The 57,671-nt window shown below is 50.9% G+C and carries 45 protein-coding genes, 1 other RNA gene and 2 pseudogenes; 29 read left to right on the forward strand and 19 right to left on the reverse strand.

The genetic code is table 11. From position 1 onward, the window contains the following. The 6 genes from BZG13_RS09980 to BZG13_RS10005 form a co-directional block, all read left to right on the forward strand. On the forward strand, positions 1-4,634 hold a 4,634-nt coding region (locus BZG13_RS09980; protein ID WP_131825398.1), incomplete at its 5' end, for a beta strand repeat-containing protein. A 62-nt stretch (positions 4,635-4,696) separates the two neighbouring features. Further along, a complete protein-coding gene (locus BZG13_RS09985) occupies positions 4,697-6,862 on the forward strand; it encodes a type I secretion system permease/ATPase (protein ID WP_077486510.1) in 2,166 nt (721 codons plus the stop codon). Further along, positions 6,859-8,253 carry an HlyD family type I secretion periplasmic adaptor subunit gene (locus BZG13_RS09990; RefSeq protein WP_077486511.1) on the forward strand — a complete coding sequence of 465 codons (1,395 nt, stop codon included), beginning with the start codon at positions 6,859-6,861 and terminating at the stop codon, positions 8,251-8,253. The genes BZG13_RS09985 and BZG13_RS09990 overlap by 4 nt, the downstream gene beginning before the upstream one ends. Before the next feature lie 25 nt (positions 8,254-8,278). Next, positions 8,279-9,667 carry a TolC family outer membrane protein gene (locus BZG13_RS09995; RefSeq protein WP_077486512.1) on the forward strand — a complete coding sequence of 463 codons (1,389 nt, stop codon included), beginning with the start codon at positions 8,279-8,281 and terminating at the stop codon, positions 9,665-9,667. Continuing rightward, entirely contained in the window at positions 9,667-10,269 is a 603-nt protein-coding gene (locus BZG13_RS10000) for an OmpA family protein (RefSeq protein ID WP_077486513.1), read from the forward strand. Before BZG13_RS09995 ends, BZG13_RS10000 begins: the two co-directional genes overlap by 1 nt. 58 nt (positions 10,270-10,327) lie before the next feature. After that, the gene (locus tag BZG13_RS10005; RefSeq protein WP_077486514.1) at positions 10,328-12,277 is read left to right on the forward strand and encodes a bifunctional diguanylate cyclase/phosphodiesterase; all 1,950 of its coding nucleotides are present in this window, start codon (positions 10,328-10,330) and stop codon (positions 12,275-12,277) included. Here BZG13_RS10005 and rimI read toward each other — a convergent pair. Genes rimI through BZG13_RS10020 form a run of 3 tightly spaced genes read right to left on the reverse strand, consistent with a single transcriptional unit; the run spans position 12,274 to position 13,538 of the window. After that, positions 12,274-12,735, reverse strand: coding sequence for a ribosomal protein S18-alanine N-acetyltransferase (gene rimI / locus BZG13_RS10010; protein ID WP_077486515.1), 462 nt, complete (start codon positions 12,733-12,735; stop codon positions 12,274-12,276). The genes BZG13_RS10005 and rimI overlap by 4 nt on opposite strands. Then, the gene (locus BZG13_RS10015) at positions 12,728-13,120 is read right to left on the reverse strand and encodes a DNA polymerase III subunit psi (protein ID WP_077486516.1); all 393 of its coding nucleotides are present in this window, start codon (positions 13,118-13,120) and stop codon (positions 12,728-12,730) included. The genes rimI and BZG13_RS10015 overlap by 8 nt, the downstream gene beginning before the upstream one ends. 13 nt (positions 13,121-13,133) lie before the next feature. Next, positions 13,134-13,538 (reverse strand): GNAT family N-acetyltransferase, encoded by a 405-nt coding sequence (locus BZG13_RS10020; protein WP_069362763.1) that lies wholly within the window; start codon positions 13,536-13,538, stop codon positions 13,134-13,136. A gap of 334 nt (positions 13,539-13,872) precedes the next feature. Here BZG13_RS10020 and BZG13_RS10025 point away from each other — a divergent pair, with 334 nt between their 5' ends. Further along, positions 13,873-15,981 carry a sensor domain-containing protein gene (locus tag BZG13_RS10025; protein ID WP_077486517.1) on the forward strand — a complete coding sequence of 703 codons (2,109 nt, stop codon included), beginning with the start codon at positions 13,873-13,875 and terminating at the stop codon, positions 15,979-15,981. An 87-nt stretch (positions 15,982-16,068) separates the two neighbouring features. On the opposite strand, the gene nlpI is transcribed toward BZG13_RS10025, so the two are convergent. Both nlpI and pnp read right to left on the reverse strand, forming a co-directional pair. Beyond that, positions 16,069-16,947 (reverse strand): lipoprotein NlpI, encoded by an 879-nt coding sequence (nlpI, locus tag BZG13_RS10030; protein WP_077486518.1) that lies wholly within the window; start codon positions 16,945-16,947, stop codon positions 16,069-16,071. 68 nt (positions 16,948-17,015) lie between these two features. Further along, entirely contained in the window at positions 17,016-19,154 is a 2,139-nt protein-coding gene (gene pnp, locus BZG13_RS10035; protein WP_077486519.1) for a polyribonucleotide nucleotidyltransferase, read from the reverse strand. A 415-nt stretch (positions 19,155-19,569) separates the two neighbouring features. Here pnp and prfC point away from each other — a divergent pair, with 415 nt between their 5' ends. The 8 genes from prfC (at position 19,570) to BZG13_RS10070 (ending at position 27,833) form a co-directional block, all read left to right on the forward strand. Continuing rightward, on the forward strand, positions 19,570-21,159 hold the full coding sequence (gene prfC / locus BZG13_RS10040) for a peptide chain release factor 3 (RefSeq protein WP_077486520.1): 1,590 nt from the start codon (positions 19,570-19,572) through the stop codon (positions 21,157-21,159). Positions 21,160-21,303: 144 nt separating this feature from the next. Then, positions 21,304-21,450 (forward strand): hypothetical protein, encoded by a 147-nt coding sequence (locus BZG13_RS15290; RefSeq protein ID WP_155522567.1) that lies wholly within the window; start codon positions 21,304-21,306, stop codon positions 21,448-21,450. Beyond that, positions 21,443-22,213, forward strand: a complete 771-nt coding sequence (locus BZG13_RS10045) for a TatD family hydrolase (protein WP_077486521.1) — start codon at positions 21,443-21,445, stop codon at positions 22,211-22,213. The genes BZG13_RS15290 and BZG13_RS10045 overlap by 8 nt, the downstream gene beginning before the upstream one ends. Positions 22,214-22,423: 210 nt before the next feature. Beyond that, the gene (locus BZG13_RS10050; RefSeq protein ID WP_077486522.1) at positions 22,424-23,710 is read left to right on the forward strand and encodes a NupC/NupG family nucleoside CNT transporter; all 1,287 of its coding nucleotides are present in this window, start codon (positions 22,424-22,426) and stop codon (positions 23,708-23,710) included. Between the two features lie 162 nt (positions 23,711-23,872). Continuing rightward, on the forward strand, positions 23,873-24,043 hold the full coding sequence (locus BZG13_RS10055) for a XapX domain-containing protein (RefSeq protein WP_069362770.1): 171 nt from the start codon (positions 23,873-23,875) through the stop codon (positions 24,041-24,043). 366 nt (positions 24,044-24,409) lie between these two features. Then, on the forward strand, positions 24,410-25,186 hold the full coding sequence (gene deoC, locus BZG13_RS10060; protein ID WP_077486523.1) for a deoxyribose-phosphate aldolase: 777 nt from the start codon (positions 24,410-24,412) through the stop codon (positions 25,184-25,186). 83 nt (positions 25,187-25,269) lie between these two features. After that, positions 25,270-26,601: a thymidine phosphorylase gene (gene deoA, locus BZG13_RS10065; RefSeq protein WP_077486524.1), complete on the forward strand. Its 1,332-nt coding sequence runs from the start codon at positions 25,270-25,272 to the stop codon at positions 26,599-26,601. An 11-nt stretch (positions 26,602-26,612) separates the two neighbouring features. Continuing rightward, the gene (locus BZG13_RS10070) at positions 26,613-27,833 is read left to right on the forward strand and encodes a phosphopentomutase (RefSeq protein WP_077486525.1); all 1,221 of its coding nucleotides are present in this window, start codon (positions 26,613-26,615) and stop codon (positions 27,831-27,833) included. A 90-nt stretch (positions 27,834-27,923) separates the two neighbouring features. On the opposite strand, the gene BZG13_RS10075 is transcribed toward BZG13_RS10070, so the two are convergent. Further along, positions 27,924-28,508: an AhpA/YtjB family protein gene (locus BZG13_RS10075; RefSeq protein ID WP_077486526.1), complete on the reverse strand. Its 585-nt coding sequence runs from the start codon at positions 28,506-28,508 to the stop codon at positions 27,924-27,926. 129 nt (positions 28,509-28,637) lie between these two features. Between BZG13_RS10075 and serB the strand changes: the two genes are divergently transcribed. Continuing rightward, positions 28,638-29,609 carry a phosphoserine phosphatase gene (serB, locus tag BZG13_RS10080; RefSeq protein WP_077486527.1) on the forward strand — a complete coding sequence of 324 codons (972 nt, stop codon included), beginning with the start codon at positions 28,638-28,640 and terminating at the stop codon, positions 29,607-29,609. A gap of 109 nt (positions 29,610-29,718) precedes the next feature. Here the strand turns inward: serB and BZG13_RS10085 are convergent, their stop codons facing one another. After that, positions 29,719-32,076, reverse strand: coding sequence for a PilZ domain-containing protein (locus BZG13_RS10085; RefSeq protein ID WP_158074881.1), 2,358 nt, complete (start codon positions 32,074-32,076; stop codon positions 29,719-29,721). 124 nt (positions 32,077-32,200) lie between these two features. Between BZG13_RS10085 and radA the strand changes: the two genes are divergently transcribed. Continuing rightward, complete coding sequence (gene radA, locus BZG13_RS10090) at positions 32,201-33,577, forward strand: DNA repair protein RadA (RefSeq protein WP_046075145.1); 1,377 nt, start codon at positions 32,201-32,203, stop codon at positions 33,575-33,577. Between the two features lie 111 nt (positions 33,578-33,688). Here radA and BZG13_RS10095 read toward each other — a convergent pair whose 3' ends face one another. From BZG13_RS10095 to ettA, 3 genes are all read right to left on the reverse strand, one after another. After that, positions 33,689-34,693 carry a M23 family metallopeptidase gene (locus BZG13_RS10095; protein WP_077486529.1) on the reverse strand — a complete coding sequence of 335 codons (1,005 nt, stop codon included), beginning with the start codon at positions 34,691-34,693 and terminating at the stop codon, positions 33,689-33,691. Between the two features lie 49 nt (positions 34,694-34,742). Further along, complete coding sequence (locus BZG13_RS10100) at positions 34,743-35,123, reverse strand: PilZ domain-containing protein (RefSeq protein ID WP_069362779.1); 381 nt, start codon at positions 35,121-35,123, stop codon at positions 34,743-34,745. Positions 35,124-35,343: 220 nt separating this feature from the next. Then, complete coding sequence (ettA, locus tag BZG13_RS10105; protein ID WP_077458796.1) at positions 35,344-37,011, reverse strand: energy-dependent translational throttle protein EttA; 1,668 nt, start codon at positions 37,009-37,011, stop codon at positions 35,344-35,346. A 224-nt stretch (positions 37,012-37,235) separates the two neighbouring features. On the opposite strand from ettA, the gene sltY reads away from it, so the two are divergent. Further along, a complete protein-coding gene (gene sltY, locus BZG13_RS10110; RefSeq protein ID WP_077486530.1) occupies positions 37,236-39,251 on the forward strand; it encodes a murein transglycosylase in 2,016 nt (671 codons plus the stop codon). 41 nt (positions 39,252-39,292) lie between these two features. Next, a complete protein-coding gene (gene trpR / locus BZG13_RS10115; protein WP_046075150.1) occupies positions 39,293-39,613 on the forward strand; it encodes a trp operon repressor in 321 nt (106 codons plus the stop codon). 57 nt (positions 39,614-39,670) lie between these two features. Here the strand turns inward: trpR and yjjX are convergent, their stop codons facing one another. Further along, on the reverse strand, positions 39,671-40,186 hold the full coding sequence (yjjX, locus tag BZG13_RS10120; protein ID WP_077486531.1) for an inosine/xanthosine triphosphatase: 516 nt from the start codon (positions 40,184-40,186) through the stop codon (positions 39,671-39,673). Beyond that, positions 40,149-41,030 carry a sterol desaturase family protein gene (locus tag BZG13_RS10125; RefSeq protein ID WP_077486532.1) on the reverse strand — a complete coding sequence of 294 codons (882 nt, stop codon included), beginning with the start codon at positions 41,028-41,030 and terminating at the stop codon, positions 40,149-40,151. The genes yjjX and BZG13_RS10125 overlap by 38 nt, the downstream gene beginning before the upstream one ends. Positions 41,031-41,196: 166 nt before the next feature. Here BZG13_RS10125 and eutB point away from each other — a divergent pair, with 166 nt between their 5' ends. From eutB to BZG13_RS10150, 5 genes are all read left to right on the forward strand, one after another. Continuing rightward, positions 41,197-42,177 (forward strand): hydroxyectoine utilization dehydratase EutB, encoded by a 981-nt coding sequence (gene eutB / locus BZG13_RS10130; protein ID WP_077486533.1) that lies wholly within the window; start codon positions 41,197-41,199, stop codon positions 42,175-42,177. A gap of 37 nt (positions 42,178-42,214) precedes the next feature. After that, a complete protein-coding gene (locus tag BZG13_RS10135) occupies positions 42,215-43,183 on the forward strand; it encodes a cyclodeaminase (protein ID WP_077458790.1) in 969 nt (322 codons plus the stop codon). A gap of 245 nt (positions 43,184-43,428) precedes the next feature. Beyond that, a complete protein-coding gene (locus tag BZG13_RS10140; RefSeq protein ID WP_198935515.1) occupies positions 43,429-45,336 on the forward strand; it encodes a S8 family serine peptidase in 1,908 nt (635 codons plus the stop codon). A gap of 13 nt (positions 45,337-45,349) precedes the next feature. Further along, positions 45,350-45,754: a hypothetical protein gene (locus BZG13_RS10145; RefSeq protein ID WP_077486534.1), complete on the forward strand. Its 405-nt coding sequence runs from the start codon at positions 45,350-45,352 to the stop codon at positions 45,752-45,754. A 250-nt stretch (positions 45,755-46,004) separates the two neighbouring features. Then, positions 46,005-47,249 (forward strand): dicarboxylate/amino acid:cation symporter, encoded by a 1,245-nt coding sequence (locus BZG13_RS10150; RefSeq protein ID WP_069362788.1) that lies wholly within the window; start codon positions 46,005-46,007, stop codon positions 47,247-47,249. A 61-nt stretch (positions 47,250-47,310) separates the two neighbouring features. Here BZG13_RS10150 and BZG13_RS10155 read toward each other — a convergent pair whose 3' ends face one another. Further along, a complete protein-coding gene (locus BZG13_RS10155) occupies positions 47,311-48,216 on the reverse strand; it encodes a hypothetical protein (RefSeq protein ID WP_077486535.1) in 906 nt (301 codons plus the stop codon). 586 nt (positions 48,217-48,802) lie between these two features. On the opposite strand from BZG13_RS10155, the pseudogene BZG13_RS15485 reads away from it, so the two are divergent. Then, positions 48,803-48,934 (forward strand): annotated as a pseudogene (locus BZG13_RS15485) (LysR family transcriptional regulator); the annotation flags it as partial. A 5-nt stretch (positions 48,935-48,939) separates the two neighbouring features. Here the strand turns inward: BZG13_RS15485 and BZG13_RS10160 are convergent. The 3 genes and pseudogenes from BZG13_RS10160 to smpB all read right to left on the reverse strand — a co-directional run. Next, a pseudogene (locus BZG13_RS10160) lies at positions 48,940-49,206 on the reverse strand (alcohol dehydrogenase catalytic domain-containing protein); the annotation flags it as partial. A 250-nt stretch (positions 49,207-49,456) separates the two neighbouring features. After that, positions 49,457-49,823: a transfer-messenger RNA gene (gene ssrA, locus BZG13_RS10165) on the reverse strand. A 47-nt stretch (positions 49,824-49,870) separates the two neighbouring features. Next, the gene (gene smpB, locus BZG13_RS10170) at positions 49,871-50,356 is read right to left on the reverse strand and encodes an SsrA-binding protein SmpB (RefSeq protein WP_069362793.1); all 486 of its coding nucleotides are present in this window, start codon (positions 50,354-50,356) and stop codon (positions 49,871-49,873) included. 155 nt (positions 50,357-50,511) lie between these two features. Here smpB and BZG13_RS10175 point away from each other — a divergent pair, with 155 nt between their 5' ends. Both BZG13_RS10175 and BZG13_RS10180 read left to right on the forward strand, forming a co-directional pair. Continuing rightward, entirely contained in the window at positions 50,512-50,943 is a 432-nt protein-coding gene (locus BZG13_RS10175) for an SRPBCC family protein (protein ID WP_046075180.1), read from the forward strand. Then, positions 50,936-51,286 carry an RnfH family protein gene (locus BZG13_RS10180; protein ID WP_077486536.1) on the forward strand — a complete coding sequence of 117 codons (351 nt, stop codon included), beginning with the start codon at positions 50,936-50,938 and terminating at the stop codon, positions 51,284-51,286. Before BZG13_RS10175 ends, BZG13_RS10180 begins: the two co-directional genes overlap by 8 nt. An 82-nt stretch (positions 51,287-51,368) precedes the next feature. On the opposite strand, the gene bamE is transcribed toward BZG13_RS10180, so the two are convergent. The 3 genes from bamE to nadK form a co-directional block, all read right to left on the reverse strand. Then, the gene (gene bamE, locus BZG13_RS10185) at positions 51,369-51,725 is read right to left on the reverse strand and encodes an outer membrane protein assembly factor BamE (RefSeq protein WP_046075182.1); all 357 of its coding nucleotides are present in this window, start codon (positions 51,723-51,725) and stop codon (positions 51,369-51,371) included. A 248-nt stretch (positions 51,726-51,973) separates the two neighbouring features. Next, complete coding sequence (gene recN / locus BZG13_RS10190) at positions 51,974-53,641, reverse strand: DNA repair protein RecN (RefSeq protein WP_077486537.1); 1,668 nt, start codon at positions 53,639-53,641, stop codon at positions 51,974-51,976. A gap of 182 nt (positions 53,642-53,823) precedes the next feature. After that, positions 53,824-54,705 carry an NAD(+) kinase gene (nadK, locus tag BZG13_RS10195; protein WP_077486538.1) on the reverse strand — a complete coding sequence of 294 codons (882 nt, stop codon included), beginning with the start codon at positions 54,703-54,705 and terminating at the stop codon, positions 53,824-53,826. A 173-nt stretch (positions 54,706-54,878) separates the two neighbouring features. Here nadK and grpE point away from each other — a divergent pair, with 173 nt between their 5' ends. Next, positions 54,879-55,523: a nucleotide exchange factor GrpE gene (gene grpE, locus BZG13_RS10200; protein WP_077486539.1), complete on the forward strand. Its 645-nt coding sequence runs from the start codon at positions 54,879-54,881 to the stop codon at positions 55,521-55,523. A gap of 192 nt (positions 55,524-55,715) precedes the next feature. Further along, positions 55,716-57,638: a molecular chaperone DnaK gene (gene dnaK / locus BZG13_RS10205; protein WP_077486540.1), complete on the forward strand. Its 1,923-nt coding sequence runs from the start codon at positions 55,716-55,718 to the stop codon at positions 57,636-57,638. Positions 57,639-57,671: the final 33 nt, after the last annotated feature.

Genomic DNA, 57,671 nt, shown 5'->3' on the forward strand with positions numbered 1-57,671 from the left:
CCGCGACGTTGGATACGGCGGCCCCAGGCGAAGGTGGCGATAGCAGCAACCGCATCGCGTTCGACGATGCCGATAACCTGATCAACGAGAGCGAACAAACCGCCGTGACCTTCAGCGGCACGGTGGAAGACGGTGCGGCGATAGACAGCATCGTGATCAGCGACGGCGACGCCAACACGGCCGACATCACCGTGGATGCGAACGACATCAGCGTGAGCGGCAACGATGTCAGCGTGGACGCCCAAGACCTGAGCAGCCTGGCCGATGGCGAGCTGACCGTGACCATGACGGTGACCGATGAAGCCGGCAACCAGGGCAGCGTGGATGACACCGCGACGTTGGATACGGCGGCCCCAGGCGAAGGTGGCGATAGCAGCAACCGCATCGCGTTCGACGATGCCGATAACCTGATCAACGAGAGCGAACAAACCGCCGTGACCTTCAGCGGCACGGTGGAAGACGGTGCGGCGATAGACAGCATCGTGATCAGCGACGGCGACGCCAACACGGCCGACATCACCGTGGATGCGAACGACATCAGCGTGAGCGGCAACGATGTCAGCGTGGACGCCCAAGACCTGAGCAGCCTGGCCGATGGCGAGCTGACCGTGACCATGACGGTGACCGATGAAGCCGGCAACCAGGGCAGCGTGGATGACACCGCGACGCTAGATACGGCGGCCCCAGGCGAAGGTGGCGATAGCAGCAACCGCATCGCGTTCGACGATGCCGATRACCTGATCAACGACAGCGAACAAASCGMCGTSACSTTCAGCGGCACGGTGGAAGACGGTGCGGCGATAGACAGCATCGTGATCAGCGACGGCGACGCCAACACGGCCGACATCACCGTGGATGCGAACGACATCAGCGTGGATGGTGATGGCAASGTRACSGTCACAGGCCAAGACCTGAGCAGCCTGGCCGATGGCGAGYTGACSGTGACCATGACGGTGACCGATGAAGCCGGCAACCAGGGCAGCGTGGATGACACCGCGACGCTGGATACCACGGCCCCTACACTGAGCATTGATAGCCCCATCGAATCCGATAATGTTGTCAACGCGAGTGAGGCGACGGATGTCCTGGTCAGTGGCACCACGAGTGCCGAGGACGGTCAGGAAGTTACTGTTGACTTCAGTGACGGCGTCTCTGTCGTTACGATCACGGCCTCGGTCAATGGGGGTGAGTGGACCTTGTTAAACAATGAAGTGAACCTGACAAGTCTGGTCGACACTTTTATCACTGTGAACGCCGACGTTACGGACGCTGCGGGCAACCCGGCGACGTCGGCCAAGGACGTTATTACGCTGGACACCACGCCGCCGACGCTCGAGACGGTGGTACTCGACGACACCGAGATCAGCGAAGCCGATGACGGTAACACCGTCACCGCGACCTTTACCTTCTCGGAAGAGATGGATACAAGCGTTGAACCGATCATTGACAACAATGCCGATACTACCTTGACCGACCCGATTAACGGCACATGGTCAAGCGATGGTACGGAATATTCGCTGGAATACACCGTTGTCGATGACAATGTTGAGCTTGGTAATGTGACCTTTGATGTCTCGGACGCCATGGATACCGCCGGTAACACCATGGCAGGAGTGACTAGCGAGTCGACTGATCCTGAATCTGAGGTTGACACTATCGCCCCTGACTCTCCTGATGACATTGATTTTGTTTTATTAGAAGACACGATCAGCGGCACAGCAGAGCCCGGTGCTACTATCAAGGTTTTTGACGACAATGGTAATGAAGTCACATTGGCTACGCCACCTGAAGCCGATAACAACGGTGACTGGTCGATCACCATAAGCGATATTAATGGCATAAATACGGCAGAAGGCGTGGATGGCTACGCCTTTACTGCGAATGACAGCGTCGGCAATGAGTCCGGTAAGTCCTACCTCATTTCAAGCTGGACAACACTAGATGCTTTGAGAGAGAACCCAGAGGCTGACTTCACGCTGACTCAGAGCCTGACCACTGAGCAAAGTGATTACGCAGAGTTTAATAGCGACGGCACGGGCTGGGATCCGATTGCCAATTTCACCGGCAACTTCAACGGTAACGGCTTCAATATTGAAGGGCTGACCATCGATAAGCCAGAAGTGGAAAATGTCGGTTTGTTTGAGACCATTGATGGCGGCACCGTTAAGGATGTGAACCTGGTTGATGCCACTATCATCGGGGGAGAGAGAACAGCCTCTCTGGCAGGCAGCACCACAAATACGACTATTGACAATGTCGATGTTATCAATGGCCAGATTGACGGTGACGATTTTTACGCGGCTGGTTTGGTCGGGTACGTTATTGGCGGCAGTGCCAGTGAGGTTTCGTTTGAGGGTAATGTCACCGGTCGTCTCAGTGCCGGTGGTATATTTGGTCGTATGGATAATGGTCCAGATAGCGATGCGCCCATCCTAGAGCAAGCTTATTCGAAGGGTACCGTTGAGAGAACAGATGACACTGAGCCTTTTAGTCAGTTTCATGCCGTCGGCGGCCTGGTGGCCGATGCGATAAAAGGCGCTACTATCCAAAATTCGTTTTCCATAGCCGAGGTTATCGGTACCTATAACGGGTATACAGGTGGTATTGCCGGACGTACAGCTTTTAATGGTACAACATTAGAAAACGTCTACGCTGCCGGTGAGTTATCCTCAGAAGGTACCACGGGTGGTCTGATAGGCTTAATGWTAAGCGGTCAACAGATCAATGCTTACTATGATGCAGACGTGACTAAGCGGGGGGTGGAAAAAGGGTCTACAAACGACACGAATGAACCTGTAGGCACCGCACTGAATACTGAACAGATGATCGGTAAAGTGGCAGGGCTTGACGGTTTTGATGAGACCATCTGGACGTTGGTGGAAGATCAGTACCCGATTCTTACTGCATTGGAGGAAACGCCTCAGCTTGTTATTCCAGATCCATCAACGGTTGAAGAAACACCTGAAATTACTAACGTTGCGCTGACGTCTGCTGTTGGTCGAGAAAACGGTTTCCTCAACGAAAGTACGCTAGTACATAATAGCGACGGCGTTTTGGAAGAAACGCAAGACTCTGTCACTGCCACCATCACCACTAATATGGCGGTTGAATTTGATACCACCAATGGCACCCCGTCGCTGGATCTTGTTATTGGCTCAGAAACCGTTGAAGCAGTGTATTCTGGCAACCCTGACGGCAATACCTTGCAGTTCACGTATACGATTCAGGCGGGAGATAACGATGCCAATGGCATCTCGATTCCAGCAAATGGGCTAAATCTAAATGGTGCTATTGTGGGGGATTTGGCGGATCTGTCAGGTGAGTCTATTGTTGGTCTCACGTTTGATGCTGTGGCTGATAACTCTGGCTATAAAGTCGATACCATCGATCCGAATGCACCATCCGGTATGACAGAGGAACAAATTACGCTTGATGGGGGAGGTACTACTGATGGTATTACCGGTACTTCGGAAACGAACTCAACCATTACTGTGTTTGATGCTAATGACAATGAAGTTGCTAGCACTAGCACTGAACCAAATGCTACTGCCTGGCAGATAGCCTTGAGTGAATTCTCTACACCATATACTGGGACTCTATCAGACTACACCTTCCAAACCACGGATCTGGCTGGTAATGATTCTGTCATAGTGGATTCTACTGGTAATGTAGTGACTCCAGTGGTACTGGATCTTAATCAAGATGGTACGCTGCATTACGCCGATACCGAGGTTGCGTTACCAGGCCTTGATGGCTCGACCACTGCCTGGGCCGGCGCGCAAGATGGTGTGCTGATGTGGGATAAGAATGGCGATGGTAGCCTGACGGATCTGGAACAGATTGCTTTCACTGAGTTGGGTGGTGAAACGGATCTGGAAGGTCTGGCCCTTGGCTTTGACAGTAACGGTGACGGTGTCTTTGATGCCAACGACAACGGCTTTGATGAGTTTGGTGTCTGGCAGGATGCCGACRGCAACGGCGAGTTGAATGCCGGTGAATTCCTGACGCTTGAAGACGTGGGTATTGTCTCTACAAACCTGGAAAGCGACGGGGAGGAGCGTCAACCCGCTGATGGTGTACAGGAGGCTGGACGCGGCACCGCCACCCTGGCAGACGGCACCGAAATGCTGCTCTCAGACGCAGCCTTCGAATACACCGCCATCCAGGAAGACGACCAGAACAAGGACGGCGGAGGTACCGGTAGCGATAAATTCCAGTGGTCGCTGGATGATATGCCATCGTCTGCCGATGGCGATGGGACTGAAACCGATGTCATTGTCGATTTTGATAACCAAGGTGACACGCAAGACACCCTCGCGTTTGTCGAGGATTTAACCCAGCTCATCAAAGACGGGCACGTGTCGATTTCATGGCAAACCACTGACAGTGGTGAGGCTGAGGGCACCTTGACCATTGGCCTTGATGCCGATGGTGATAACCAAATGGATCAGTTCATTAATATTGAAAGCCTCAATATTGTTACCAGCAGCGGTGGTCAGCAAGAAGTGGTGATCAACACCTTGATTAATGGTGAAGAAGGAGAGCTACGACTCACACAAGGTGATGATAATGCCGACCTTTCAATGGGGAATAATCCAGATTTAGAGATCAAAGTGGATACGGCGGACTGGTAATCACCCTCAGGCAGCGGCTATCATGTCGCTGCCTTTTGTTTTCGGTCAAAAGAGAGATGTAAGTGACTGACCTTTCAAATAATAATCAATCGGTGCAGTGGCGAATCGCAGCGGGCGAACAGCCCACCGACGATCCCTTGCTAGATTGTTTGGTATTGCTGACCGAACACTATGGCACCCCCTGCTCGGGGGATGCGCTCGTCGCAGGTCTGCCGATGACCAATGCGCTACTCACGCCCGATATGTTTCCACAAGCGGCAGGGCGCGCCGGTTTGGCCGCACGCTTGTCACGTCGCAACCTGGATAACTTAGGGCCGTTATTGCTCCCTTGCGTGTTACTGTTAGCAGACCAAAAAGCCTGTGTATTACGTGAGATCGATAATGAAGCCGGTACTGCATTAATTCAGCTTCCAGAAAATGGTGGTGAACAAACCATGCAGCTCGAAGCGCTCGAGTCGATGTATGTGGGCTACTGCTTTTTGATCAAGCGCCAGTACCGCGGCGATCAATCAGTCGACTTACATCTGCATGACAATAAGATCCATTGGTTCTGGCAAACGGTCAAAGACGCGGCGCCTATTTATCGCGATGCGTTGCTCGCCTCCGTGTTGGTGAACCTCTTTGCTTTAGTGTCGCCGCTGTTCGTCATGAACGTCTATGACAAGATCGTTCCTAATTTGGCGTTTGAATCCTTGTGGGTGTTAGCTAGCGGCGCCACCTTGGCCTACTGCTTTGACTTTATCATGCGCAAGTTGCGCTCCTACATGATTGATATGGCCGGGAAGAAAGTCGATATTATTGTTTCGTCTCGACTGTTTGCAAGGCTGATGGGTACGCCGCTGGCCAATCGTGGCGGCAGTGTGGGGGCCACGGCCAAACAGTTGGGGGAGTTCGACTCTGTGCGAGACATGCTCACCTCGGCGACTATCACCACCTTGGTTGATTTGCCGTTTGCGGTTTTCTTTATCACGATTATTTATCTAGTCGCGGGCGATCTGGCCATGGTGCCGGTCGTGGCTGGGTTACTGATCTTGGGCTACACCATCTCGGTCCAGCCTAAATTGCGCGCAGCGATTGAAGAGAGTAATAAATACGCTTCTGAGCGCCATGGCCATCTCATTGAGAGTTTATCGGCGTTAGAGGGCATCAAAGCTAATGGCGCCGAAGGCATCGTGCAGCGCAGTTGGCAGCAAATGACCGCGCACACGGCGAATTGGAACTTTAAAGTCAAACAAATCACCAATAACGTTTCTTACATTGCCACTTTCATCACCCAGATGATGGCGATCGCCGTGGTGATCCTGGGGGTGTATCGGGTGGCGGACGGCGATATCTCCATGGGGGGGATCATCGCCGCAGTGATGCTTTCCAGCCGAGCGGTGTCACCCATGGCGCAAATGGCGAGTTTGCTCAACCGTTGGAATCAAACCAGCACCTCGCTGCGCCAACTGAATGCGATGATGGAGCAAGAGGATGAGTTTGCTGATAAAGGGCACCTTGTCAGCCGTAAACGCCTTAAAGGTGAACTCAGTGCCGATAACTTGGCCTTTAATTATCCAGAGACGGAAAAACCGGCGCTTTATCCATTGAATTTTCGCGTTCAGCCGGGTGAAGTAATCGCCATCTTAGGTAAAAATGGCTCGGGTAAAACCACCTTACTAAAACTGTTAGCCGGCCTTTTTCAGCCCCACCAAGGCAGTTTACGGTTTGATGGCGTCGATAGCCGTCAAATCCATCCTTCAGATTTGCGTCGCAACGTGGGCTATTTGGCACAAGATGTGACGCTGTTTCATGGCACTATTCGCGAAAACATTATGTTTGGTACGCGCCAAGTCACTGAGCACCAGCTGATGCGTGCGGTGCAGCTGTCAGGCGTGAGTTTGTTTACCGCGCAAGACCACGAAGGCCTAGATAAACAGGTGGGAGAGCGTGGCGAACGCCTTTCTCGCGGTCAGAGGCAAGCGGTGTCTTTAGCACGGGCGTTGCTTAATGAACCGCCTGTATTGGTGATGGATGAACCGACGGCCAGTTTAGACGCGCATRCCGAAAACCAATTTATTAAAGCCATGGAAGTGGCGGCCAAATCACGAACACTGGTGATGGTGACCCATAACATGTCACTGCTCAACCTCGCGCAGCGGGTGATTGTGATGGACAAAGGACGCATTGTGATGGATGGTCCGCGTGACAAAGTCCTCAGTAAGCTCAACAAAGGAAATGCGTCATGAGCAAGATCGTTAAAAAGGCCAGCCAACCCGCTGATCTCGACATGATTGACGATGTTTATGGCGCGATGATGACAGATACCCCGCTCAAGTACCGTGCGGTGGTTTGGGTTGCCTTGCTGCTGATTGCAAGCTTTATTGTATGGGCCGCGGTGGCGGAGCTGGACCGGGTCACTCGGGGCAGTGGTAAAGTCATTCCTCCTTCTCATGTCCAGCTGATCCAAAGCCTAGATGGTGGCATTTTGCAGGCGATGTATGTTGATGAAGGGCAATTGGTTGAAAAAGGAATGCCTCTCGCGCGTATTGATGCCACCCGCTTTCGTTCCGATCTGGCTCAGCAAGAGCAAGAAATTGACAGTTTGCGAGCTTCGGTCACGCGCATGTACAGTGAACTTGATAGTGTCATTCTGCAGCCACCTAGCCAGCCATGGCAGCAACAGATTGAGATTGTGCCGCGTCCCATCAGTTTTCCTGACTCACTCACCAGCCGTAAACCCCAGTTAATTGCACGGCAAAAGTCAGAATATCGGAGCCGACTGGACACTCTGCGCAATCAACTGGAGATTCAGGGACAACAAATCGCTCAGAAGCGTCAAGCGTTGGAAGAAGTGGCGTCCAAGATAAAAACGCTGACTAACTCGTTATCGATTATGGATCGTGAGATCAATATCACACGTCCTTTGGTAAAAAAGAAGATTGTCTCAGAAGTGGAGCTTCTCAAACTGGAAAGACAGATCAATGATATGCAGGGTGAGCTGACCAACTTAAGACTGTCGCGGCCCAAAATTAAAGCAGCGTTAGATGAATCTATCTTAAAACGCCGTGAGGCTGCTTTGCAGTTTATTGGTGAGACACGGGCCAAGCTGAGTGAAAGCGAGGCACGGCTGTCTCGACTCACAGAGGCGACCGTCGGGGCACAAGACAAAGTGAACAAAGCCGTGATTACTTCACCTGTCGATGGCACGGTGAAAACGGTACACATCAACACATTGGGTGGTGTCGTGGGCCCCGGGGAAGATGTGATAGAAATTGTGCCCACTGAAGATCAGCTGCTCGTACAAGTGAAAATTTTGCCCAAAGACATTGCATTTTTACATCCTGGATTACCGGCCGTTGTAAAAGTCACCGCGTATGACTTTACCCGCTATGGCGGGCTAGACGGCACCGTCGAGCACATCAGTGCCGATACCACACAGGATGAAGAAGGGAATAGCTTTTACCTCGTGCGAATCAGGACCGAGGCATCGCACTTAACGCGGGATGATGGCACGCCGATGCCGATTATTCCTGGCATGCTGACCTCGGTTGATATTATTACCGGCAAGCGCACGGTGTTGGATTATCTTCTCAATCCTATTTTACGGGCAAAAGAAAACGCACTACGCGAGCGCTAAATAATCACAAACAAGGAGAAACAAGATGCCGACCCTTTCGCATCTGTGTCATAAAACGCGCATAACGGCTATCGCGCTAGCCATGAGCTTGATTTCACCCGTTGCAATATCGCAAACATTGGAGCAAGCGGTGGCTCGCTCACTCGAGTCACATCCACAAATACGTGAAGCCTTTGCGCGCTATAAAGCGCGTGAGCAATCTATAGACCAAGCCAAAGCCGGTTATTACCCCACACTGGATGCGACTGCTGGTGTAGGGCAGGAATGGACGGACTCACCAGGCACTCGCCGTGATACCAGCACGGATGATGAAGTAGACCTAACTCGTCGTGAGCTTGGGTTATCATTACGCCAAATGCTTTTTGATGGCTTTCGTACCCAACATGAAGTGGCGCGGACACAAAACGAGGCCACGGCTGAGCAGTGGGGCTTGATTGCCACCGCAGAAGATAAAGCGTTGGAAGTGTCACGCATTTATCTGGATGTGCTCGTAGCTGAAGAAATTGTGATCCTGGCAGAAAAAAACCTAGATAACCACCAGGAAATCTACGATGCGATTGAAGAAAGCAATCAAGGTGGATTTGCCAAAGCCAGCGACTTGTCTCAGGTGACAGGACGCTTAGCCCGTGCGAACGCAAACTTAATGTCGGCGCGCAATAACCTCGCCGATGCGCGTAGTGCTTTTACAAAGATCGTCGGTATCGCACCTGAGGATTTACACTTACCTAGACCCGATGCCGCGATGCTGCCTCAATCGCTGGATGCTACCTTGGATATGGCGTTAGATAACCATCCGCGTTTGCAATCTGCACAAGCAGATATTGCGGCGGCGAATGCAGCCCGTGATGGCTCTCGTGCTGCGTATTTACCGACCATCAACGTAGAAGTCGATGCTAATTGGAACGAAAACATTGGTGGCGAAGATGGTGCGGGTCCGCCGGACGTCGGTGGCGAGAATAATAATATCCAAGCCATGGTACGCATGCGCTACAACTTATTTAATGGTGGTGCCGATCGCGCCCGAGAGCGACAAACGGCTTATCAAACCATCGAGGCGCGAGAAGTGAATGAGATGACCCATCGCCAAGTGGTTGAAGGGGCCACTTTAGCCTGGAACGCGCGAACCTATCTTGAACAGCAGCGTGACTTTATGCGCCAACATGTCGAAGCCGCTACCGATACCCGAGATGCCTATCGCGATGAGTTTCGCCTCAATGCGCGGACGCTTTTGGATGTATTGGACTCGCAAAATGAGTTGTTTGAAACACGCCGTGAATACCTAAGTAAAGAAGCCGATGAGCGGTATGCACAATATCGAATATTAAACGCTACCGGGCAATTACTGGCCTCACTAAGAATCGATACGCCAGCAAGCTGGGACTCGGCATCGCTGTACAGTGAGGGGAGTGAATAATGAAGCAGTTGAGTTTACTTCTTTTTACCGGGCTCATGATCAGTGGCTGTGCGCCACAGTCGGTTGATCCCATGGAAACGAAGATCACACAAAGCCGTGACCTCACCGATCAAGACAAAGATGGTGTAATTGCCGCGCGCGATCAGTGTAACGCGACGCTTGAACAAGCTAGGGTTAATAATGAAGGCTGCCCGCAAGAGCGAATAGAAACCGCATCGTTCGAGCTGAATGTCCAATTTGCTACGGATTCGGCCCTGGTTCGTGAAAGTCAGTATGGCGATATCCGTGATCTTGCCGAATTTATGCGCCGTTATCCTAAGGCGTCGGTACTCATTGAAGGTCATGCCAGTAAATTGGGTGCGGCGAGCTACAATTTAGCGTTGTCACAGCGACGCGCAGAGGCGATTGCGGACGTGCTCGTTAATCAGTTTTACCTTGACCGCAGTCGTGTTAGCGCGCAAGGCTTCGGTGAGACACGCCCATTAATCGATGCTGAGACAGACAGAGCCAATGAAACAAATCGCCGAGTGGTCGCGACTGTTTCTGGCGAACACGGCATAACGGAGAAACGATGGACTATTTATTCATCGGAATCAGATTAGCGGCTACGCCAATGGCCACTTCGATAGTCATTGCACGCATCGGCTGGCGAGGCGCGCAATGACACTGCATCAACGTGTGCTTTCGTTTGTCGTCACCGCTACCGTGGTCACTGTATTGGTGACCACGGCAGTGGTATTTCAGTTGGGCGTGGAGCAACGTAAACAACAGCTGCAACAACAATCAAACTTACTCAGCAAGACGCTGGCTGAAGCGCTGCCCGCGGTACTTGAACAAAGTGATGGACAACGACTCACGCAGTTAGCTTCCCAGTTTATCAGTATGCCCCAAGTGAGTCAGATCACGGTCGAGCCCATGCTATCTGGGCAACGCCAAGTATGGGAATCTGACCGCCCGGCAATGCATGTGCCGAATTGGTTCGCGACAGCGACGGGCTTAACGGTGAACACAACCTCCGTCTCGGTGAGCAACGGCTGGACACAGTTAGCGAAGCTGACCATGACGTTCGATCCTCATCAAGATATTGCTGAGTTATGGCAACGACTGGTGCGATTAGTCGGTTGGTTATTGGCTGCGGGTGTGGCCGTTATTGTCGCCGCGTCTTTTATGTTCCGTCGTGTTACCGTCCCTCTGGGGGAGCTCAGTCAGCGACTGACGTCGTTAGGACATGGTGATTTTCATCCGACGCAAGTGGCAACCAGTGTGAGTGATTTATCGGCACTGCAAAACGCCTTTAATCTTGCCGGGCAACAAGTCGCACGGATGCAGCAATCACAACAAGACGAATTGGCACGCTTGCGCGATAAACTCATGGTTGATCCGGTATCACGCTTACCGAACCGTGGCTATTTTCAGCACCAGCTGCAAAGCTTTATCAACGATGAAGTCGGTTGCAGCTTAATTCTGTTAGAGGCGGATTGGTTATCACGTTTACGTGCGCGTTACGGATATCAATACCGGGATCAATGTTGGCGATTACTAGGAGAAGCGTTAACGCAGGAGAGCTTAGCCAGCACGCATCAAGTCGTGGCAAGGTTGAGTCATAATGAAATCGCGATCTTACTGGTTACCGATGAAGAGAAAGTATTACGGCGTTACTTACGCCAGTTATTACGGGTGATCAATCAAGAGCTAGAGAATATCTCGTTACCGGTCAATCAAGGCTTTCACTTAGGTATTGCGCAAACGCGTACCGACGAGACGGTGAGCCTGATGGCGAAAGCGGATAATGCATTACAACACGCGAAGCGCCAAAACGAGGTTTACTTTTGGCCAACGGATGAACAAGTTGATAGCCGGACCCGAGAGCAATGGCGGCATATTTTGCTTGATGCGTTGCACAAAAACCCATTAGCGTTTTATGCCCAACCGGTTCGTCATCGTGATAATCAATATAATTGGCATCAAGAGGTGTACGCACACCTTTGGGTGGACGATAGCTGGTTATCTGCGGGTCAGTTGCTCAACCGTATTGAGATGTATGCATTAGGCGAAGAGTTTGATATTCATGTGCTAAATAGGGTGAGTGACTACCTTAATAAAAACCCTCACAGTGACAAGCTTGCGATCAATCTCACCATCGAAAGTGTCCAAAGCCAAACATTCTATGATTGGTTAAGTCACTTTTTACTCAAAACCCATCTCGCCGATAAACTGGCGTTTGAAGTGTCAGAAAAAGCGGTGCATGCTGATCCTGAAGCTTGCAAGGCATTGTTTCGTTTAATCCGTGGTCAAGGCTTTGCTGTTGGGGTTGATCACTTTGGCCGTAATATGGATAACGTCGACTACATCAAAAATATCGAGCCTGATTATGTCAAATTGGATATCGGGTTTGGTCAGCAGTCGAGCGATGTGGATGATGTGTTCATTCGTATGTTGGTGAATATTGCCGCGTCTCGAGAGATTAAGGTGATTGCGACGGGCATTGAGCAATCAGAGCAGCATCAGTATTTTCATCAGTTGGGCTGCCACGGGTACCAGGGATATATTCTCCCTCCCATTCGGCTTGATAGTGACCACGCGCACGGTGGTCACGAGCGTCGCGACTAAGGTAGTCGTTTTTCCATTATCCACGCATCTTCACGACAGCCGTCGGCACAGCGGTAATACTGTTGCCGGCGGTGAACTACTTGGAAACCATGCTTTTGATAAAGTGCTTTGGCAGGCATGTTACTCTCTCTTACCTCTAGCCAAATACTGTCCGCCCCAGCATGACGTAGTGTCGTTATCATCCCGTTTAAAAGTATCCATCCCCACCCTTGTCCCTGATAATCCGGATCGATAGCAATATTCAACAGCTCGGCTTCACCCGCGATACAGCGTGCATAAAAATAACCGATGATACATGAGGGAGCGGTGGTCAAGCGCAGTACGTAGTGATGGTCAAACTGATGAGACGAAACCGCCAGTTGTGAGGCTGACCATGGAAAGAGGTGGGCGCGCTGCTCAATGGCGGCGATCGCCGCAACATCGTCGTGATCAAGTGGGGTAATCTGATAATCACTCATACTGACAAATTTGACGCCAAAGATCGCGCTTAGCCGCAGGGTTATCGTGCATCTGCGCTAAAGGCTGTGAATACAAGCTTTTCACACCATCGACAATCACCTCAACAGAGCCAATATACCAACACCAGCTAAGGTGATGTTCGCCAAGGGCTGGCAACGCAGTATGGGGAAGTTGGCGAGCCTGTTCGGCATTTAATTTCATGCTTTTTAGGATGTTGCCAAATAGCCAAGCATCTTGCTCACTGAGAGTGTGATCACAAACCAGCAAGAGTTGGCAGTGGTCAGGCAATTGGATCACTTCTTGCTCACGGCCGTAGATTTCTGGGTGTCGCAATTGCCACACATCGAGATCCATGGCTTGCAAACGCTGGATATCCGTTAACATAGTTGGCTGACTCTCACGTTGACGTCGCGGCGGTGAGCTGTTTATACCACCAAATATCGTCCGGGTATAAGGGGGCAAACTCGGCCTGTTCGGCGGCGTCACTGGGGGCAATTTTTAACAGACTATAGCCCAGTTCAAACAAGGTAGACTCAGCCTCGTCTAACAGAGGCATCACCAAGTTTGCATCTGGGCTATGCCATAACGTAATTTCTTGGGTGTTATTGGCGGTTTGAGCGTCGGTGACGGCAATGTGCCCTAATATCTCTCCCATATCATCGGTCGCCAGGAGAGAAAGCGAGATCTGCCCCGTTTCGCGCAGCTGTTGGAGCTGATCGGCTTGCACGGGACGCATGAGCGTCTCTCGCCACCAACCGTCTAACCGAACCAGGTCGGCGGGCGCTTCTGTACGAATCATCATCACAGAGGTCGTGGTTATTAAATGGTGTAGCCAGAATAACGGATTCCCGATCCCGTGCAAGAGGTGACTGTCGTATGTGTTTGATGCTTACGCAGCTAAATGCATAAATAGTCAGCAAATTGTGTAATATGGCGACACAGTCTCTCCTGTTTACTGATTTTGAGTCCTTTATCTATTTTTACAGTAAAATATGCGGTATATAGTGAGAAAAGCTTGAACCCATGACGCGTGCCTCATAAAGTGCTACTGACAACAAAGTTAAAAGTGTCTAATATATGAGACGTTTGTCTTGCCAATGAGATGGTCGAGAGTGATTTCCAGATGTGAGCTTTTCATGCCAATATCGTCGTTAAATGATTGGTTCTACTGCTTAACCGATAATAGTCCGTTCCTTTTTGCCATTCTCGACAGCAATGATTGCTACCTTTACGCCAACCAACGCTATAGCGAGCTGTCTGGCTTGGCCTTGCCGTCGTTAAAGGGGTTATCCGATATCGATACCCTAGGCGAGGCGTTTTATCAGTCGGTCAAACCACATTATGAYAAAGCCCGACGGGGTGAATGCGCCGAGGGAGAGGTGCTTCTTACTGATAACTACCATAGCACTAGCTTTCACTTCAGTGTTGCCCCCTTGCAGAATGTCGCTGATGAAAGTGGCAAGCCCTGCGTGATTTTTCATGCCGCAGATACCTCCGAACGCCAAGTATTAGCCAGTGCGCTCGAAGAGGCGGAGGAAAAATACCACCGTCTTAGTCAACTTATCGATGATGGCTGCTGCGTGGTTGAAGATGGCTGTATATTATCAGCGAACCCTGCAGCCGCTGGGTTATTGGGCGTCGGAAGTATCGAYGCCTTGATGGGTGAGCCTTTATCAGACTATCTCGTGTCGACAGAGAAAGCATCTAGCACCATTGACAGCCTATCGCGTACGCCGCTTGGGCAAGGTGTGTCGGTAGTGAGTGCAAAAAACAGCGCGCCGCTGACGGTGAGCCAATCACCTATCCATCTTTTGGGCAAAAAAGCGCATATGCTGCGTCTACAACCTACAATGACTGACTCGTCGGTTAAGCGCTTAAAACCCACCGAAAAAGAGGATGCCAGCAAAATCGGTGAGCAACAATCCGCTTATACGGATGCCTTAACCGGTCTGTATAATCGCTATGGCTTCAGCCGAGAGTTGGATAGATTGATCAAAGCACAAACGCCGTTGGCCATGTTGTACCTTGATGTCGATAATTTTAAAAATATCAATGACTCTCTCGGACACCATGTTGGCGATCGTGTGCTTCAGGATATTGCTCAGCGTTTACGCGCCTTGCTCTCGGCGGATACCATTGTTGGTCACTTAGGCGGTGACGAATTTGCGGTGCTGCTGCCTAAGCCCGCAACGGACGACGCGCCTGATCAACTGGCCGACAAAGTCGTCGGTGCGATTAGCCAGCCTTTTGAGCTGCATTATTTTAGCAAGTATCTGGCGTGTTCAGTAGGGATGGTGCGTTATCCCGATGATGGTAAAGACGCGCGGCAGCTGCTGCAAAATGCCGATACCGCGATGTATGAGGCCAAAGAGCAAGGCCGAAACCGAGTGGTCGCCTATCATGACAGCATGAGTAAAGAAGCACGGATGCGGCTTTGGTTGGAAATCGAGCTACAAAAGGCCTTACAAAACAACGGCCTGGAAGTCTGGTATCAACCTAAGGTCAGTGCCAGTGATTATCGTATCAACGGTGCTGAAGCTTTGGTGCGTTGGAAACATCCGGTAGAGGGTTATATCAGTCCTGGGCGTTTTATTCCGGTCGCAGAGCGCTGTGGACTTATTGAAGCGCTTGGACGCCATGTGATGCGCGAGGTCTTTCAAAACGTGCGGCGCTGGCGTCAACAAGGCATGCTGCCGGGACGAGTGGCGATTAACTTATCGCCAGAGCAATTTAGCAGCCCCAAGCTGACCGAGCATATGGAAAAGCTGATTAAAGCCACGGGCGCGAACCCAGAAGATATTACTTTTGAGTTAACGGAAAGCGCGGTGATGAAAAACGATGAGCATGCCCTGAATATGCTCAATGCGATTAAGTCACTGGGCTTTGCCCTCTCGATTGATGACTTTGGCACGGGCTACTCATCCTTGTCTTACCTTGCTCGTTTTCCGCTTGATGAGCTTAAAATTGACCGCGCGTTTATTCACGATATGGATGCTTTGAGTAAACAGGTGACGCTGGTGGAAAGCATTATTCATCTCGGCCGAGCCATGGAAATGACCGTGGTGGCAGAGGGGGTCGAAACCCGTCAGCAGGCGTCAGTGCTCACTAACCTGCACTGTGATACCATTCAAGGCTATTATTTTCACTCGCCCATGCCCAAGCACGCGTTTGAAAAGCTATTGCTGAAAAGTAAGCCCAACAAGCAACCACCACAGGCACTGGCACCCAGTGCGCAGATAAGCTAATCGGATACCTGTTGGTATTACTCAGGATCAAAAATAGAGCAGTGGGCCTGCTCTATTTTTATTTTTGAGGTGCTCAGGAATGAAATACTAGGGCCGACGATAGGCGAGCCGATTGAGCTCAAGTAACGCATAGCGGTGTTCGACAAACTCATACACGTTGCCTGACATGGCAAGCTTATACAATGCCACGGCGCGATCCTTGTCGCCTTGGAATTGAYAGCGTTTAGCAAGGTAAAAGTAAGCTTCACATAAGCGTTCTGCGAGCCGTTCATTGTCTTCACCTTGCGAGGCAAGTTGCTCTAGCAGCTCACGTTCGCTGAGCTCACCGAGGTACATATCGACAAGCTGCCAGCCCCAACCCGCGGTCTCCGCATTCGCTTTCCGCGTTGCTAGCGCTTGTTGCGCCTTGGTTTCCCCTTTCCAATCGCGCTCCACTAAATAAAGCCAAATGAGGCGATAAGGATCGTCGCGATCTTCTTGGTAGTGATGGAGTAAGTCTTGATGGGCCAGGCGATAGCGCCCGCCGTAGTACAAGGCGATCCCACGATTACGCGCGGCATAGCTGTGGCTATTATCCAGCTCTAACGTCGAGTCAAAGGCCTCGTAGGCAGCATCATAGTGGCCATTTTGGGTAAAATAGACGCCGAGAATATTAAACACATCAGGTTGATCAGGCTTGAGTGACAGCGATTGATTAAAATCCAATCGCGCCAAGTCGCGCATCCCTAAGCTATCATGCATGAGTCCACGCTCATAATGCAGCTGGGCGCGTGCATCGTCACTCAAATCATCGCGGGCAAGCAGCTGGTCTATACGTGCCAGATGCACTTCCTGTTGCAGCGTGGGCTGTAAGGGGACGGCCATAGGAGGAAAGGTCCACTGGCTGGTACAGCCGGTCAATAATAACAGCGCCAGAATAGCCAGAGACTTATAAAATCCCGCCCGTGGCTGAGTAAAAATGGTCATGAAGGCGCATCTCCGTGTAAAAAAAAGGGGGCCTCAGCCCCCTTTATACCATGAATGACGATATGACTTTAAGCGTCAGTGCTTGGTGCTTCTTCTGCTGGCGCAGCATCAGCAGCGGGGGCTTTTTCTGCCGCCGCTTCTTTCATGCTCAAGCGGATACGACCTTGACGGTCAACTTCCAGCACTTTCACGTCCACTTCTTGGCCAACTTCAAGATAATCGGTCACTTTCTCAACACGCTCATCGGCGATTTGAGAAATGTGAACCAGACCATCTTTGCCGCCAATCACTGAGACGAAGGCACCGAAGTCAACGATACGCTGAACCTTACCGGTATAGATACGGCCCACTTCGACTTCTGCCGTGAGCGCTTCGATGCGTGAAATGGCATCTTTAGCAGCTTCACCGTCGGTGGCCGCAATTTTCACGGTACCATTGTCGTCGATTTCAATTGTGGTGCCCGTTTCTTCGGTCAGCTGACGGATCACCGCGCCACCTTTACCAATCACATCACGGATCTTATCTGGGTTGATGCTCATGGTATGGATACGCGGGGCGAACTCAGAGATGTCGTCGCGTGCTGAGCCGATGGCTTGGTCCATCACATCGAGGATGTGTAAACGTGCGCCTTTGGCTTGGTTCAATGCGATTTGCATGATCTCTTTAGTGATCCCTTCGATTTTGATGTCCATCTGCAAAGCAGTGACACCGTCATCCGTACCGGCCACTTTAAAGTCCATATCACCGAGATGATCTTCATCACCTAAGATGTCGGAAAGCACAACGAAATCGTCGCCTTCTTTCACCAGACCCATGGCGATACCGGCCACGGATTTTTTCACCGGTACACCAGCATCCATCAGCGCAAGCGATGTGCCGCAGACAGATGCCATTGAGGAAGAGCCGTTGGATTCGGTGATCTCAGAGACTACACGCAGTGTGTACGGGAAGTCGTCCTGGCTTGGCATCACAGCAGCAATACCGCGTTTGGCTAGGCGACCATGGCCGATTTCGCGGCGCTTTGGTGAGCCAACAAAACCGGTTTCACCCACACAATAAGGAGGGAAGTTGTAGTGCAGCATGAAGCCTTCTTGGCGCTCACCCATGATTGAGTCAATGGTTTGCGCGTCACGCTGAGTGCCCAATGTCGCGGTGACTAGCGCTTGCGTTTCACCACGGGTAAACAAGGCGCTGCCGTGTGTACGTGGTAATACGCCTGTACGCACGTCGAGGGCGCGAACCATGTCTTTCTCACGGCCATCAATACGTGGTTCACCGGCAATGATGCGGCTGCGTACGACTTTCTTTTCCAAGTCGCCGAGCATGCCTAGGATTTCACGCTCATCCAAGGTCTCGTCTTCGCCGAGTAGTGCAGCCACTACTTCCTGTTTCACCTGACCAATCTGCTCGTAACGGGCCATTTTTTCAGTGATTTGGTATGCCTGAGCCAATGGGCCTTGTGCCATTTCAGTCACACGGGTTTGTAGCGCCGCGTTCACTTCTGGCGCTTGCCAATCCCAAGTAGGCGTTCCCACTTCGGCGGCAAATTCTTTGATTGCGTTGATCGCGGTTTGCTGTTGCTCATGACCAAACATCACCGCTTGTAGCATTTGCTCTTCGCTTAGGCGATCCGCTTCAGACTCTACCATCAGCACCGCACCTTCAGTACCGGCGACCACAAGGTCAAGCTTGCTGTCGTCTAGCTCTGCTGGGCTTGGGTTAAGCACGAGTTCATCGTTGATGTAACCGACGCGCGCCGAGCCGATAGGGCCGTTGAATGGGATGCCTGAGATAGCGAGTGCTGCCGAGGTACCCAGCATGGCAACAATGTCAGGGCTCACCGCTGGGTTAACAGATACGACAGTTGCAATCACTTGGACTTCGTTTTTGAACGAGTCCGGGAATAGCGGACGGATAGGGCGGTCAATCAGACGTGCGGTCAGGGTTTCTGACTCAGAAGGGCGACCTTCGCGCTTGAAAAAACCACCTGGGATTTTACCTGCCGCGTAGGTACGCTCTTGGTAGTTAACCGTCAATGGGAAGAAGCTTTGGCCTTCAGCCGCTTCTTTTTTACCGACCACAGAAACGAATACCGAGGTATCGTCCATGCTAACCATGACAGCACCATTGGCTTGACGTGCCATCACGCCCGTTTCCAATGTCACTGTATGATTGCCGTACTGGAATGTTTTTACGATTGGATTCACAGATTATTTCCTTGTTGCTGAGGGATAAACCCGTTGGTTTATCTCACTAATTGTCGGCTTTCAGCTGCTCACCATCGCGACTAATGACAGCAGGCTGCGCGGGTGTTTGGCCTGCTTGGGCAGTGTGCTGTCAATAGTCGCGACCTTATGGTCGACGTTGTTGACTGTGTGACAGCTGAAAGTGGCGATAATTATACACGTGCTTGGCCGATAACGACACCACGAGGCGGTCAAATGGCAACATTTGTGATGGGTTTGGCAAGCAATATTGACCCTAACGGATGCAGATAACACGGCGAAGTCAGATTTGTGAATTGAAGCTGACTACAAGATCAGCGAAAATACGCCACCTTTGTGAATGACCCTCTCAGCTGGCGCCTGATTGCCGCCTGAAGCCAACAAGAAGATAACCTCTATGTCAAATACACTGCTGCAACAGGAAGTTGATAAACGCCGCACGTTTGCGATTATCTCGCACCCAGATGCGGGTAAAACCACCATCACCGAGAAGGTGCTGTTATTCGGACGTGCCATTCAAACGGCGGGAACCGTGAAAGGGCGTGGCTCTAACCAACATGCCAAGTCTGATTGGATGGACATGGAAAAAGAGCGTGGTATCTCGGTGACCACCTCGGTGATGCAATTTCCTTACAACGACTGCTTAGTGAACCTGCTCGACACACCAGGGCACGAGGATTTCTCGGAAGATACGTACCGGACACTGACCGCGGTCGATTCGTGCTTAATGGTGATTGATGCGGCGAAAGGTGTCGAGGATCGTACCCGTAAGCTGATGGAAGTCACCCGTTTACGTGATACTCCGATCATTACCTTTATGAACAAACTGGACCGTGATATTCGCGACCCAATGGAGCTGCTTGATGAAGTAGAAAGTGAGCTCAATATTGCCTGTGCGCCGGTATCGTGGCCGATTGGTTGCGGGAAAGGCTTCCAAGGTGTGTACCATATTCATCGTGACGAAAGCATTCTGTATCAATCAGGCCAAGGCCATACTATTCAGGATGCGCGTATCATTAAAGGCTTGAATAATCCTGAGTTGGATGAGGCGATTGGTGCAGACATTGCGCAAGATTTGCGTGACGAGTTGGAACTGGTGATGGGCGCGTCTCATGCGTTTGACCATGAACTGTTTTTAAGCGGTGAACTCACGCCTGTTTTCTTCGGTACCGCACTGGGTAACTTTGGTGTGGACCATATGTTGGATGGTCTGACCGAGTGGGCACCCAAGCCCATGGCTCGCCCAACCCATGATCGTGACGTCAAGGCTGACGAAGAGAAGTTCTCCGGCTTTGTATTTAAAATTCAAGCCAACATGGATCCACGCCACCGTGACCGGATTGCCTTTATGCGTATTGTCTCTGGGAAATACCAGCAAGGGATGAAACTGCGTCATGTGCGCCTCGGTAAACAAATCAATATTTCCGATGCGGTGACCTTTATGGCAGGAGATCGGTCACGGGCTGAAGATGCGTTTGCGGGTGATATTATTGGCTTGCACAACCATGGCACCATTCAAATTGGCGATACCTTTACTCAAGGAGAAGATCTGAAATTTGCGGGGATCCCGAATTTTGCCCCAGAGCTTTTCCGTCGGATCCGTCTCAAAGATCCATTGCGCCAAAAGCAGCTGCTTAAAGGTTTGATTCAGCTGTCTGAGGAAGGAGCCGTACAGGTGTTCCGTCCTTTGCAATCAAACGATTTAATTGTCGGTGCGGTCGGTGTCCTCCAGTTTGATATGGTAGTGGCACGCTTGAAAGCCGAATACAACGTGGATGCCTTGTATGAGCCGATTAATGTGGCCACCGCGCGTTGGGTAGAGTGTGGTGACGAGAAGAAGCTGGATGAATTTCAGCGTAAAAACCAAGCGAACTTGGCTTTGGATGGTGGCGACAACTTGACGTACATTGCGCCGACCATGGTGAATCTAAACCTCACGCAAGAGCGCTTCCCGGATATTGATCTCAGAGCGACCCGCGAACACTAAGCGGGGGAGAGGGTGGGATCGCCCGGTGTGATTACAAACGTGCACCGGATAGCGATGACGCTCTCCTCTTTCACGCCATGCTATACTGCCGTCTGTAACTAGACGGCTTTTTAATGGCATAAAGTTGACAAAGCAAGGATGCCGATGATGATAGCGAGGATTAAACGTTGGGTGGCACATTACGATGCCTGGTGTCAGCGAATGGGGCTTGGCGAGGATAACCGTCGCAGCTGTGTGCCTATCAAGCGTTCAGAAAAAACATCATCGACACCAACGTCTCAGCATGATTGATACGCATTGCCATTTTGATTTTTCTCCGTTTCGTGAGTCACCAGAGTCGTACTGGCAGGCGGCGCGCGAAAAGGGCGTGACGCGGATGGTGGTCCCTAGTGTTAGCGAGGATAACTGGTCGGCGGTGCTGTCACTGACTGAACGCCTGCATGGTGTATATGCAGGATTGGGACTACACCCATGTTTTCTCGATGCTCACACGGACACCAGCCTGGATAAACTGGAACGGGCATTGAGCGCGCGTCCTGGGCGCTGTGTTGCCGTCGGGGAAGCCGGGCTCGACTTTGTTGTCGCGAACCAAAATACCGCTCAGCAGCGCCAGCACGCGCTATTGGAGGGGCAGCTTTGGCTCGCACGTCACTATGATCTCCCCATCATTCTACACAGCCGCAAAGCGCATAACCCATTATTACGCGCGGTTAAAGCCTATCCAGGGATACGCGGGGTGTTACATGCGTTCAGTGGCAGTGAACAGCAGGGTAAACAGTTTATTGATGCGGGCCTGATGCTCGGGGTAGGCGGCACCGTCACCTATTCTCGCGCGCAAAAGACCCGCCGCGCCATTGCTCAGCTACCTTTGGATCACCTCGTCCTTGAAACCGATGCCCCCGACATGCCTTTGGCCGGATTTCAAGGAAAACCGAACACCCCCTCTCAGGTATTAAGGGTTGCTGATGTGGTTGCAGAGTTAAAAGGCTGTGATAAAGATCATCTCATGACCGAAACATCAGACAACGCTGAAAGATTGTTTGGCTTTGATTGAGCGGGAATGGGCAAAAGACAAACGTTTGCGGTTGCATAAGCTCACAAAACTAGATCAAAGTCATACTTATTGATGCATTACAAAATAGTTTTACAGCGAACTGTGATTGGAATATTACTTTAATGTGACTGCGATGCGTATAATCCCTCCCCGGAAGCCAAATTCCACTTTGTCGAGACGCCAACTTTTTACTTTGAGGATGCCAATATTATGAGCCTGCTGATGAGCGTGATTGGGATGGTTGTGCTGCTAGGGATAGCAGTTCTTCTTTCCGATAACCGCAAAGCCATTAACCTCCGTACCGTGGGTGGCGCATTTGCTATCCAACTCTTTTTCGGTGCTTTCGTACTCTATGTCGATGTCGGACGCGACATTCTGTACGGCGCATCACAATACGTTGCTAACGTCATCGCATACGGTGACGAAGGGATCAGCTTCATCTTCGGTGGGCTGGTTTCTGACAAAATGTTTGAACTGTTCGGCGGTGGCGGTTTCGTCTTCGCACTGAAAGTTCTTCCTGTCATTGTCTTCTTCTCCTCACTGATCAGCGTGCTTTACTACCTGGGTATTATGCAGGTTGTGATCAACGTGCTCGGTGGTGGTCTGCAAAAAGCACTGGGTACCTCACGTGCCGAGTCTATGTCAGCAACGGCTAACATCTTTGTTGGACAAACTGAAGCGCCCTTGGTGATCCGTCCATTCGTACCTCGTATGACGCAGTCAGAGCTGTTCGCGGTCATGTGTGGTGGTTTGGCCTCGGTTGCCGGTGGCGTACTGGCCGGTTATGCCTCTATGGGGGTTCCGCTTGAGTACTTGATTGCGGCATCATTCATGGCCGCACCAGGTGGTCTACTGTTTGCGAAAATTATCAAACCTGAAACCGACGAGCCGGTTGAGCAGATGGCTGACGCGACCGCTGAAGGTGCAGAGAAGCCAGCGAACGTGATTGATGCAGCCGCAGGCGGCGCTTCATCAGGTATGCAACTGGCGCTTAACGTTGGTGCGATGCTACTTGCGTTCATTGGTTTGATTGCCCTGATTAACGGCATGCTAGGCGGTATCGGCGGCTGGTTCGGTTACCCAGATATCACGCTGGAGCTGATCTTGGGTTACCTGTTCGCCCCGTTTGCATTCCTTATCGGTGTACCATGGGAAGAAGCAGTGGTCGCAGGCTCTTTCATCGGTCAGAAGATCGTGGTTAACGAATTCGTGGCTTACCTGAACTTCACGCAATACCTTGGTGACGGTGCGCAAGTTGTTGCAGCAACAGGCATGGAAATGACAGAGAAAACCAAAGCGATTATCTCGTTTGCTCTGTGTGGTTTTGCGAACTTGTCATCGGTGGCCATTTTGCTTGGCGGCCTCGGTGGTCTGGCGCCTAGCCGTCGTCCAGAGATTGCACGCTTTGGTGTCAAAGCGGTGATCGCTGGTACCTTGTCTAACTTGATGGCGGCGACCATTGCGGGCCTATTTGTCACCTTGACGCTGGCGGGCTAATCGTCTCATCGCGATAGCACACCGTGTTAAGCAAAACGCCACACAGACTGCCTGTGTGGCGTTTTTTTATTGGGCTTACGTTATGAGTATGCTTCAACCACCCGTCCTTGCTGAGGGGTGTATACTCATCACTAGAGGCTTGTGACAACATAAGGTAAAACCATGCAGGAAATTCTTCTCGCCCTCGTGGCCGGCTTTTTAGTGGGCGTATTGTTTAGTGCGATCAAACTCCCCATCCCCGCACCGCCTGTCTTATCCGGGGTGATGGGCATTGTCGGGGTGTATTTGGGCGGCGTCGGCTATCAGTGGATTGTGGCGCGTTTTTTCAGTTAGAAAGATTGGTTCCACCGCGCAACAGTGTATTTTTCAACATAAACGGTAAAATCTAGTTTTGCTGAAACGGCGTTGGTAAAATAAGTGAACGCCGTCAAAGTTTGCTGGCGCCACAATCCTTATTTTCCTCTCATGGTTAGCAACAAGGTGTGGCTAGCCCAATCAGAAACGTCCAACGGCGAAACCGCAAATACCCAGGTATTTGCACGCGGCAACAAGGATGGTTGGTTGAAGGCGGCGCGATGTCCAGCCTCAAACTTCATGGAGCCAAGTCCGCTGAGCAATGACCGGAAAACAAAACCGGTTGTTAATACAGTGGCCAACCCGATACCTGTTTGGCAAAAGAATGAGGACTGGAGATAACTAATGAACGAATTACAAACCGCGGCCCTACGCGCACTAAAACTGATGGATCTGACCACACTGAACGATGATGATACCGATGAAAAGGTGATCAGCCTGTGTCAGAACGCGAAAACCGCCGTTGGCAACACAGCAGCAGTTTGTATCTATCCGCGCTTTATCCCTATCGCCAAGAAAACACTGCGCGAACAAGGCACGCCAGAGGTGCGTATCGCTACCGTGACCAATTTCCCACACGGCAATGATGATATTGATATTGCGGTGGCAGAAACCAAAGCCGCGGTGGCATATGGCGCCGATGAAGTCGATGTGGTGTTCCCGTATCGCGCGCTGATTGCGGGTGACGAACAAGTGGGTGCTGAGCTGGTCAAACAGTGTAAAGCCGCATGTGGCAGCGACGTATTACTTAAAGTGATCATTGAAACCGGTGAGCTGAAAAGCGAGGCACTGATCAAGCGCGCGTCTGAGATTGCTATTGATGCAGGTGCTGACTTTATTAAAACCTCTACGGGGAAAGTGGCGGTGAATGCCACCCCTGAAGCGGCGGAGATCATGCTCAACGTGATCAACGATAAAGGCGTTGCAGAACGTGTTGGCTTTAAGCCAGCCGGTGGCGTGCGCACCGCAGAAGACGCGCAACAATACCTGGCGATGGCCGATCGCATTCTCGGCGACCAATGGGCCGATAACCGCCACTATCGTTTTGGCGCATCTAGCTTGTTGGCGAACTTACTCCACACCTTGGGTGAAGGCGAAAAAGCGGCTGAAGGTGGCTATTAATCAAGTTGCCACTCACCCAAACAGTGGGGCGATCGAGGGTCGTGTACTCGGTCGCTCACGTATTGAGCTAGTAAGGAGGATGCATGATCTTACCTCAGGAAATTATTCGTAAGAAGCGCGACAACATCGCGTTAAGCAAAGAAGAAATTTATTCTTTCATCCAGGGTGTGGCGAACGATTCGGTGTCGGAAAGTCAAATTGCTGCGTTTGCGATGGCGATTTACTTCAATGATATGACCATGGATGAGCGTGTGGCATTGACCTGTGCGATGCGCGATTCCGGTATGACCATCGATTGGTCACACATGCATTTTGATGGCCCCGTCGTGGATAAGCACTCGACAGGGGGCGTTGGTGATGTAACCTCGTTAATGCTGGGCCCTATGGTGGCGGCATGCGGCGGTTATGTGCCGATGATTTCAGGTCGTGGCTTGGGCCACACTGGGGGCACGCTGGATAAGCTGGAGTCGATTCCTGGCTATAACATCATGCCAAGCAACCAAGTGTTTGGGGAGGTGACCCGTGACGCCGGTGTCGCCATCATAGGGCAAACCGGCTCGTTAGCGCCTGCGGATAAACGCGTGTATGCCACCCGTGACGTCACGGCCACGGTAGATAATATTTCTTTGATCACCGCGTCGATTTTGTCGAAAAAACTGGCCGCAGGCCTGGATGCCTTGGTCATGGACGTCAAGGTGGGATCGGGCGCGTTCATGCCAACGTATAAAGATTCAGAGGCGTTGGCCAAATCGATTGTGGGAGTGGCCAACGGTGCTGGTACTAAAACCAGTGCCTTGCTGACGGACATGAACCAAGTGTTAGCCTCGTCGGCAGGCAACGCTTTAGAAGTGAAAGAAGCCGTTGATTTTCTCACCGGGCGCTACCGTAATCCACGTTTGTACAATGTGACCATGGCGCTATGCGCCGACATGTTGGTGGTCAGTGGGCTGGCAACCGATGTGAATCAAGCAAAACAAAAATTGGATCAGGCACTGGACAGCGGTCGCGCTGCCGAGTGTTTTGCCAAAATGATTGCAGGGCTAGGTGGGCCGGCTGACTTTGTTGAGTCGCCGGATCAATATCTGGCGACTGCATCCGTGATCAAACCTGTCTATGCCGAGCAATCAGGCATTGCCAATGCCATGGATACACGGGCATTGGGCATGGCTATTATAGAAATAGGTGGTGGCCGTCGGGTTGCCAGCGATAAAATTGATTATGCCGTTGGGTTGAACGAAATGATTCGTCTGGGGCAACAAGTGGATGAGCACACCCCGCTCGCCATGCTCCACGCTCAGACTGAAGAGCAATGGCAACAAGCGGCGAATGCGGTGCGAGCCGCAGTGAAAGTCGCTGATGAGGCGCCGAGTGCAACACCAGACGTTTATCGTCGCATCAGCTTACAAGACGTCTAATGGAGGCGATCATGAAACGCGCAATTGTATTAGTTTTAGACTCATTTGGTATTGGCGCCACTGAAGACGCCGTCAAATTCGGTGACCAAGGTGCAAACACCTTGGGCCACATTGCTCAAGCGTGTGCGAAGGGCGAAGCGGATAATGCGGATCGTCAAGGCCCCTTGTCTTTGCCTAACATGACCAAGTTGGGCTTGGGTAAAGCGTGTGAAGAGTCGTCAGGTTACTTCCCAGAAGGCTTAGACTCACATGCAGAGATTATCGGTGCCTATGCGCACGCCAAAGAGCTATCTTCTGGTAAAGACACCCCATCTGGCCACTGGGAAATTGCTGGTGTGCCTGTGTTGTTTGACTGGGGCTACTTCTCAGACTTAACCAACAGCTTCCCGCAAGATCTGCTTGATCGCATTGTTGAGCGAGCGGGTGTACCTGGCTATCTTGGTAACTGCCATGCGTCGGGCACTCAAGTGCTGGACGATCTGGGCGAAGAGCATATGAAAACTGGGAAGCCGATTTTCTACACCTCAGCGGACTCGGTGTTCCAAATTGCGTGCCATGAGGAAACCTACGGGCTCGATAACCTGTATGAGTTGTGCCAGATCGTGCGCGAAGAGCTGGAAGACTATAACATTGGTCGCGTGATCGCCCGGCCTTTCATCGGGCCAGCGAAAGGCCAGTTTGAGCGCACCGGTAACCGCCGTGACTTGTCTGTCGAGCCACCTTCTCCTACCGTGCTCCAAAAGCTGGTGGACGAAAAAGGAGGTGATGTGATCTCGATTGGTAAGATTGCGGACATTTACGCGCACTGCGGTATCACCAAGAAAATCAAAGCCACAGGCTTAGAAGCGCTGTTTGATGCAACCAAAGACGCCATCAAAGAAGCAGGCAATAACAGCTTGGTATTCACCAACTTTGTCGACTTTGACTCGGCGTACGGCCACCGCCGCAACGTAGCTGGCTATGCCGCGGCGTTGGAATACTTTGACCGTCGCCTACCGGAAATCATGGACATGCTTGAAGAAGACGATGTGTTATTGCTAACGGCTGACCATGGTTGCGATCCAACCTGGCCTGGCACCGATCACACCCGTGAGCATATCCCTGCATTGGTTTACGGCAAAAAAGTGCCTGCGGGTTCACTCGGTCGCCGCGAAACGTTCGCCGATATTGGCCAGTCCTTGGCGGAATACTTTGATGTGTCGCCAATGGATTACGGCAAGTCGTTCCTATAACGCGTTGACCCCCTAGATAAAAAGAGATGGCGAACAGCCATCTCTTTTTTTATCTCGGTTTCTCGTACTGGTCGCCGTATTGTTGTCGCTTTACCAAGATACACGCGCAGAACGACGAGTGAGCATGAGCGTTAATAGCACCCCCAACAAGAGAGCAAGGCCAATGAGGAGCCGGAATTCGGTCATATTCGATTGCAGCTGTTTTTTGGCTTCATTGATAACCGAGTGATGCTCAACGGTGAGACGGAGAAACCCGACAATATCGCCACCACGGCTTATCGGCGTCATCAGCTGCTGTCGTCCTTGGCTTTCTAGCCCCAGTGGGGTGGTTAATCCGACGGCGGTTTCCAGTGGTAAAGCATTCGTTGAGCGCACCACAGGACTGCCGTTGAGCTGATAGAAGCTGGCATCACGGATCAGCGGCTCGGTTGCCAGTTCATTGGCCATGGTTTGCAGAGGCTGATAGTTCTTATCAACCAAGGCATCATAGGCTTGTACCCCCACCTGGCGGGTCATCAGCTGGGCTAATTGATCGGTTTGCTGATACAGCGCTTGATACTGGCGCTGGCTGAGTGTGGTGCTGTAAAGCATTAAGGCGGCAATAGCACCGATCGTGGTGAGCAACATTCCCCACCAGGTCACCCGCCGTAGCGTTTTGCGCGAAATTGAAAACATACCTTCCTCAAGCCAGATAAACAGGATCAATTAGCACTGGAGCTTACTACGGTTTTTATGGTATCACAGCCTCATTGTGATTGATTCATTGACCAAGCTTGCTTGGAAATCGAAAGGAAAATATTGACCATGGATAAGGCCAACCCCTTGGCAATTCACCGTTCACCGCAACTTTACCGCCGTTTCCCAACGATGACGACGTCTGCTTTCTCGCGCCGCCGGCAAGGGGGATGGATTGTGTTTGGTGAGGTCATCGACCCCCGTCAGCTCGACGATATCCGTTTTTTTACCGGTGATGACGTTGAGGTCGTCGACGGCTGGCGTGTTGGGCCGTATGAGGTGTTATTGATCCGTGGTGAACTGACGGATGAGCATCGCACCGTGATTGAGGCGCTCGAGCTCGACTGCGCGGACTTACAGGCCCTGCCGGATTTAAGCAGACCTGGTTTGGCGGTGTTTGACATGGACTCCACCGCGATAGAAATAGAATGTATTGATGAGATTGCGGCACTCGCTGAAGTTGGAGAGGCGGTGTCTGCGGTTACCGAGCGTGCCATGTTGGGCGAACTTGATTTTGAGGCGAGCTTACGTCAACGCGTGGCGGCCTTGAAAGGCTCTGACGCGGCGATACTTGAGACAGTGAAAGCGCAGTTGCCGTTGATGCCAGAAATGGCGGATCTCGTGGCCAGTCTAAAAGCCTGCGGCTGGTATGTGGCGATTGCCTCTGGCGGTTTCACCCATTTTTCTGATCACCTACAGCGGCAATTAGGCTTGGACTATGCGGCGTCAAACCAGCTTGGGGTCAGAAATGGTCAATTGACCGGCGAAGTAGAAGGGAACGTCGTGGATGCACAACGAAAAGCGGATGTGTTGACCATGTTGGCGCAAAAGTACGATATTGCGCCGGAGAACACCTTAGCCGTTGGCGATGGCGCCAATGATCTGGCGATGATGGAGGCCGCTGGCCTTGGTATTGCCTATCATGCGAAGCCCAAAGTCAATGCGAAAGCGCAAGCGGCGGTCAAACATGCGTGGTTGGGCGGTGTGTTGTGTGTGCTCTCTGCCAGTATTCGTGATCGGATTAGCTGGCAGCCACGCTAATAAGCGCAACCTTGTGGCACCCACTTGGTGTGGCACCTACTGGATGCCGCTCTCTCTTTGCTATTGCCGCGGTCGATATCGTGCCGATTCATTCGTGCGTCGCCTGCGGCTATCGCCCCAGGCGCATTAGCACTTCATCGGTGACATCGACCAACTCACCGTAGGCACACAAGGCAACAAATTCGTCTTCCAGTTGGCGTGCTTTGTGGGTATCGCGTTTGAGCAAGCTGGATAACTGGGTGGCATCAATATCTTGTTCAGCATGGGCCAGCGGTGTCATCCGATTGCGTAGCACGGCAAACGCCCCGCCTTTTTGCGCCAACTGGATGAACTTACGTCTCGCGTCGTCAGATTCAAACTCACTATCGGCAAAGGTATGCACCGCACGCACCTTATCATCTTTCATGTCTATCCAGACAAAGTACTCGCGTACCAGCTCTTTCAGAGGCTGCGAGGGGCGTGTGACTTCATGGGTACGGGTGAGAATCTTATCCCCGAACACCGGGTAAAAAGACAGTTGGCGACCGCCGCCTGCGCGCTCGAGAAAGCGGTGCAAACGGCTGGGAGGCAGATTGATACCCACTGCAGGCACCGAGAGTACACCGTTATCACGTCGAACAAAATAAGGCTGCACGGTTAGGCGCGTGAGCAGCAATTGGTGCATGGCCCAAATCAAGGGAGGGTCGGGCAAACGTTCATCCAGCACGGTCAATTTGTCGAGGTTGTGCTCAATCAAGCGGCGAAGATACTGGCGACGACGGGTGTTGGGCGCTTCAGTGGTGAGCTTGAGTTGAATATTATCGCGTTTGGGGCTCACTCGAATCACCTGATACGGCATGTCGACTAACGGTGCGCGCGGGTCAATATTGACAAACGCATCGAGTGATACAGACACCAAGTCATCTTTCGCCCCTTGAAAAGGCTGCGCCAGTTTCAGGTTCAAGCCCCCCGAGGAAAAATCGACCAGTCTTCCCTTCAGCGCCCCCTGTTCTGGATGCACCAATGAGACCTCAGAGCGATAGGCATAACGTGGTTCACGACGTTGGGGCTGCCTATCAGATGAGATTAACTGTGCCGCGCACACTGGATTACGTTGGTGTAAAAAGCGTCGCAAGGCTTGACTGGATAACGACGGTTTGGGGTGGGATAAATAACTATCCTTGCTTTCGGTATGAGTCACATCTTGCACCAACGCGACGTGTGTGAGGGTTTTTAATGTGTTAAGCCAGTCCGGAGATACATCTTGCAAACGCTCAATGTCACCCGCATTAATGGCTGACATGGTCACCTTCAACACCCGCCATGAAGGACGCTTGGCACCCAGTTGCCAGAACAGGTGGCGCTCATCTTCGCTCATTTCGCTGGGCGAGGCAGAATAGAAGAAACGCTGCTTGTCTTTCTCTACATAAAAGCAATATAACAATAGCTGGCTGGTTGACGCTCCTTCCACTTGCAGTAACGCCAAACGCTTTGCATCAAAAATATGATTAATGACGGGTTGATTGCGGCTGTCGTGCCAGTAATCCCATAGCTCCCGATTTTGCCGCGTTTGTAATACGTACTCTAATTTGTCTTGCGCAAAGTAAAGCGGTAGCACACTGGTATGGTGCAAAAAGGACTGTTCATAGCTTTGCAGCTTGAGTGTGAGTAGCTTGTCCTCACCATCTTGTTTGCCACGAAAGTCGGGCGAGGCCATTTCTGTGTCGAGCGCTTGCTTAATCGCGTCACTGCTGGTGTCAAGCCGCAGCCGTAACCACACACTACTGGTGGACTCTTTGTTTTGATCGACGCCAATAATGCGATAACTCAACCCTTGCTCAAGATCGGGATCTTGATACTTTTGCCCCAGCGCGGTGAACTGCACTAATACTTCAGCGCTAGGCGGATAATCGAATGCTGCAGGGACACGCACTCGGCACCCTGAATTAGACAAGTCGCTGGTGACCCCATGTACCTCATACCCAGTATTCAGTGTTATTAATACTTGGGTAGCAAAATGGATGCGGCTTTCACTACGMGCTAAATAACGGCCAAAGGTGAGTTTCTCGGGTAACAATGCCGCTTGGGCCGTATCACTGACTGGGCCTTTTCCTTGTTGCTGAGTGTGTTTCTCTTGTTCGTGTTTGACGCGAAAGTTATTAGGGGTGTTGTGCAAATCTTCCCACAAGCCTTGGGTCATTTGCCCGTTGTATAAAGGCAAGCGCTCGTAATAGTGGTTAATTGCCACATCATCCAGCCAATGTGTTTGGCCGTTTAACTCGTATTGATGACATTCACCATCGACTTTGCCACGCAGATCGATGGCACGATTGCATGGCGTCATTAAACGTCTGATCTCCATTTTGATCAGCAGTTTGGCAGAGCTTGGCTCGTTAGCGGTGAGCTTATCGAGCAGCACCTCAAGTTTGGGGGTTTGGGACATCGGAAGCAGCTGCTCAATCAGTCCCTGGTAATCATCCTGCTTCATGGCAAAGTCTGGTAAAGTATTGTCCTTAATATAATAACGGCACCGATTCGAAAAAGTGTCGGAATAATTAATAAGATAGCAATCATTTTGTGAATTAGCTGACATCATACGTCTTGGAGAGCGAATGGCAAAAACAAAACGAGCCTACGTATGTAACGACTGTGGCGCGGATTTTCCCCGTTGGCAAGGGCAGTGCTCAGCCTGTGGCGCGTGGAACACCATTACAGAGGTGAGGCTAGCGGCGTCGCCTCAGGTCGCGCGCAATGAAAAGTATGCCGGGTATGCAGGCAGCGCCGAGGGGCAAGTCCAAACCCTGCAGGATATCGACCTACAAGAAGTGCCACGCCTGAGCAGTGGTTTTAAAGAGCTGGATCGTGTGCTCGGCGGGGGGATCGTCCCAGGGGCCGCTATTTTGATTGGTGGTAACCCGGGCGCAGGGAAAAGTACCTTGCTGTTGCAAACCATGGTGGGGCTCGCACACCATTTGCCGACCTTGTACATCACAGGGGAAGAGTCATTACAGCAAGTGGCGATGCGCGCCGATAGACTCGGGCTTGCCAAAGACCGCTTGAAGCTGTTGTCAGAAACGGGTGTGGAAACCATCTGTCAGGTGGCCAAAAAAGAACAACCGAAAATCATGGTGATTGACTCGATACAGGTGATGCATGTCGCGGATGTGCAATCTGCGCCCGGCAGCGTGTCACAGGTACGGGAGTCTGCCGCTGCATTGACGCGCTATGCCAAACAACACAATGTGGCGATTTTCATGGTGGGGCATGTGACTAAAGATGGCACGCTGGCCGGCCCCAAGGTGCTGGAGCACTGTATTGATTGTTCTATTTTGCTTGATGGCTCCAGCGATAGCCGTTTTCGCACGCTACGCAGTCATAAAAACCGCTTTGGTGCGGTCAACGAGCTTGGTGTGTTTGCGATGACTGGGCAGGGTTTAAAAGAGGTCAGTAACCCCTCCGCTATTTTCCTTTCACGTGGTGAGGAGCAAACCTCCGGTAGCTCGGTAATGGTGGTGTGGGAAGGCACTCGCCCTCTATTGGTAGAGTTACAAGCCTTGGTCGACTATTCACAATTGGCCAATCCACGCCGGGTGGCGGTGGGACTAGAGCAAAACCGTCTTGCCTTACTTCTGGCCGTTCTACACAAACACGGTGGGCTGCAAATGTCTGACCAAGATGTGTTTGTTAATGTGGTTGGCGGGGTTAAAGTCACCGAAACCAGTGCCGATCTTGCCCTGTTGTTAGCGCTGATATCGAGCTTTAGGGATCGCCCGCTGCCGAGAGAGCTGGTGGTCTTTGGCGAAGTCGGCTTGGCGGGAGAAATTCGCCCAGTGCCAAGTGGGCAAGAGCGCTTGATGGAAGCGGCAAAACATGGCTTTAAAAAAGCAGTCGTGCCCAAAGCCAACTTGCCGAAACAGCGTATTGAAGGGATGACGGTTTATGGCGTTAGCAAACTCTCCGACGCCCTGGATGTGCTAGAAGACTTGTAGTCGTGCGCAAGTACCAATAGCGAAGTGGTGGGCGATGATACGGCCCGTTGATCGAACAAAGGCGCTCGGTTTTATCATCGCTCTACTACCTCTACGACTCTATTATTTCTACTACATTGAGGCTTTTGTCGGTGTGGTTTGCACATCGGCTTCGCGCTGCTGGGCGGTGCTCAGTGGCGGCTCAGCGTCGGGCATATTGGCGACTTGTACCTGAGTTTCGACCAAGTTTTCCACTACCGCGACTAAATGTCCCCAACTGACGCGCTTCTCGTTTTCGAGCAAGGTATCAAACTGCTCAGCACTCCACTTAATAAACCGGCGCGGATTCAGCGCTCGTCCTAAAAAGCGGACTTCGTAGTGCAAATGAGGGCCAGTGGATAAACCCGTGTTACCCGACCAGGCAATCAAGTCGCCTTTCTTTACAAACTGCCCACTTCGCACATTAAACTTATCAAGATGGGCGTAGAGGGTCATAAAGCCAAAGGCATGGTCTATTTTTACAAAATTACCATAGCCTTTGCGGCGGCTGGGTCTGACATACTCCACCACGCCATCGGCCGGGGCATACACCGGAGTGCCGATGTCTGCGGTTAAGTCTAACCCCATGTGGAATTTTTCTTTGCCCGTTACTGGGTGCGTGCGTGAACCATACCCAGATGAACGGCGATAATTTTGAATCGGTTTACCATTAGGAATGAGCTGAAGCATGGTGTAGCGCACTGCGGAGTTAATCGCCGCCACATCAAGCCGATGGGTCAGTGAGGCGTCTTTGGCCACCGATTGCAGCCCCAGCATATCTTCCACTGTCACCACGCGCTGCGTCAGTGCAGTCAGCTCGACATCTTTGTTCTCGATGGTTTGTGACAGCTCATCGCGTTTTTGTTGCAACATGGCCACTTCATTATTCAATGCAGCACGCTCTTCACGTAACCGGTTAACCGCAGCTTCGGCTTCAGTGGAACGCTCGGAGAGTAAATAGAGGCTGGCAAAGGTCACGGTGAGAACGGCCAGCACTACTAACGCCAAAGTTTGCACTACCTTTTTACGGGTAGGGCAAAGCGTATAATGCTTCACACCATTTGGGTGTGAGATGGCGATATGAATATGATCTGTCATGACTGGTTACTGCTGGCCTGCGTTTGATACCGCCCATGACGATGTGGCGTTACGATTCTGACTCTGCCATTGGGTCGGTCAACTGCGCTAGCTCACGGTGAAGGAGTTCATCGTTGCCAACGTTGAGTTCAACAAGCCTTTTTAAATGACTGGCACTATCAATGTCAATGTGATCAATATAAAGATGGAGATAATTCTCGCAGTTATTGACCAGAATGCAGTCCATGTCTAATTCTACGTCAGAGTCATGCAGGTAAAAGACCAACGAGAATGCTGTGTGTTGCGGGTCTGCTTGCCAGTTCTCAGGACGGCTGAGCAACACACCCTTGAGAGACAAGTCGAGAACCTGCGCGTGCCACGCCTGTTCATCTTGCTTGAGTATCGCGGGGGCACGATACATCACGCGGGAAAACTTTCTACGCTCTGGCATGATCGCATCTCCTCAATCCTTTGAACTAAGTGTAGGCGATGCATGGCGGGCGACCTAATAATCTGCGCGGACGTATCGATTCTGAAACATTTTTTGGTGTTCTTGCGTAAGAAAGCGGACGGAGTGCGGTTTGTTGCGAGCCGCTTTACTTGCTAGGAGACAATTTACCTGCTGGGAGACAATAAAAAGGGCAGCTTTGGCTGCCCTCATTAGTGCGGCGTTACTTGGCAACGCGCTTGTATTTGATGCGGTGCGGCTCAGCCGCTTGTGCGCCCAGCGTTTTCTTCAACCAATCGGTGTACTCAGCAAAGTTACCTTCAAAGAAATTCACTTGGCCTTCATCACGATAGTCAAGGATGTGGGTGGCGATACGGTCAAGGAACCAGCGGTCGTGTGAAATCACCATGGCACAGCCTGGGAACTCAAGCAGGGCTTCTTCCAAGGCGCGTAGGGTTTCAACGTCCAGATCGTTGGTTGGCTCATCAAGCAGCAGGACGTTGCCGCCTGCTTTCAATAGCTTAGCCAGGTGGACGCGGTTGCGTTCACCGCCGGACAAATCGCCGATACGCTTCTGTTGATCGCTCCCTTTGAAGTTAAAGCGAGAGACATAAGCACGCGCAGGTAACTCAAAGTTATTGATGCGAATAATATCGGCACCTTCCGAGATCTCATCGTAAACGGTTTTGTTGTCGTCCATGCTATCACGGAACTGATCCACCGAGGCCAGTTGCACGGTGTCACCGACCTCTACGGTGCCTGCATCCGGTGTTTCGGTACCACTAAGCATTTTGAACAGTGTGGATTTACCGGCACCATTGGGACCAACGATACCGACGATAGCGCCTTTCGGGACGCTAAAAGACAGATCGTCAATCAATACGCGATCACCAAATGACTTAGTGAGGTTGTTAACTTCAATGACTTTATCACCCAAGCGTGGGCCGGGTGGGATAAACAGCTCATTGGTCTCGTTACGGCGCTGGTAATCGGAGGTGTTAAGCTCTTCAAAGCGTGCCATACGCGCTTTTGATTTGGCTTGACGGCCTTTCGGGTTTTGACGTACCCACTCAAGCTCTTTCTCAATGGTTTTCTGGCGCGCTTTTTCCTGGGAGGCTTCTTGCTTCAAGCGCACGTCTTTTTGCTCAAGCCACGATGAATAGTTGCCTTCCCAAGGGATGCCTTCACCACGGTCAAGCTCAAGGATCCAACCAGCGGCGTTATCAAGGAAGTAGCGATCGTGCGTAATCGCCACAACCGTGCCGGTATAGTCGACCAAGAAGCGCTCTAGCCATGCCACTGATTCGGCGTCCAAGTGGTTGGTTGGCTCGTCGAGTAGCAGCATATCAGGCTTCTCGAGTAGCAAACGGCAAATCGCCACACGGCGGCGCTCACCCCCAGACAGGTTTTTGATTTGCGCATCCCACTCCGGCAGACGCAGGGCATCGGCGGCACGCTCTAGGGCGTTATCAAGATTATGCCCATCTTTGGCCTGGATCAGTGCTTCCAGTTCACCTTGCTCTTGCGCCAAGGCATCGAAGTCGGCGTCAGGATCGGCATAGGCCGCGTAGACAGCGTCGAGACGCGTCAATGCATCTTTCACATCCGATACCGCCTCTTCAACGGTTTCCCGCACGGTTTTGTCTTCGTCTAGCGCTGGCTCTTGCGGAAGGTAGCCAATTTTAATGCCTGGTTGCACACGGGCTTCACCCTCAATTTCGGTATCGATACCGGCCATGATGCGCAATAGACTCGATTTACCGGCCCCGTTGAGGCCTAGCACCCCAATTTTGGCGCCTGGGAAGAAACACAAAGAAATATCTTTAAGAATTTGGCGCTTAGGTGGCACGATCTTGCTCACCCGCGACATGGTATATACGTACTCAGCCATTTCTGCTCACGCTACTCGTTGTGGTGTAAAAGACACTATTCTAACGTTAACTTTGCCAAGTTTAACAGTGATTGTCATATTCGGTGGGTAATATAGCCATGAACAGCAAACCATTTGCCAAAGCGCGAGGGAATTTGCTGATGCGATTGTTGTCTATTCGTTGTCACACATGCTGAATGTGACACATTCGTCACGGTGTTAATTGATTAGGAGCGACCTTTGACATGGAACGATTCATCGCTTTGTCCGGGCCTTTACGCAATGCATCTCACGCGGTGCGTCGTGGTGTCCGTGCCTTCTCCTGTTCACTGCGACCCGGACTTATTCTATGGGTTCTAGGGGCCGCTTTTTCTCCTTCTCTCGCGCTGGCGTCGGCGAGTCCAGACAGTGGGAAAATGACGCCTGCGCAGCGTCAATATGAGGCTGCTATTGATGCGATTGAGCGTGGTGAATTACGCCAATTTCGCCGCCTCAAAGCCAAGTTGCGTGATTATCCCCTTTATCCCTATTTAGATTACCGTGATTTTACTCGCAACCTTTCAGAAAAGTCGCCCACCTCGGTCACCAACTTTATTCAGCGTTACACCACCATGCCGTTTGCCAATAGTCTGCGTGCTGACTACCTGACACTACTGGCGAATCGAAAAGATTGGGCAACCTTGGTCGCTTTCCAGCCCGATGTACCAAGAGGGGAGCGTTATCAATGCCAGTATTATTATGCTCACAGCCAGGCTGGCAATCGTGCATTAGCGCGCAGTGGCGCGAAATCACTCTACTTGTCTGGCCAATCAGTCGACAGTGCATGCGATCCCTTATTTGATTACCTCTCCGAGCAAAAGCAACTCACTGGTGATTTAATCTTGCGGCGGATGTTGCTGACCTTTGAGGGGCGCAATCGCAGCTTAATGCATTACCTACAAGAGCAACTTCCCAACACTCACCAAGCGGTGGGAAAGCAAGTTATTGATCTTTATGACAAGCCTGAACAAGTTGCTGACTTTTCCAAGCGAAGCAAAGTGACACCCTTTAACCAAAAGCTGACTCGTCTTGCGTTTGAGCGACTGGCGCGTAAAGACGAAGCGCAAGCCATTCGCCATTTTCGTCGCACCGTAGAAGGGCAGCATTATGACAAAGGTGAACGACAAGCCATTGCTGATTATCTTATTGGCCAACTGATGAATGACGATGAGCCGGCGCTTGCGGGGTGGCGTGATCGTATGCTGAGACAAAGCGACGATGATGGTCTGCTCGAGCGACGGTTTCGCTTGGCGTTGGTGGAAGGTGATTGGCACGTATTGAATCAATGGCTTTCACTGCTCAGTGATGAGGCGAAACAATCACTAAAATGGCGATATTGGCAAGCACGGATTCAGTTAGAGCTTGGCGACAGTCACGCGGCGAATCAGGCGTTTGAAACCCTGTTGGGTGAGCGCAATTTTTACAGTGTGGCTGCCGCTCAGCACCTAGAAAAGCCGATCCATATCCCTTCGCGTACTGCGGTGTTGAAAGAGGCGGGTCTGATGCCTGTCAATGATGTGCTGGCGCGAGTCGATGAGCTGATTGCGCTTGATAAAATCTACGCGGCGAAGCGCGAGTGGTATTATGTGTTACAGCGCGCCAGTGATGAGCAAATTGCGCTCCTGGCCGCTTATGCCAATAAACAGCACTGGTATCATCTTGCAGTACAAGCCACCATTGCCGGAAAAATGTGGGACCACTTATCGTTGCGTTTTCCGCTGGCTCATCAGTGGTGGTTTGAGTTTTTCAGTCGCGAACGTGGGGTAGATAAAACCACATTGATGGCACTGTCGCGCCAAGAAAGTGCCTTCTTTACCCGAGCTGTGTCTCATGTGGGGGCGAGAGGCTTGATGCAATTGATGCCGCGTACGGCACGTGAAACCTCGCGTCGGTTAGGGTTTGATTATCAAGGGCCGGCCAGTCTTAGCGATCCGGGCGTGAATATTCGTTTGGGCAGTGGTTATTTGAAAATGATGCTTGATCGCTTCGATAGTAATCGCGTTCTCGCTTTTGCGGCATACAATGCCGGACCACATCGAGTGAGCCGCTGGCTGGCACGTTCGAAAGGGCACATGGATGCCATTGCTTTCATCGAGTCGATCCCGTTTTATGAAACGCGCCATTATGTGCAGAACGTGTTGATGTTCGATATCTATTATCGCCAACTTTTAGGTGAGCCCGTGCAGTTTTTAAGAGCACACGAGCTGGCACAGCGTTATTAATGTTACAATCGCGACCATCACGTAAAGAGCGAGAGGAATCCATGTCGCAATCGCCTGCATTTTCTGGTTGGCAAGATGTTATCGCGCTAGTGCGCCGTGCTGGACAAGATGATAATGATGATGCCTTGTTGACGGCCTTACTGACCCCCGACGAGCGAGACACCTTGGTGGCTCGGATTAATATTTTGCATGAGTTGTTAGAAGGGAGAATGAGTCAGCGCCAGTTGAGTCAATTATTGGGCGTGGGGATCGCGACCGTCACACGCGGCTCGAATGAGTTAAAGCGGATGGATGACGAGACCAAAAATTGGCTGGCTGATTTATTGAAACGTGAAGCTGAACAGTCCACCTCATCGACCTAATCCACAAAGCCTTAAATAGACAAACAACGGCGCCATTAGGTGCCGTTTTTATTGGCGTTAACGATACAAGTGCGGGTGCATAAACGGAATCAGCGCCATGATTAGCGCTTGATGGTAAACACTTGAGCGGGTTAATCGGTGCCCGGTGAGCATGCCAATGGCGCCCCCTTTTTGTTTAACATTTTCAGTGGCAAACATTCTGTCCATCACATCGCCAAGCTCTTCGCCTTGGTGCAGAGCGTCCAACGCCTCTGGAGGGAGAGGCAGCGAGGCTGAGCGTGCCTCGCCTTGCGTTGTCCCATCATCTATCATCATCCATGCAAAGGTATGTTGACCATCTAAGCCTGCTTCTACCCCGACGTAAAAGTCTCCTTCGTATTCCGCTTTGGCGTGGCGAACGCGGTTACACGCGCCGGCATAGGTCTCTTGCTCTGTCATTGGTTGCTCTGCCACGCCACTGGCGACGGAAACGCCCGTAAAGGTGAAAAGTGTGTCGGGAAAAGCGTCATAAAACGCGGCCTCAACCGCAGCGATTTTAGCGGGGTTTTTGGACGTGGCGATCACCTGTTTCATGCGCCCAGCTCTCCTTTTTGTGTTGGTAGGCGCGTTGCAGTATACGCCAACGGAGGGGTAAACGCAGCATTCCAAAAACATGACTGGCATCAGTCGGTTGGCCGACTTCGCTTAAGCCAATTCGCATTTTTTGGTGCCCTTTGCGTGGCTGAGGTACATAGGTATTAAACCAGCGATCCCAGCATGAAAGGTTGAACCCGTAATTGGCGTTGCATTCATGAAAACGGGTGGAGTGATGCACCCGGTGCATATCTGGTGTGACGATAAAGCGGCGCAGCCAAGCGTCTAGGTGCTTGGGGAGACGAACATTGCTGTGATTAAACATTGCCATCCCGCTGAGTAGCGTTTCAAACACGATCACGGCGACAACAGGTGCGCCAAGTAGCGCGACTAACACGCACTTAATGGCCATCGACAGCCAAATTTCCACCGTGTGAAAACGCGCGCCTGTGGTGACATCAATGTCCATATCGGCATGATGCACTAGATGCAGCCGCCACAGCCATGGTACCTGGTGGAAGAGTTTGTGTTGGTACCAAATCGCCATATCCATCACAACTAATGTGACGAGAACCGCGACCCATTCAGGGAGCGAAAGCTGATTAAAAAAACCAAAACCCGAGGCGGCGGCAAAACTGGCCGCACCCACTGCAGAAATTGGTGCCAGTACTCGCAACGTGAGGGTATTAAATACAGTCAATAAGATATTCCCTGACCAACGCTCTCGCCGCGTGCGAGTGAGCTTGCGCTTCGGCCACCGCCATTCGGCGACGAGCATTACCAACAGTACCAAGACAAACAGGCTGAGCCTAAACCCGGCTTCGTGCGCTTCAATCCAATTCATAACCACTCCTCATTTATAGAGAGTTTACTCGATAAACCCTGCCAACGTTTAGCGCAAATGGTGAAAATAGAAGGTTGGATCCTGGGTGTCAGGCAACTAATCTGTTGACTAACAGTGCTGTATTTCTCCGTGCTGACTGACCACGTAACGTGAAGGGGGAGGGAGCGTGTCAACGAGCTTGCATGATGTATACCTGGCCCGCCAAGCGATAAAGCCAGTGGCGGCGCGCACACCGCTTGTTTATTCACCGATGCTGTCTCAGCGTTATCATGCCCAAATCTGGCTCAAGCTCGAAACAAGTCAGCCGACGGGTGCGTTTAAGTTACGAGGCGCGACCTATGCATTGAGTCGGTTGCCCAAGGCGCTGCGTGAGCGTGGTGTGATCACCTGCTCGACAGGCAACCATGGCCGTGCACTTGCCTATGCGGCCAAGCAGCTTGGGATCCCGGCGACCGTATGTCTCTCTTCGTTAGTACCTGACAACAAAGTGGACGCTGTTAAAGCAATGGGCGCGCAAGTGTGGGTCGTGGGGCGTTCGCAGGATGAAGCTGAACAAGCCGCGCTTGAGGCCGTTTCGCGTGATGGGTTGTGTTATATCCCTCCCTTTGATCATCCTGATATTATTGCCGGACAAGGGACCATTGGGCTTGAGATCCTTGAAGATGCGCCAGATGTTGATGTGATTGCAGCCGGCTTATCGGGAGGCGGCTTGGTGGGAGGACTTGGCTTAGCGGCGCGTACCATCGCCCCACATATCGACCTAATTGGCGTCTCAATTCGCGATGGGGCTGCGATGCATGAAAGCATCATAGCGGGTAAGCCAGTGGCTGTGCCTGAATCTGAATCGTTGGCAGATAGCCTGGGTGGAGGCATTGGCCTTAATAATCAATACACCTTTTCTTTGGTGCCTAAAGTGATGACGCAACATTATCAAGTGGATGAAGCGTTTATCGCCCGTGCGATGATCGATATGTGGCAGTGCGAAAATAGGTGGGTAGAAGGTGCCGCCGTAGTGGGATTGGCCGCGGCATGTCAGCACCAGTTAGAGTGGCAGGACAAGAAAGTGGTGATTGTGGTCAGTGGAAATAATGTATCAACCGATACCCTGACAGCGGTCATGGCATTAAGTGAGCAGGCTCGCTCTTAGCTTGTGGTTGAATTTGGTGAGTGTCAAAGGAGCCCGTATGCAGCTATATCATCGTCAGCAAATCGAATCTGTTGCGACGTTTAACCCGCACAGTCTCAGTGTGATTGAAAATGCGTTCAGTGCCTTGGGGCGTGGCGAGGTAACCATGCCTCCTGTGTTAAGCATGGCCATTCACGAGCACAACGGCGAAGTCGATGTGAAAACCGCTCACATCAAAGGTGCTGAGCGATTTGCGATTAAAGTCAGCCCTGGCTTTTTTGATAATCCGTCGATAGGTCTACCGAGCCTTAATGGTTTGATGGTGGTTTTCTCTGCATCAACCGGTTTGGTGGAGGCCGTGCTGTTTGATGAAGGATACCTGACTGATTTACGTACGGCTCTAGCCGGCGCGTTAAGTGCCAAGTATTGCGCGCGTGATGATGCCAACATTGTCACTGTGTTGGGGGCGGGCACGCAAGCAAGGTTACAAGTGTCTGCGCTCAAACTGGTTAGAGAAATAGACACGGTGCATGTTTGGGCACGAGACAATGCACAAGCAAGGCAGTATAAAGCAGAGGTTGAGGCCGAACTGGGAGTGCGAGTGATCCCTCACCAAGATGTGGCACAGGCTTGTCAACAGGCCGATATTATTGTCACCACGACACCGGCTAAGCAGCCGATTTTGCATTGGCAAGACATTCCCAAGGGCGCCCATGTCACGGCGATGGGCTCGGATAGTGCAGAGAAGCGCGAGCTTGATCCTCATATTTTGCACAATGCCGACTGGGTGCTGGTGGATAGACGTGCTCAGTCTGAGGTGTTGGGTGAGCTAAAAGGGCTGGCATTGTCACGATGTGTGGAAGAGTTAGGCAAAACGGTGGCGTCGGGGCGTCCCATCGCGCGAAGTGATGAGGCGGTCACCGTGTGTGATTTAACGGGAACAGGCGTGCAAGACACTGCCATAGCAAACTACGTGGTCAGTGCATTGCACCATACTCATGGCTCGGGCGATGCTGGGGCATTATAATAAAAACCAAAAAGCATAACTTATTACATTATAAGTGTTTTTAACGTCACAGTTATTGCACAGTCATGTAACACAAAAGTTAAAACTTGCAGGTTTTGTTCAATTAATTATATCTTGTGCTTTGATAATTAGGCATAAGATCACGTTTCTTTTAATAGCTTGTTTCTATTGAAGTTATTTCTTTTTACTAATGATGGGTCTCTCAGAATTGAGACACGTCTAGTTAGTGTAAAAAGGAATGATAAATGCACAAACACAGCTCTCTTGCGCTGATTATCGGCGCACTTTTTCACAGCTCCGGGGTGTGGGCGATGGCCCAAGTGCCAGATCCTGTCGACCCTCCCACCGATCCAGAGCCACAAGCGTGTGTATCACTGGTTGGCAATACTAGCATCGATGGCAGCCGCACCAGTGAAGAGCGTTGCTTGCCCGGTGACGATCCCTTTACGGCCGAACAGTGGCATTTGCTCAACCGTGGTCAAAATGCCTTTGCCCGAGAGGGTGGCCAACCAGGCAATGATCTCAACGTATGGTTAGCCCATCGCCAAGATGTGCTGGGACAAAACGTTAACGTTGCCGTCGTCGACGATGGGTTAGAAATTGCCCATCCCGATCTGGCCGCTAACGTCCGTGCTGGAAAGTCCTATGACTTTGTGGAACGTGATGATGACCCGACACCGGAGGGCTGGAACAGTCGCAATACCGCCCATGGTACCTCGGTCGCGGGGATCATCGCGGCGGTTCGTGATAATGGTATTGGTGGGATGGGGGTAGCACCGCTTGCCAACTTGCAAGGCTATAACTACCTCGCATATCAAAGCCAGAATGCGTGGGAGATCAGCCATGGCCGCGAGGGCTATTCGGATGATGTCCGCATATTCAACCAAAGCTATGGTGGCTCAGGCATCCGCAGTTATCCCTATAGCGATGACCCAATGAGCTATGCTGGTCGCCAGAACGCCCAATACAAAAAAATGAGCACGGAAGCCTTTGGCGGACTGGGTGCGGTATTCATCAAATCAGCGGGTAATGGCTATAAGCGTACCTCGTTTAATCGTCAGCGCTTCGGTCCTGTGGATGAGAACCATGGTTTACCGTGGCAGAACAGCAACCAATCATCCAGTAATGCTAATTACTGGAACGTGACGGTGAGTGCGTTGAATGCGGATGGTGAGCGCTCATCTTATTCCTCCGTGGGTAGCAGCGTCTTCTTGACCGCGCCAGGTGGGGAGTATGGCACCAATAAACCGGCACATATCACCACAGATTTGACAGGCTGTACGATGGGTTACAACCGCGACGATCGTATTCCTTATGATTCACACGATTTACACGGTGGGACAGAGATAGACAACACCTGTGATTTCAACAGCGTGATGAACGGGACATCTTCGGCCGCGCCAAATACTTCAGGGGCATTTGCGTTGATGATGTCAGCTTATCCAAATCTGTCTCAGCGCGATATTCGCCACCTATTAGCGACGACGGCGACACGCGTGGATGCAGACGATGCCGATGTGCTTTTAACCTATCAAACGGCATTTGGTGGTGAGCGTACGGTGACTGGCCTAGAAGGTTGGCAGCAAAATGCCGCGGGGCGCTGGTATAGCCCAACCTATGGCTTTGGTTTGATTGATGTTAATGCAGCACTCGAAGCCGCGAAGACCTATCAGTCTCTCCCTGCACAAGTATTCACGGATTGGACGTGGTCTTATCACAACCAAGAGGGTGAAACTGGGTTAACGATTGCGGATGCCGGGTCGGTTGCGACAGCAGACAGTGTGCAAGTCGCTGATAACCTCACCATCGAGGCGGTACAAGTGCGGACTTCGATCGAGCATAGCCGTATGTCAGATCTGCTGATTGAACTCGAGTCCCCTTCTGGTACCCGTAGCGTGCTGATGTCTCCACGCAATAGCATGCTATCGAACACCCTAGATAGCACCTACCCAGAAGGCTTTACTGACCACCTGATGCTTAGCCATAAGTTCAATGGTGAAGTATCGCAAGGTCAATGGACACTCTACGTCACAGATACGGACGGCAAGACGCGTCAATACAGCTTAGGGGGTGAGGTGAAGTCGATGGCAAATAACAGCGTCGATGGTAAATTGACGCAATGGTCACTGCGTGTCATTGGTCACCGCGGTTAATAGGAGACGAAGTATGAAAAAATTAATGATAGCCCTGGCAGTCATGGGTATCAGCCTTGGTGTCAGCGCAGACACGGTGCAGCTAAATGGCAAAGACTATGTCGTCGTCGAAACCGACAGCAATGCGCGTAATATGAGTGGCGAGCAAATGGGCGTGATGGTTGGCGATAAAGTCGCTGTCTCGGCACAAAGCGCGCCATTAACGGTCACAGGCTCGATTTTGGTCAAAGCCAGTGAGACGAACGCCGGCCAGCTGGCTCAAAAATATGGTCTCGACCTAGTCAGCTATCTCGATGGCGTGGCGTTGCTGGAAGCGACGCCCGGTACCAATGTTGCTGAGCTAGAAAAGGCGTTAAATCAAGAGTTGGATACGCCTGTCAATCTTGAGCTGAATCCACAAAATCAGCGTCCACAATAAGCAAAATGAGCGCTTATTAATAAGAGCCCGTCTTTTTAGGCGGGCTTTTTATCATGGCCTTTCGTTATTTTGTAGAGAAAAGTGCGGCACAATTTACCCACCAACTATTTTGTTACTAGTTATTCCAGATTGTTCATAACTTTTACATGAGCCCCGTCTAACAGCTTGGTATGCTTTATCGCTTCTTAGCGCCAAAAAAATAGACAAATCATCATTATGCAGCTATGACGCTGTGATTAGGGAAAAGACAATGTGGAAAACCATTAGACATTCTTTGCCATTGCAAATTGCAGTGGCGGCCGCACTAGCTTGGCTGGTGGGCACGGTATTCGGCCCCATTGAAAACGCAGAGCAGACCACTTGGTATCCACTGCTTATGCTCGCCAAGGTCAGTTATATCGGTCTACTCAAAGCCGTGGTCGGTGTGATGGTATTGCTCTCGCTACTGGAAGGGATCAGTAATATTGGCAATGTGGTTCGCCTTAAGCGCCTTGGTGGTGCAACACTTTTGTTTTACGGTTTTACCACCACCATCGCGATCACCATTGGTCTTGGCGCAGCGCTGATGATGCCCGAGTGGCAACCGCTCACCAATGCACCGCCTGTGGATGAGAGCATTAGCTTTATCAACCAAGAGGCTGCGGGAGCCGGAGCCATTGCCACCAAACTTATCAATATGGCGTTGGTGAATCCATTTGCCGCGGTGACTCAGGGTAACCTTTTGGCGATTGTGGTGTTCACCATTTTGTTCGGCATTTCGCTGATTGTCGCACTGCCAGAGTCGCACCCATTATTCGAGACCATTCGTGGGCTGAATAAAGGCATTAACACCATGGTGGCAGGGATTATCAAGCTGGCGCCGTTTGCGGTGTTTGCGATTGTTTTCCAGTTCTCCCATCAAGGCGATAACGATCTATTTGGCCAGCTATTTAGCTTCGCCGCCTTGGTGTTTGGACTCACGATGGTCCACGCAGTGATTGTATTGCCACTTATTGCACGCGTCGCTGGTGGTATTGGCTTTGTGAGCCTATTTCGTGCCATTTCCGCGCCACTGGCGATGGCCTTTGCCACTTCTTCCAGTGCTGCGACACTGCCCGTCTCGATGCAGGCCGCCAAAGAAGAGCTCAAGGTCACCCCGTCGACCGCAAGCATGGTCTTGCCGTTGGGCGCGGTGATGAATATGGATGGCACCGCATTATTTGAAGGGATTGCGGCGGTGTTCTTGGCACAACTGTTCGGGATTGATCTGTCGACGACTGGCATTGTGATGATCTTCATTATGGCGATGGTTTCGTCGGTAGGCGCGCCGGGCATGCCGTCAGGCTCGATGTCGGGTATGCAGTTGGTGCTGCTGGCTGCGGGGATCCCCCTGGAAGCCATTGCCATTTTGCTGATCATTGAGCGCCCGCTCGACACCTTCCGTACCGCGGTCAATGTGCAAGGCGATTTGATTGGTGCCACGGTAATAGATAAGTGGCAAAAGCGTGTGGGTTAATCTTGCTGTTGTTTAAACACTGCAGGCAACAGGCAGTGAATTTGCCTGCAGTGTATCGCGCTTACTTGATGGTGAAGCCTAAATAAGCTTCAAACTCGTTGTCGTCAAATGCGTTGCGATCATCGGCAGTTCCTTTCACATCCTTATAATCCCAATTTAATGCTTCATAGGTTACCCCAGCATGCCAAGAAAAGTTGTCATTAACTTGTTTTTTGAATTCGACTTGAGGCTGAATATGCACCTCTGCTGTCGTTTTTTCTCTTTCTGGAATATGAAGGGCGTCAAGCATGGTCTCAACATTAAATGACACGTTGTCGGTAAGAGGAAGAGAGTAGGTCAAATAATCCTCGGTACCAATTTGATATTGGTATCCGTCGGCAGCCTTGTGGTAATAGTTGAAGTTATACCATGCAAGGGAAAGATTCCAGTGTTCAGAAAGATCGCCAGATAGGTAAAAGTTGGTTTCGGCGCCACTTAGGTTTTTCAAACTGCCATCATTTTTATTACCGAGCTGTGCCCACAATTCGATGCCGAATGAAAAGTCCTTTCCTCCAAGAGAGACATCTTTGCTAAAGTAAGGTTGAAAAATATATTGTTTCGCATCCCATGAGTCAGATCCATCGCTGGCTTTCCAAGCGGAATCATAGCGGAAAAAATAATTCAGGCTAGCGTCAAAATCACCCAGGGTGCCAATGCTTTGCAATAAAGCAAACTCGGTATCCCAACCTTCTTTTCTTGATTTTCCTTCGCTTTTAATGAAGTCTTTGTCGACATCAAAAAAAAACCTGTAATCATCACTGAGTTTATAAGTTCCCTTGCCGATGGTGACTTCGGTATCAGTTTTACCATTTTCAAAGTCGTTGACTTTGACTTCACTGGTCAGTGAACCGAGCTCTCCGGCAAAACTTGTGGTGCTGGCAAGCGTGATTGCAGCGGCAATCGCTGTTTTTTGGATAGTATTACTCACTTTAAAGTATCCCTTCTTTAATAATACATCTGAGTACTGTCGCGTTTTAATTATTACTCGTGTATGCACTGCGTCATTGAACGTAACGATACACGTATCGGCTTTTTATCCGATAAAAAACACGTAGCGACAGTCTATTCCTTGACGTTCGCTTATCTATTAGCGATGTAGAGGCATTCACTTGTGTCGAGTGAATGTGGATTTATGCTAGCAATGCGTCAGTAACATGACAATGGTGTTAATAATGAGTTAATGGTCAATTGGTGTTTTTGCTCTATTTTTTCTGCTGGGAGTCGCACCAATAACCATTCAGGTCCTGTTCAGCTCGAATAAATGACCAGATAAAGAGTTAAAAAAAGTACTAATCCCTACCTAAACAAATTCTTAGTAATCGATTACTCGACAATGGTTCGTTTTCGCAGTGATAAGCATTGTGTGTGAATTTATATTCACCTATTGCGGAGGGATAAGTGGAAGGGGTTCTTTATAGTAAGGGGTTATATAAAAATGAAAAGCATAATTATCCAAAGATTAATCAGTCTATAGTAAAAGAAGGCGGCAGAGCACCAATGATAACCTTGTCTACTCTCCGAGTGATTTTAACCCCGGCAGGTGTGATCATACCTTTACCATCGCGGCAACTGACTATGCGATGCAAACAATCTTGCCATTTGCGCTGCCGCGTATCTATCAGAAAGCCCCTCAAGTTGCATTTGACCCCGTCCATCCAGTTAGAACGACATTGTCGCCTTCTTGGTAGCGGCTATCCTCAGAGTGGATTACCTGACCAGTAAGATCAATGCCTGGTACCATAGGAAATTCGCGAACAATTTTCCCTTGGCCTGTGATAGCCAAGCCATTTTTATAGTTCAGCGATGACTAATCGACGGCAACGAGTACGTCACCATCAGGGAGTTGAGACTCATCAAGTTGCTCGATAGTTGGAAGCGTCTGCTTGCTTTCTTGCTTGAGAACGAGAGCGTCAAACATATCAGTCTCCTAGACGATACCAATGAGGAATGGCTCTCAGTCTAGCGCTGACTCATCGATGAACTAAATGAAACTTTAGCATTAACTCTATGCGTTTAAATCATGGGGTATCTGCTGGAGAGTAACGACGTGCCAGTTCCCAGTTTGTATCACAGGTATGTAGCTCACTGGCACACAAAGCAACTAAATCTCTAACCATAGAAATAAAAAAGGGCGGTAAATCAATGATTTACCGCCCTTTCCAATCGATTGGTGGAGCTGGCGGGAGTTGAACCCGCGTCCAGAATCAGTCTAACCAATGGCGCTACATGCTTAGTTTGTCTTTTATCTCGTCAGTGTGCTGCGGACAAACACGCCACACAAAGACATACCCAAATTAGTTTTAACGCTTCAGCTCTTGGGTCAAAGCCTCCACGCGATCCTGTTTGGTTTTGACTATCCTGAATCCCCGTCCTACAGGCGGAGGCTAGGGAGGATAGGCACTCAACAGGTTATTAAGCTGCTAGTGCGTAGTTTTCGTCGTTTGCGACTATTTGTTTGCGGCTTTTTACGAGGCCAACCGCCCCTCGGCATGCTCCACGGGCCTTCTCAATCCTGTCGAATCCTGAATCAGCCCCAGAGTGTGAGCGGAAGAGTCTAACACATTGATCTACCGCGTCAACGATTAACGCGCTGCGTTTTTCATGATCCTGGACTTTTGTCGCTGCCAGTCTCGGTCTTTCGCTGTATCGCGCTTATCGTGTAATTTTTTACCTTTCGCTAAGCCTATTTTGAGTTTAGCAAAAGATTTTTTCCAGTATAAAGACAGTGCCACCACCGTGAAACCGTCTCGATTTACCTTGCCGAGCAAGGTATCAAGCTCACGCCGTTTAAGCAATAGCTTACGGGTGCGCTGCGGATCGGCCACCACGTGCGTGGAGGCGACATTAAGCGGGGTAATGGTTGCCCCGAACAAAAAGGCTTCCCCGTCTTTTAGCAACACGTAGCTTTCACTGATATTGGCCTTACCTGCTCGGAGTGCTTTCACCTCCCAGCCTTGCAGCTCTAGCCCCGCCTCAAAGTCATCTTCAATGAAGTACTCAAAGCGTGCCTTTTTATTCAGCGCGATAGTGTTACTACTTGCTTTGTTCTTTGCGTTTTTCTTAGCCATAGTGGCCGCATTATAAAGGGGATATATCGAAGAATGAAAGGATTATCGCACTCAGTGGGAGAAAGAGTCTGACTTTATCCGCGATGTGGGTTGTGAGCATTGGTCTCAATCAGTCTCGATGGTATTATTTCGCGGTTAACTTGCAAGGAGTCCCTATGCCGCAAATCATCCGCTCGGCTTTAGTGCCGTACAGTGCTGAGCAAATGTTTGCCTTGGTGAACGATGTTGAGTCCTATCCTGCTTTCTTGCCCGGGTGTGTGAGCACCCGCCTTATTGAACATACAGACACCACCATGGTCGCGTCTTTAGATGTGGCGAAAGCAGGGATTAAGAAAACATTTACCACCAAAAATTATTTGGTGGATAACAGCCGTATTGATATGACACTGGTGGACGGGCCATTTAAACGCTTAAGTGGTGGCTGGAAATTTACGCCGTTATCAAGTGACGCATGCAAGATAGAACTCGACCTCGAGTTTGAGTTCACGAACCGCTTGGTCGAAGCGGCCTTTGGCCGTATCTTCAGCGAGTTAACCAGTAGTATGGTGAAGGCGTTTACAGAGCGAGCGAAAGAGATTTATGAGTGAAGAGACATTGCTGCATGTTGAAGTGGTTTACCCGTTGCCTAATGAGCAGCGCATCTTCAACTGCGTGGTGAAGCCAGACTCGACGGTGGAAGACATTATTCGTCAATCAGGTGTCTTAAGCGCCTATCCGGAGATTGATCTTGAGACCAACAAGGTTGGGGTATTTAGCCGACCGGTGAAACTCGACGCGCAAGTGCGCGACGGGGATCGTATTGAGATTTACCGCCCGCTGCAGGCCGACCCGAAAGAGATCCGCCGTCGCCGCGCTGAGCGCGCGAAACAAGAAGGAAAAGCGGATCCTGTTACTGGTGGACGCGTGGATACCCAGCGCAAACGCTCATGACTAGCCAAAAAGAAAGGCGCTGAGCGGCGCCTTTACTTCATGGAGAATAGATGACGGCATCAGAGAGCCGGATGCGTCGTCGTTACTGAACAGCTTCGAAAAATTGCTCACCTGGCTCGAAATCACCGTCCATGTTCACGAGTTGATTATTGTCATCGAATGAAAGCACCAGATCTTTTTGTGTTGGCGCCTCATGGCCAGGTTGTTGCCATTGCACAAAATACCAAGTGTTAGGATAACCTGATTCCACCAACATTGGGGGGCCGAGAAGGAACTTAACCTGCTCTTTGGTCATGCCAAATTTCAAGGCGTCGACGGCCTTTTCTTCAATGTAATTACCTTGGTTTATATCCACGCGATAAACCAGCTTYTCGGCATAAGAGCAGCCCATCATGGCAATCGCCATCAGAGAGGCAACGGCGGCTTTAGTCCAACCCATAGTTAATATCTTCACTGTCTTGTTTGATGGCAAATCATGTCTGTCGGTGACCATGTGTAGTCTGCGACGGATGCGTCCCGAGTATAATGAAGCAGGGAATATATGTAAAAAACCTGCTGACGACTAGCGTTTCGACGATGATAGCGTGAAAAAGTTCGACGTGTGTAAGGAAATAACCGAGAAAAGCAGAGCTAGTGCACTTTTCTCGGTCTGAATGCCACATTCAGCGCTGTTTTGACTTGGTAGAATCAAGCGGCTACTAGAAGATCTTCCGCGTTTGCGAGGGTGCGATCAGTGATCTCACTGCCACCCAGCAATCGCGCAAGTTCACTAATTCTTGCCTTGTAGTCGAGCGGATACATACGGGTCGTGGTGCTGCCTTTGTCAGTATCTTTAGCTACAAACATCTGCTGATGACCACAGCCTGCGACTTGTGGCAGGTGGGTCACACACATCACTTGCGTGGAGTCGCCAAGTTGACGTAAAAGTTTGCCCACAATCGCAGCGGTTGGCCCACTGATCCCCACATCGACTTCATCAAAGATCAGGCTAGGGGTTTCTACTTTTTGGGCGGTGATGACTTGAATGGCCAGCGAGATCCGAGACAGCTCGCCGCCGGATGCAACCTTCGCCAGTGGTTGTAAAGGCTGACCTGGGTTAGTCGACACAAGAAATGCCACCGCATCTCCGCCTAGTGGGCTGAGGTGGGTCTCCGCTTTATTTTCGACTTGGATCTCGAAGCTACCATGTTCCATGCTCAGCTGGTGCATGCTTTGCGTGATCAGTTTGTTCAACTCTTTGGCATAGCGACGACGGCTCTTGCTTAATTTCTCAGCGGTGTCGAGGCAATCTGCAAACTGCCTGTCCACATCTGCTTGCAACTGCTCAATCGCCTCATCGTTATGTCCCAGTTTCTCCAACTCTTGAATCAATTGTTGATGCGTCTCATATAATGCATCGGGTTGAACCTGATGTTTACGCGCCAAACTCATGATAGTGCTCATGCGCTGATCTAGATACTGGAGGCGTTGAGGATCCATATCGAGTTGGTCAAGATAGCTACTCACTTCTTGGCTCGTCTCTTGGGTTTGGATCCGCGCCTCTTCGAGCATTTCAGCGAGCGGTGAGAAGTGACTATCTAGTGCAGCCAGCTCACTTAAGCGCTGCTGGGCCGCCGTCAGTAAGCTCAATGTGTTGGTCTCTTCGCCATCACTGAGTAAATCCACCACCGCCTGACTGGTCATGGCGATATCGCCACTGTTTGACAAGCGTTTGTGTTCTTCTTCGATTTGTTGGTATTCCTCTTCACCCAATGCGAGTTCATTGAGCTCACCGACTTGATATTCCAAAAGTTGTTGCTGAGCGTCGATGTCGTCTTTTTTCTTGATCAGTGCTTTTAGCTCATTTTTAGTACGGCGCCAACGCTGATAGCGTGTCGCCATTTTGTCCAGCAAGCTTTGGTGGCCAGCGTATTGGTCTAATAACGTAATTTGGTGTTCAGGGCGTAACAGTTGTTGGTGCGCGTGTTGACCATGGATATTTATCAATAACTGCCCCAGCGCTTTTTGCTGTGAGGCAGGTACGGGGTTACCGTTGATATAAGCGCGTGAGCGGCCTTCTTTGGTGATCACTCGCCTTAATATGCAATCATCACCGTCTTCCAGTTCGTTATCTTGCAGCCAGCGACGTGCAGCGCTGTTTTGCTCGAGGGTGAAACTGGCAGAAATTTCTGCGCGTTTCTCCCCCGGGCGCACCATGTTGGCATCAGCACGATCACCAAGGCACAACCCTAGCGCATCGATAGAAATAGATTTACCCGCCCCGGTTTCACCGGTGATCGCCGTCATGCCTTTACTAAACTCCAACTCCAAGGATTTAACGATGGCAAAGTTTTGAATGGTTATATCGGCTAACATAGAGAGACACCTGTATCTATCGACAACTGTTTATAGATACAGTATATACTGTTTTTTCATCCAGTGAATACTGTTGGGCAAGAATTGTTGTGAATGCGATGAACAGCACAAAAATTGCGCATTAAAAAAGCAGGAAGCCCTGCTTTTTATCGGATACATGTAAAAGACAAGAAACAGCTGGCTTAAAACAACTTAGAAGACCAACCCAGTTTTTTTCGTAACGTGTTGTAATAATTATAATCTTGAGGATGAATGAGTTTGAGCGTGGCGGGACTTTTGTAAATGTGCACTTCGTCCCCAGGGTTTACCGGCAAGGAAACTTGGCCATCACAGCTCACTTCCAGTGTCCCGCGGTTGTCAGGCGAAACCAGTAATTTAATACGGCGGTTGCCATCAACAACCAATGGACGGCTCGACAATGTATGCGGGAACATAGGCACGAGCGAAATCGCGTCGAGGCTGGGAGATAAAATAGGGCCACCGCCGGATAAGCTGTATGCGGTTGAGCCTGTGGGCGTTGAAATAATGATCCCGTCCGATCGCTGTGAGAAGGCAAACTGCTCGTTAATATACACCTCAAATTCAATCATGTGCGCGACTTGCCCGGGGTGAAGTACTGCTTCATTCAATGAGGCGTTATGGCTTTTTACCTGATCGTGACGATGAATTTCGGTTTCAAGTAAAAAACGGTCTTCTTCCAAGTACTCACCGCTTAATACCGCTTCCAGCGCATGTTCAAAGGCTTCGGGATCCAAATCGGTGAGAAAGCCGAGGTTACCGCGGTTCACTCCGATCACCTTGATATCGCAGCGAGACAGTACACGTGCGGCGCCGAGCATATTGCCGTCCCCACCGATCACAATGGCTAAGTCGGCGTGTTGGCCTATCGTCACGAGATCCAAGTAATGGGCATCGGGCAAACCAAGATTGGTGCTCAAGCGTGTGTCAATGGACACCTCATAACCGCGTTCAGTTAGCCAGTGATAGAGGCCTATGTGTGTGTTAACCGCTTCCGGGTTACGAGGTTTGCCAATCAGGGCAATGCGCTGGAATGCTGTCGACATAATCAGGATCTCATCGTTATTTGTGCCCAGTATAACGCGGTAAAAAAGCGATTGTCGTGATTTGCGTTATGCGAGCGGTTGAATCATAAAGATTCATCCCCATAATACTTTCGTCAATCAAGTTGAATAGTCCCAGTGGCGTGCTGGGCAATGCCATTTGTGTCGGAGTGATCATGAGCGAAGAACAGAAAGTGAAGCAAGAGCAGGAAGCGATGAAAGATGCGCAAGCTGCTGAAGCCAAAGGTAAAGAGCAGGCCGCTGAGCAACAAGCAAGTGGTGGTGCAGACATTGAACATGAAGAAACCGCAGCCATGATTGCGCGCATCACCGAGCTAGAAGCAGCGCTTGAGGCAAGCGAAGCCAAGGTGCAAGAGCAGCAAGATAGTGTGCTACGTGCTCGCGCTGATGTTGACAACATGCGTCGTCGCACCGAGCAAGAAGTGGATAAAGCGCGCAAGTTTGCCCTAGAGAAATTTGCCGGTGAACTTTTACCTGTGATTGATAACCTTGAACGCGCGGTTGAAATGGCCGACAAGGAAGACGAATCAATCAAACCAATGGTGGAAGGGGTTGAGCTGACGCTGAAAACCATGATGGACACCATTGATAAGTTTGGCTTGAAAGCGATCGATCCTCAAGGTCAACCGTTTGACCCAGAATTGCATCAGGCGATGACCATTCAAGAAAGCGCCGAGCACGAGCCAAACACCGTGAWGATGGTGATGCAAAAAGGCTATGAACTAAACGGCCGTGTTGTGCGCCCAGCCATGGTGATGGTATCCAAAGCGCCGCAAGGTAACGTTGACGAAAAAGCCTAATTAGGCCCGGGAGAGAGCTTACTAAACTAAATTCGGTGTTTTTTTGCTTCCTCCCCTTGAAAAGCACTCGGCTGCCCTTATTTAAACGGCAGCACTAAATAAAATTGCGGTGAGGGGGTTGAACCTCTCACAGTTACCCCCACATAAGGGGTAACGCATTAAAGCCATAGAACGAATTTCGGAGAGCACCAGATGGGTAAAATCATTGGTATTGACTTGGGTACAACCAACTCATGTGTCGCCGTACTTGACGGTGAAAAAACGCGCGTCATTGAGAACGCAGAGGGTGATCGTACAACACCATCGGTTATCGCTTACACACAAGATGGTGAAACACTTGTCGGTCAGCCTGCGAAGCGCCAGGCAGTGACAAACCCAGAAAACACCCTGTTTGCTATCAAGCGTCTGATCGGCCGCCGCTTCGAAGATGAAGAAGTGCAGCGTGATATCAGCATCATGCCTTACAAAATTGTTAAGGCAGATAACGGTGACGCTTGGGTTGAGGCGAAAGGCCAAAAAATGGCTGCGCCACAGGTGTCTGCTGAAGTCCTGAAGAAAATGAAGAAAACCGCTGAAGATTTCCTCGGCGAGGAAGTGACTGGCGCGGTGATTACTGTCCCTGCTTACTTTAACGACTCTCAGCGTCAAGCAACCAAAGATGCTGGTCGTATCGCAGGCCTAGAAGTTAAACGTATCATCAACGAACCAACAGCAGCGGCACTGGCTTATGGTCTAGATAAAAAAGGCGGCGATCGCACAATCGCTGTGTATGACCTAGGTGGTGGTACCTTCGATATCTCTATCATCGAAATCGATGAGGTAGATGGCGAGCAAACGTTCGAAGTATTGGCCACAAACGGTGACACGCACCTTGGTGGTGAAGACTTCGATAACCGCTTGATCACCTACTTGGTTGACGAGTTCAAAAAAGAGCAAGGCATCGACCTGCGTCAAGACCCGCTAGCGATGCAACGTGTCAAAKAAGCGGCTGAGAAAGCGAAGATTGAACTGTCTTCTGCGCAGCAAACAGACGTGAACTTGCCGTATGTGACGGCGGACGCAACCGGTCCTAAGCACATGAACATCAAAGTGACTCGTGCCAAGCTTGAGTCTCTGGTTGAAGATCTGGTTCAGCGCTCACTAGAACCAATGAAAGTCGCACTGGCTGATGCCGAGCTATCGGTTGACGAAATCACTGACGTTATCTTGGTTGGCGGTCAAACCCGTATGCCAATGGTACAGGCCAAAGTGGCAGAGTACTTTGGTAAGGATGCACGTAAAGACGTGAACCCTGACGAAGCCGTTGCCATGGGTGCCGCGGCACAAGGTGGCGTACTGTCTGGTGATGTAAAAGACGTACTGCTGCTTGACGTGACGCCTCTTTCACTGGGTATCGAAACCATGGGCGGTGTGATGACCAAGCTGATTGAGAAAAACACCACGATCCCAACTAAGGCGAACCAGGTGTTCTCAACTGCAGAAGACAACCAAAGCGCGGTAACAATCCACGTGATTCAGGGTGAGCGTAAGCAAGCCATGCATAACAAATCACTGGGTCAGTTCAACCTCGAGGGCATCCAGCCTGCGCCACGCGGTGTGCCACAAATCGAAGTGACCTTCGATTTGAACGCTGACGGTATCTTGAATGTGTCTGCGGCTGATAAGCAAACCGGCCAAGAGCAGAAGATCACTATCCAAGCGTCTGGCGGCCTAAGTGACGAAGACGTTGAGAAGATGGTGCAAGAAGCAGAAGCTAACAAAGAAGCGGACAAGAAGTTCGAAGAGCTAGTGACTGCGCGCAACCAAGCTGACCAACTGGTTCACGGCACGCGTAAGCAAATGGAAGAAGCAGGTGACAAACTGCCTGCAGAAGACAAAGAGAAGATCGAAACCGCCATTTCTGAGCTGGAAACCGCACGTAACGGTGAAGATAAAGAAGACATCGATGCGAAGGTTCAAGCACTGGTTGCCGCTTCATCAAAACTGATGGAAATCGCGCAGCAGCAAGCTCAAGATGAGCAGGCGCAGCAAGACGCCGGTGCTGATTCAGCAAAACAAGACGACGATGTTGTCGATGCTGAGTTCGAAGAAGTTAAAGACGACGACAAGAAATAAGCGAAAGCACTGTCGTTAATAAGCACGGGCGTA

Source organism: Salinivibrio sp. ML323, assembly GCF_001995745.1.
In the GTDB taxonomy this organism is placed as follows: domain Bacteria; phylum Pseudomonadota; class Gammaproteobacteria; order Enterobacterales; family Vibrionaceae; genus Salinivibrio; species Salinivibrio kushneri.

Coding starts and splice junctions, on each gene's coding strand:
- BZG13_RS09990 (WP_077486511.1), top strand. CDS start 6,859: ATGAGCAAGATCGTTAAAAAGGCCAGCCAACCCGCTGATCTCGACATG.
- BZG13_RS09995 (WP_077486512.1), top strand. CDS start 8,279: ATGCCGACCCTTTCGCATCTGTGTCATAAAACGCGCATAACGGCTATC.
- BZG13_RS10000 (WP_077486513.1), top strand. CDS start 9,667: ATGAAGCAGTTGAGTTTACTTCTTTTTACCGGGCTCATGATCAGTGGC.
- BZG13_RS10005 (WP_077486514.1), top strand. CDS start 10,328: ATGACACTGCATCAACGTGTGCTTTCGTTTGTCGTCACCGCTACCGTG.
- rimI (WP_077486515.1), bottom strand. CDS start 12,735: ATGAGTGATTATCAGATTACCCCACTTGATCACGACGATGTTGCGGCG.
- BZG13_RS10015 (WP_077486516.1), bottom strand. CDS start 13,120: ATGTTAACGGATATCCAGCGTTTGCAAGCCATGGATCTCGATGTGTGG.
- BZG13_RS10020 (WP_069362763.1), bottom strand. CDS start 13,538: ATGATGATTCGTACAGAAGCGCCCGCCGACCTGGTTCGGTTAGACGGT.
- prfC (WP_077486520.1), top strand. CDS start 19,570: ATGTCAAATACACTGCTGCAACAGGAAGTTGATAAACGCCGCACGTTT.
- BZG13_RS15290 (WP_155522567.1), top strand. CDS start 21,304: ATGATGATAGCGAGGATTAAACGTTGGGTGGCACATTACGATGCCTGG.
- BZG13_RS10045 (WP_077486521.1), top strand. CDS start 21,443: ATGATTGATACGCATTGCCATTTTGATTTTTCTCCGTTTCGTGAGTCA.
- BZG13_RS10050 (WP_077486522.1), top strand. CDS start 22,424: ATGAGCCTGCTGATGAGCGTGATTGGGATGGTTGTGCTGCTAGGGATA.
- BZG13_RS10055 (WP_069362770.1), top strand. CDS start 23,873: ATGCAGGAAATTCTTCTCGCCCTCGTGGCCGGCTTTTTAGTGGGCGTA.
- deoC (WP_077486523.1), top strand. CDS start 24,410: ATGAACGAATTACAAACCGCGGCCCTACGCGCACTAAAACTGATGGAT.
- deoA (WP_077486524.1), top strand. CDS start 25,270: ATGATCTTACCTCAGGAAATTATTCGTAAGAAGCGCGACAACATCGCG.
- BZG13_RS10070 (WP_077486525.1), top strand. CDS start 26,613: ATGAAACGCGCAATTGTATTAGTTTTAGACTCATTTGGTATTGGCGCC.
- BZG13_RS10075 (WP_077486526.1), bottom strand. CDS start 28,508: ATGTTTTCAATTTCGCGCAAAACGCTACGGCGGGTGACCTGGTGGGGA.
- serB (WP_077486527.1), top strand. CDS start 28,638: ATGGATAAGGCCAACCCCTTGGCAATTCACCGTTCACCGCAACTTTAC.
- radA (WP_046075145.1), top strand. CDS start 32,201: ATGGCAAAAACAAAACGAGCCTACGTATGTAACGACTGTGGCGCGGAT.
- BZG13_RS10095 (WP_077486529.1), bottom strand. CDS start 34,693: ATGACAGATCATATTCATATCGCCATCTCACACCCAAATGGTGTGAAG.
- BZG13_RS10100 (WP_069362779.1), bottom strand. CDS start 35,123: ATGCCAGAGCGTAGAAAGTTTTCCCGCGTGATGTATCGTGCCCCCGCG.
- ettA (WP_077458796.1), bottom strand. CDS start 37,011: ATGGCTGAGTACGTATATACCATGTCGCGGGTGAGCAAGATCGTGCCA.
- sltY (WP_077486530.1), top strand. CDS start 37,236: ATGGAACGATTCATCGCTTTGTCCGGGCCTTTACGCAATGCATCTCAC.
- trpR (WP_046075150.1), top strand. CDS start 39,293: ATGTCGCAATCGCCTGCATTTTCTGGTTGGCAAGATGTTATCGCGCTA.
- yjjX (WP_077486531.1), bottom strand. CDS start 40,186: ATGAAACAGGTGATCGCCACGTCCAAAAACCCCGCTAAAATCGCTGCG.
- BZG13_RS10125 (WP_077486532.1), bottom strand. CDS start 41,030: ATGAATTGGATTGAAGCGCACGAAGCCGGGTTTAGGCTCAGCCTGTTT.
- BZG13_RS10135 (WP_077458790.1), top strand. CDS start 42,215: ATGCAGCTATATCATCGTCAGCAAATCGAATCTGTTGCGACGTTTAAC.
- BZG13_RS10140 (WP_198935515.1), top strand. CDS start 43,429: ATGCACAAACACAGCTCTCTTGCGCTGATTATCGGCGCACTTTTTCAC.
- BZG13_RS10145 (WP_077486534.1), top strand. CDS start 45,350: ATGAAAAAATTAATGATAGCCCTGGCAGTCATGGGTATCAGCCTTGGT.
- BZG13_RS10150 (WP_069362788.1), top strand. CDS start 46,005: ATGTGGAAAACCATTAGACATTCTTTGCCATTGCAAATTGCAGTGGCG.
- smpB (WP_069362793.1), bottom strand. CDS start 50,356: ATGGCTAAGAAAAACGCAAAGAACAAAGCAAGTAGTAACACTATCGCG.
- BZG13_RS10175 (WP_046075180.1), top strand. CDS start 50,512: ATGCCGCAAATCATCCGCTCGGCTTTAGTGCCGTACAGTGCTGAGCAA.
- BZG13_RS10180 (WP_077486536.1), top strand. CDS start 50,936: ATGAGTGAAGAGACATTGCTGCATGTTGAAGTGGTTTACCCGTTGCCT.
- recN (WP_077486537.1), bottom strand. CDS start 53,641: ATGTTAGCCGATATAACCATTCAAAACTTTGCCATCGTTAAATCCTTG.
- nadK (WP_077486538.1), bottom strand. CDS start 54,705: ATGTCGACAGCATTCCAGCGCATTGCCCTGATTGGCAAACCTCGTAAC.